Source organism: Faecalibacterium sp. OM04-11BH (assembly GCF_003482185.1).
Lineage (GTDB): Bacteria > Bacillota > Clostridia > Oscillospirales > Ruminococcaceae > Faecalibacterium > Faecalibacterium tardum.
In genome coordinates, this window is record NZ_QULS01000001.1 from 56856 (window position 1) to 114325 (window position 57470).

Below are 57470 nucleotides of genomic sequence, written 5' to 3' on the forward strand. Positions count from 1 at the left end.
ACCGTGTGTACAAGATCACTGAAGGCGTTATGCGCAGCCTGATCATTGCTCACGAGGAGTAATTCTTCTGTGACAGAAAGGGAAACCGTACTATGTTGAATGTTGTTGCTATCATGGGTCGCCTTGCACGTGACCCTGAAATGCGTCAGACCACTACCGGCAAGAACGTTGCTTCGTTCCGCATTGCCTGCGACCGCGGGCGCCGCGATGCCAATGGGCAGAGCGTGGCGGACTGGATCGATGTGGTTGCATGGGATCGGCAGGCCGAGTTTGTCTGCCGCTATTTCCAGAAAGGTTCCCTGATCGTTGTGGACGGTCGTTTGCAGTCCCGTCAGTATCAGGATAAGACCGGCGCAAACCGCACTGCCGTTGAGGTGGTTGCCAGCAACATCAACTTTGCAGGCCCCAAGAGCAGCAATGCAGGTGACGGAAACGGCTATCAGAATGCCGCTCCGTCCTACCAGAACGCAGCGCCTGCCCGCCCGGCTGCTGTGGAGGCAGCTCCCAGCTACTCTGCCGGTAATGCAGACGACTTCGCCGTCATCGACGACAGCGATGACCTGCCGTTCTGACACGAAACGGTCTATCCGTTAAAAATCCAATAGGAGGTAATAAGCAATGGCTTTTGAAAGAACCGAAGGCTCTCGCCCCGCACGCCCCATGCGTCGCGGCCGCAAGAAGGTTTGCAGCTTCTGTGTCGATCGCATCGACACCATCGATTACAAGGACGTGCCCCGTCTGCGTAAGTACGTCTCTGAGCGTGCTAAGATCATTCCCCGCCGTGTGACCGGCACCTGCGCTTACCATCAGCGCGCACTGACCATCGCCATCAAGCGTGCTCGTCACGTTGCTCTGATGCCCTACGTCAGCGACTAATTTTTAAAAAACCAACCCGATCAAAATAATCAGCAATCAGCAAAGCGCTTTCACCGATGACAAGGTGAGAGCGCTTTTTTGCTTGCGTTAGATATACTGTTCACACCAATGTTTTGCCTTCTCCCCCACCTGCCGAGCTGTCAGCCCATCGGTAGAAAGAAATGTTACGTTTTTCTTTTCCCGGAACCATTCCCGTTTCAGCGGCAGAAGATGGTTCAGGTAATACGCAAAGAATTCCCGGGAATGGTGGTATCTCCCGCTTTACGGGCACGCAGGACGGATTCGGAAGCGTCCAGAAGCAGAATATGCTCCGGCATACAAGCCTGCACTGCTGCAAGCTCCGGTGCTAAGGCTTGCCGAATTGCTTCGATCTCCCACTCCAGCCCCCTGCTTTTGGGGTAGTTCAAGGTGTAGAACTCAATCTCCTCCGCGCCGAAATCCATCACAGCGTGGGGGTATTTTTTTGCTTTCTGCCCGCGGCGTAGCTCATTGCGCAAAAAAAGCCGTTGGATCTCCAGATAGTCCGCATAACAGTTCTTATTCAGCCCACGCCGCTTTATCTTTGCAAGGACGGCAGCGTTGTCCTCAAAGCAGACCTGTACCTGCTGGCAGTGCTGTTCCAGATAGCGGGCCACCGTGGTCTTTCCCACTGCCATGCAGCCCTGCAAAGATAAGATCATAACATTTCACCCCTCTCTTTTTTCACATAGTATAGCACTTTCAGCTGCGTACCGGAAAGCGTTTTCCTCGCAGAAAGTTACAAACCGGTACAATTGTCCCGGGTGTTTCCGACTTGTACCGGGAATTATCGGTATTTTCGGTTCTGCTGCTTTGTCCGCAAATCAAACTGCACAAACACAGGGCAGTTCATTGCACACCTTGTACAAAGTTGAATTAACCTTATTGATTTTTTATACAGAATGTGCCATACTAATGTCACTGGGAACGTTCCCGACAACGTTCCCGAAACACTTTCAGAAAGCGAGGCTCGCCGACATGGCAAATCTGACCATCAAGGATATTGCACGGATCAGCGGCTGCTCCGTCAGCACCATCTCCCGTGTGATTAACGACAGGCCGGATGTTCGCCCGGAGACCAAGGAGCACGTTCTGAAAGTGATGCGGGAGGCCGGGTTCGTGCCCAACACCAACGCCCGACAGCTGAAGATCCAGCAGTCCCGCAGTCTGGTGTTCGTAGTTAAAGGCACCCGGAACATCTTCTTTTCCGATTTTCTGGTGCAGCTCCAGCGCGCCGCCACCCTGTACGGGTACAACGGCATCGTCTCTTATCTGGACGAGAACGCCAACGAGATCGACGCCGCCGAAAAGATCCTACGGGAGATCAAACCCAAAGGCATCATCTTTCTGGGCGGCAGCGTGGCCAACTTCCAACGGGGCTTTGACAGCATCAATGTCCCCTCCGTGCTCACCACGCTGGTCACGGACGAGCTGGACTTTCCCAACCTTTCCATGGTGGGTGTGGATGATCGGGCAGCGGCCTATACCGCTGTGGACTATCTCATCCGGCAGGGACACCGCAAGATCGCTGTTCTGGGCGGTCCGGTGACCAGCTACCCCAGTGTGATGCGCCGCAAGGGCGCACAGGAGGCCATGGAGGATGCGGGCATCCTGTTCAACGACAAGCTGTACGGTCTGTCCAACTACGATTTCGAGTCCGCCTACCACGCCATGAACAGCCTGCTGGCCCGTCGGGCAGATTTCACCGCCTTATTTGCCATGAGCGACGTTATCGCCTTTGGTGCTATCCGGGCGCTGGTGAGCGCCGGGTTCCGAGTGCCGGAAGATGTTTCGGTGATCGGCTTTGACGGCATCACGATGTCCCGCTACTGCGTGCCGGTGATGACCACCATTGTTCAGCCCAGCGAGCAGATCGCGCTGCAAAGCATCGAGCTGCTGGTACGGCAGATCGAGCATGGCTCCCCTGCCCAGACCGTGACCTTGCAGCCGGAATTGCAGCAGGGCGAAAGCGTAAGGGCAATTTAAATTTTGTATTCCCTCCGTCGAAGGACGGAGAGTATATAGTTGATCTGTAATTTTAATAAGAAGGAGAACTTATTATGAAAAAGATGATCACTCGTCGTAACTTCCTGAAGGCCGCTGGCGTTTCTGCCGCTGCTCTGGGTCTGGCTGCCTGCGGCGGCTCTTCCAGCAGCACCGCTTCCTCTGCTGCCAGTTCTACCGCTGCTTCCAGCACCGCTGCAAAGGCAGACGGCAAGGTCTACTATCTGAACTTCAAGCCCGAGCAGGATCAGGATTGGCAGGATCTGGCCGCTGAGTACACCAAGGAGACCGGCGTGCCTGTGACCGTTGTCACCGCCGCTTCCGGCCAGTATGAGACCACCCTGATGAGCGAGATGGAGAAGAGCGAGGCTCCCACCCTGTTCCAGGTGAACGGCCCTGTTGGTCTGGCAAACTGGAAGGATTACTGCTACGATCTGTCCGGCAGCCAGCTGTACGGCGAGCTGACCAGCGACTCCTTTGCACTGAAGGACGGCGACGCTGTTACCAGCATTGCATACGTCATTGAGACCTACGGCATCATCTACAACAAGGAACTGCTGACCGCTGCCGGTTACAAGCAGGAGGACATCAAGGGCTTTGCCGACCTGAAGAAGGTCGCTGATGACATTCAGGCCCGTAAGGCTGAGCTGGGCGTGGACGGTGCTTTCACCTCCGCCGGCATGGATGGTTCTTCTGACTGGCGTTTCAAGACCCATCTGGCAAACCTGCCCATCTACTACGAGTACAAGGCAGACGGCATTGGCTCCACCGACGCCATCAAGGGCACCTATCTGGACAACTACAAGCAGATCTGGGATCTGTACATCACCGATTCCACCTGCGATCCCAAGCTGCTGGCTTCCAAGACCGGCAACGACGCTGTGGCTGAGTTTGTGGGCAAGAAGGCTGTGTTCTACCAGAACGGCACTTGGGCTTACAATGATGTGAAGGATCTGGGCGACGACAATCTGGGTATGCTGCCCATCTACATCGGCGTGGACGGCGAGGAGAACCAGGGCCTGTGCACCGGTTCCGAGAACTTCTGGTGTGTCAACAACACCTCTTCCGAGGCTGACATTCAGGCTACTCTGGACTTCCTGTACTGGTGTGTCACCTCTGAGGCCGGCACCAGCGCAATGGCTGACAAGATGGGCTTCGTCATCCCCTTCAAGAAGGCTAAGGACTCCACCAACCCCCTGATCACCATTGCAAACCAGTATGTGGCCGACGGCAAGACCAGTGTTGACTGGTGCTTCTCCACCATGCCTTCCGAGGAGTGGAAGAACGGCGTGGGCAGCGCTCTGACTGCATACGCAGCAGGCACCGGCAAGTGGGACGATGTTGTCACCGCATTTGTGGATGGCTGGGCCAAGGAGTACAAGCTGGCCAACGGCTAAACCTTTGACCTGAGATCTCCCTAAGAACTAAAACGGGAGGCGGGCGAAAAGTTCGCCCGCCTCCTTTCTTTTTTATCAGACAGCTCCCTGAGGAGGTATATCATGCAAAAAGCCATTAGTAAATACTGGCCGATATTTGTGCTTCCTACTCTGGTCGCCTTTATCATCGGCTTCATCTGGCCCTTTATCTGGGGCGTTTACCTGTCCTTCCAGCGGTTCACCACCGTTTCCAAGACCACCTTTGTGGGCATCCAGAACTACATCTCGGTATTTCAGGATTCCACCTTCCTGCACGCCTTCGGCTTTACGGCGGTGTTTACCGTAGTGAGCACTGTGCTCATCAATGTGTGCGCCTTTGCCATTGCGCTGGTGCTGACCCGCGGCATCAAGGGCACCAACATCTTCCGTACCGTGTTCTTTATGCCCAACCTGATCGGCGGCATCCTGCTGGGCTACATCTGGCAGATCCTGCTCAACGGCGTGCTGGCCAACCTGCAGAAGCCTCTGCTGGCTCTGGATGCCAAGGCCGGTTTTGTCGGTCTGGTCATCCTGATGTGCTGGCAGCAGATCGGCTACATGATGATCATCTATGTGGCCGGCCTGCAGAGCGTGCCCGGCGACCTGATCGAGGCCGCTAAGATCGACGGCGCAAACGACCGCGAGATCCTGTTCAAGATCAAGATCCCCATGGTCATGCCCAGCGTGACCATCTGCACCTTCCTGACCCTGACCAACAGCTTCAAGCTGTTCGACCAGAACGTAGCCCTGACCGCAGGCGAGCCCGCCAACGCAAGTGAAATGCTGGCTCTGAACATCTACAACACCTTCTACGGCCGCTCCGGTGCGCAGTGGAAGGGCATTGGTCAGGCAAAGGCCGTAGTGTTCTTCCTGATCGTGGTGGTCATCTCGCTGATCCAGCTCCACTTTACCCGCTCTAAGGAGGTGCAGCAGTAATGTCGAAACGGAAAAGAACCTGGGATGTCATCCTTATTGTTGTAATGGTGCTTCTCTGCCTGCTGTGGATCTACCCCATCGTGCTGATCCTGCTGAACAGCTTAAAGACCGAAGGCAGCTTTACCACTTCTACGGTGTTCCGTCTGCCCACCGCCGAAACCTTTGCCGGTCTGCGCAACTACGTTTACGGCGTGACCAAGATGGACTTCCTCTCCAGCATGGGTTACAGCCTTCTGATTACTATCACCAGCGTGGTGCTGATCCTGCTGTGCTGCTCCATGACCGGTTGGTACCTGACCCGCGTAAACAACAAGCTGAGCAAGTTCATGAACCTGCTGATCGTGTTCTCCATGGTCGTCCCCTTCCAGATGGTCATGTTCACCCTGTCCAAGACCGCTGACCGGCTGAAGCTGAACAACCCTTGGAACATCTGCATCATCTATCTGGGCTTCGGCGCTGGTCTGGCCGTGTTCATGTTTACCGGCTTTATGAAGAGTGTGCCCATGGAGATTGAGGAAGCCGCCATGATCGACGGCTGCAACCCCATCCAGATCTTCTTCAAGGTCGTGTTCCCCATCCTGAAGCCTACCATGATCTCCACCGCTATTCTGGAGACCATGTGGGTATGGAACGACTATCTGCTGCCCACGCTGGTGCTGGATATCAAGAAGTACCGCACCATCCCCATGGCCATCCAGTATTTCCGCGGCGGCTACGGCCGCGTGGAGCTGGCTCCCATGATGGCCTGCATCATCATTGCGATCATCCCCATTATTATCCTCTACATGACCTGCCAGAAGTACATCATCGAGGGTGTCGTGGCCGGTGCTGTAAAGGGCTAAGGAGGTGCACGTTATGCGTGCAAGCGGCATTTTGATGCCGGTGTTCAGTCTGCCGGGGCCTTTTGGCATCGGTACGCTGGGCAGTGAAGCGACCGCATTCGTTGATTTTCTGGCCGAGGCAAAGCAGACCTATTGGCAGATTTTGCCCATCGGCCCTACCGGCTATGGCGACAGCCCCTACCAGAGCTTTTCCGCCTTTGCCGGAAACCCCTACTTTATTGATTTTCGTCTGCTGGCGGCAGATGGCTATCTGACCGCCGAAGAGATCCCCGCCGCGCAGCCGGTGAGCACCGTTGACTACGGTGCGCTGTACAACCAGCGCCCGGTGCTGCTGAAAAAGGCCGCCGACCGGCTGCTGGCCGCCCCCTCCCCTGCTTATGAAGCCTTCTGCGCGGCGCAGAGCTTCTGGCTGGAGGACTACGCCCTGTTTATGGCTGTGAAAGCGGAACAGGGACAGGCTGGCCTTGCTGACTGGCCGGACGCCCTGCGCTGCCGCGAACCGGAGACCATTGCCGCCGCAAAAGCACGGCTGGCTGACCAGATCTGCTACCACAAGGCAGTGCAATTCTTCTTCTATACCCAGTGGAACGCACTGAAAGCTTATGCCAACCGCAAGGGTGTCCTGTTGGTGGGTGATATCCCCATCTACGTCAGCCCGGATTCCAGCGACCTGTGGACTCACCCGGAGTTGTTCCAGACCGATGGACAGATGCACCTGACCCATGTAGCCGGCTGTCCGCCGGATGCCTTTGCGGCAGACGGCCAGCTGTGGGGCAACCCGCTGTACGACTGGCCCGCCCACAAGGCCACTGGCTTTGACTGGTGGAAGCAGCGCATGAAGCACGCCACCTCTATCTACGATGTGGTGCGCATCGACCACTTCCGGGGCTTTGAGAGCTACTATTCCATCCCTGCCGGAAGCACCACGGCTGCGGGCGGTCACTGGGAAAAAGGCCCCGACCGGGACTTTATCCACGCCATGCAGCAGGCGCTGGGCAGCGGCAATATCATCGCCGAGGATCTGGGCTACTTGACCCCGGAGGTGAAGGCGATGCTGGCCGAGAGCGGTTACCCGGGCATGAAGATCATGCAGTTCGCCTTCGACAGCCGGGAGTCGGGCAACTACCTGCCCCACACCTACCCCCGCAACAGCGTGGTGTACACCGGCACCCACGACAACGTGACCACTGAGGGCTGGCGCAACAACGCCAGCGCCGAGGATGTGGCATACGCCTGCCGGTATCTGCGCTGCACACCGGAGACCCTGACCGAAGGCATGATCTGCGCATGCCTTGCCAGCGTTTCGGATACTGCCATCATCCCGCTGGCAGACTGGCTGCATCTGGGCAGCGAGGCCCGCATCAACACCCCCAGCACACAGGGCGCAAACTGGCACTGGCGGCTGGCGCAGCCCCTACCCGCAACATTGGCCGGGCATATCGCCGAGCTGACCACGCTGTATGAGCGTGTGCCGGAAAGGCTTTAAATGCCCGTTTCCCTTTCGTCTGACAACCTGTAAAATACACAAGGCATCTGCTTTGCCCGCTGCTGCGTCCTGCGCAGCACAGCGGGTACGGGCAGATGCCTTTGTTGTCCTCTTTTTCAGCACGTTTTTGCTACAACATTTTTTCGCCGTAAAAAAAGCAGGCGCTTTGCGTGTTTACAGCGTATTCAGGTCAGTTTTTCAGCATTCCGTCACAATATATTCACAAATGTATCATGGTTTTCAAACCCGCGCTCTCTTGTCATTTTTGTGCAGATATGCTACAATTCAGTTACTAGATGAACTGCCCCTTGGGGAGTTCTGTGTACGAAAGGAGTTTTCCATCATGGATCATACATATCAGCGCCCGCTGCAGCTGCCTGCCGGCTACTCTGTGCTCTCTGCCGAGGAGATGACCTACACCGAGGGCGGTGCCTTTTCCATCAACATCACCCCGCAGCAGGTCATGGCCTTTGGCATCAATGTTACGGTAAATCTGCTGGGCTTGATGGGGCGCTATGCGTTCCAGGGCGCAGTCTCCGGTATGCAGAATGCCCTGAACGATGGTTTGAGCGTTGGTGATGCCATAGGGCACTACTGGGGCAAGCTGAACACATGGAGCAAGGTTGCCACAATCGGTATGGCTGGTCTGGGCGGTTATTATGCCTATTGTCAGGCACGCAGCATCTATCTCTCCATCAAAAATCTTGTGGACGCCTTTAAGAATACGTACAACGAAATTCAGGCCAAAAAAAAGGCAGAGCAGGAGGCCGCCGAGCAGCAGAATTGTCTGCCTACTCTGGTAGCTCTGTGCTGATCTTTCATCGACCCGGAAAGGAGTGTTCTTATTTATGAAAAAGCTTCAGCTGCCCTCTTCCTACGCAGCCCTCTCCCCCGAGGAGCAGCGTGCTGCCTTTGGTGGCAGCGAATTCGGCGATGCTGTCGGCAGCTTTTTTGATAATCTGCACTTTGGTGATTTCTTCTGGGAAGGTGGGCTGATCTCGTTTTCCTTCACATTCGTGCCCATGCTGCTTTTCCGCATGGTCAAGGCGGGTGTGCAAACCGGGATCAAGCTCTCTCAGCAGATCGGCCGCCTGCTTGGCATCACCCGCGAGACTGCCGTCACTGCCGTCCAGTATCTGGATAATGTTCAGCAGAGAGGTGCCAAACCGGTCGAGAATTCTCTCCCCCAGCCTTTTTCGCTGCAACAGTAAGCCATAAAAATAAGCCGTGCATCCCGGAGCATTCCGGTCATGCACGGCTTTTTGTTTTGTTCAGATCACCCGGACTGCGCCCTGCTCCCGCAGGCGCAGCACATAGCAGCTGCCCTGCCCGAACACCCGCTCAATGGCTGTATGGTACCGCCCGAGCAGCCGCCCGGGCACATAGGCTTGGATGGTGCCTGCAAAGCCGCCGCCCTGCATCCTCCACGCGCCCTCGGTGCCTTCCAGAATGCTCTGGCTCAAGGCCAGCGCCACCGACAGCCCCTGATGCCGCACATCCGCTGTGCAGTACACGTTCTGGCACAGCGCAAAGGAAGCCTGTCCGCTCTGCTTCACCAGCCCCGCAAACACCGGAAACCGCTTTGCGTAAAGCGCATCCCGCTGCGCCAGCGTGCGTGCGTTTTCCTCAAAATAATGGATTGCCCGCAGCACCGCACGGTCTCCGCAGCGGCTGCGCAAGGCAGGCAGTGCCGCCCAGAATGCCGTCTCTTGTACCTGCCCCAGCAGCGGCTTACCAAAGCAGGCGGCCACCTGCTCCATCTCCTGCCGGATGGCTGCAAACTCTCCGGTCAGCTCGCTGTGGCTGCCCCGGGTATCGGTGACGCAGAGGAACATTCCCTCCGGCAGCAGACCGTCTGCGTGGAGTTTTTCAATCTTTGGGGTGCGCGCATCGGCAAAATCTGCAAAGATAATACCGCCCACCGCACTGGTCAGCTGATCCAGCAGGCCGCTGGGCTTGCCGAAATAGGTATTTTCCGCATACTGGCAAATGCCGGCCAGCTCTGCCGGGGTCAGCCCGGTACTGTATTCCTCGTTCCAGATGGAGGCCATGCCCATCTCAAACGCCGCCGAACTGGACAGCCCGGAGCCGCGCAGCACATCGCTGGCGGTATAGGCATCAAAGCCGCCGATCCGCTTGCCCACTGCGCGGAATCCCTCGGCAATGCCGCGGATCAGACTGGCCGAGTGGGTGCTCTCCCCTGCCTGCGGCTCTGCGGTGGCAAGATCAATGACATCCAGTTTGTTGAAGCCCCGGGACTTGACCCGCACATAGCCATCCGTGTTGCGGGCCGCCACCGCCACCAGATCCAGCGTGACCGCCGCCGCAAGGCCATAGCCGCCCTGATGATCCGTGTGGTTACCGCCCAGCTCTGCCCGCCCCGGTGCAGAGTACACCTGCACCTGCCGCCCGGGGCCGAAATACAGTTCGAACTGTTCCAGCGCAGCCGCATAGCGCCCGCGCTGCCGTTGCAGCACCGCCGGGTCTGCCCCATAAAGTGCAGCAAGTGCGTCGTCCCAGCTGCCCTGCAGGATCTGTTTTCTGAGTTGTGCACTGGTGGCCATGACAGTTCCTCCCTCCAGAATAAACGATTCTGCTCTTTTTGCTTATTGTAATGCATTTCGGGCTTTTTTTCAATTTATTTGACCCAAAAATCCAAATTTCGGCGTCAGTTGCAAAGAATAAGATGTACTTTTGTTGAATTTGCAGGGCGTTCTATGGTATACTGGGTGCAGAATGTGACAGGACGGAGGTAAAGCTGCCATGCCAGACGTTTATAAGCAATCCTTTAAGCAGAATTACACCAACAACATTGAATTGTCCATCTTCAACTGCGGCTTGGAGCGGTGCGCTCCGGGTCAGACATGGGGTCCCGGCATCCGCGACCACTACCTGATCCATCTGGTGGTATCCGGCAAGGGCATCTTTGAGGTGGGCGGCCGCACTTGGGAGGTGAGCGAGGGTGATCTTTTCTTCGCCCGCCCCAGCCAGCTGATCCGCTATACCGCCGACGAACAGCAGCCGTGGGAGTACAGCTGGGTGGGCTTTAACGGTGCCTGTGCCCACAAGCTTGCCGCGCAGCTGCCCTTTACAGACGATGCACCCGTGCACCACACCAGCGACCCGGACGGGATGCGGGCAGCCCTGAACAACATCTACTCTTCCCGTGGGCTACAGCCGCAGGACGAGGCTGCCATGGTGGGGTATCTGTACCTGTTCATCGCCGCTTTGATGCGGGAGACCAGCGCAGGCAAGCCTCACACGGCCTCCTCTTCCAGCCAGTATGTGCTGAACGCCATCAAGTACATCCAGTTCAACTACTCCCACGACATCTCCATTGACGACGTAGCCAAGAGCGTGGGGGTTTCCCGCAGCCACCTGTACCGGGTGTTCATGCTGAATGTGGGCAAGAGCCCCATCGACTACCTGACTGAGTACCGCATCAACGAAGCCTGCAAACTGTTGCGTGCCGGCAACCTTTCCATTGCAGAGGTGGCGGTGTCGGTAGGCTTCTTTGACCAGTTCTACTTTTCGCGGGTGTTCAAGCGCGCCAAGGGCGTGCCGCCCAGCAAGTATTTTGCCGCCCAGCAGGACGCCGACCCGGCAAGCCCTGCCCAACTGTAACCTGAGCCCATCACACAAGGAGAAACCATGCCTTTACAGAAAAACCAGATCCTGACCCTGCGCATCGAGCGCCTTTCCAGCGACGGCAGCGGCGTTGCCCACAGTGCCGATGGTGAGGCCGTATTCGTGCCCGGCACTGCCCCGGGGGACGAAGCCCGGGTGCGCATTGTAAAGGACTGCGGCCGGTATGCCTTTGGCATTCTGGACGAGCTGCTCACCCCCTCGCCGGATCGCATTCCGGTGGACTGCCCGGTAGCAGGCCCCTGCGGCGGGTGCAGCCTGCGGCATCTGGATTACGCCGCAGAGCTGCGCGCCAAACAGGAAAGCGTGCTGGACGCCTTCCGCCGCATCGGCGGGCTGGAGGTTCCGGTTCTGGATATCCTGCCCTCCCCTGAGGTGGACCGCTACCGCAACAAGGTGCAGTTCCCTGTGGGCGTGGACAAGAACGGTGCGCCTTGCATCGGCTTTTACGCCGGACGTACCCACCGCATCGTCCCCTGCCCGGACTGCAAGCTGCAGCCCGGCGTGCTGAACGAGATTGGCAACGCGCTGTGCGCCTTTTTTGCACAGCAGGGCATCCGCCCCTACGACGAGCAGAGCGGCAAGGGGCTGGTGCGACATATCTTCCTGCGGCGCGGTGCGCACAGCGGGCAGATCATGGTGTGTCTGGTATGCACCCGGGCAAAGCTGCCCCACGCGGAGCAGCTTTGTACCGTGCTGCGGGAGCAGTTCCCTGCCATCAGCACCATTTTGCTCAATGTCAACGCCAAAAACACCAACGTCATTCTGGGCAGTGAGAACCATATCCTGTACGGCCCGGGCTATATTGAGGACACTCTCTGCGGCGTACCGGTGCGTCTGGGGCCGCTGTCCTTCTATCAGGTCAACACGCTTGCCGCCGAGCGGCTGTACGGCGTTGCCTCCCAGTATGCACAGCTCACCCCGGATGACACACTGCTGGATCTCTACTGCGGCATGGGAACCATTGGCCTTTCCATGGCCGACCAATGCCGGGAGCTGATTGGTGTAGAGATTGTGCCGGAGGCCATCGAGAGCGCCAAGGCCAACGCTGCCCGCATGGGCGAGACCGTAGCAGCCAAGAGCCGCTTTTTCTGCGCCGATGCCGGACAGGCTGCCACCCAACTAGCCGCCGAGGGCCTGCACCCGGACATCGTCATGCTGGACCCGCCCCGCAAGGGCTGCGATGAAGCCACTCTCTCTGCCGTGGTGCGCATGGCACCCCGCCGGGTGGTGTATGTTAGCTGCAACCCCGCCACCGCCGCCCGAGACGCCGCATGGCTGGAAAAGAATGGGTACCATGCAGAAAAGGTGCAGCCGGTGGATCTGTTCCCAAGGACGAAGCACGTCGAAGCGGTTCTCCTTTTGACCAAACTCCATGTCGAGCGGCACATCGAAGTGGACGTCAGCATGGATGAACTGGATGTGACTGCTGCGGAAAGCAAAGCAACTTACAACGAGATTCGGGATTATGTGTGGGAGCACTATCAACTCAAGGTTTCTAATCTCTATATTGCACAGGTGAAGCAGAAGTATGGCATCATCGAGCGGGAAAATTACCATAAAGCGAAAAATGAAAATGCGAAGCAGTCTAAGTGTCCGAAGGAAAAAGAGGATGCGATTGTGGAAGCATTAAAGCATTTTCAGATGATTTGATACGCAATCACCCCAGAGAGGACAGCCTCTTGTGCGTTCTCTCTGGGGTGATTTTTGCGTTATGCTACTTCCGGGTAGCGCATATATACATACTCGTAGATTTTCTTCTGGTAGGTCTGGATATCGCTTACATCATAGCTATTGGGAAGTTCTTGCCAAAGGGTATTGCGGATCAGGTTATCCACAATCGCCTTAGTTTCCTGCTTGTCCGTCCAATGGTCGAGTTTGGCAATCTGCTGTTTGATTTTTGTCAACAAGTCCACAGACACCTTCTTGATCGTTTCAATTTCCTGCTTCGTGAGGTTCTCCGAAAACAGCAAATCGTACACCGAAAGTTCCTCATCGCTGGAAAAGCCCTCACGCACATAGCGCTGCTGTTCCATATCCAGCGAACTGGCCAGTTCCATTAGATCCATGAAGGTTTTCTCGATGGTCGCACGGTTCTGCTCCGCATTGTAGGCATCGATAATCTCCTGATAGCGGTCATAATAATCAATGCGCTGCGGGTTTGCAAACAGCATTTTCGCCAGCTGCTGGTTTACCAGTTCATCCAGATCGCGCAGGAAAAGGTTCTTCCGCCGGGTGTGGGCAAACTCCCGGCTCAGCAGCTCAAAATCAATTTTGCTGATGTCAAACTGCCGGGAAGGTACAGCCTCCTGATCTGGCTTTTCCACATGGATGTACTCGTTGACGATGCCGTTGATCTGCACCATCAGGTCGGTATTGTCCGCGTGTTTCCGCTTCTGCTGCAAGCCCTCGTAGATGGCGAGAATTGCGTTTTTCCGGGCGCGCACGGCATCGTCCACATCGTCACGGTCTGCGTAGCGGAACAGCCGCGCCAGTTCAGACGCATAGGTCTGGAAGGTTTTCTTGGTTTCCAACGTCTCGCACATCGCGTTGACTGCATCCTGTACAAGGCTCATCTTTTCAAAGTCCTGTGCATCCACCAGTTCCTGCAGCCGGAACCCGTGTTCTGCCAGAAAGCCGTCCGCTTTTCCGATGACCGTGCGGATGCGCTGAATCAGCTCCGTTTTGTCCACCGTTGGGTCAATGCCCGCCGGGCTGTTCTTGCTGACCGTATAATCTGCCAGAGCCTTGCGCAGCGCCTTTACGATACCAATATAGTCCACGATCAGGCCGTTGCTCTTGCCCTCCGAAACACGGTTTGCACGAGCAATAGTCTGCATCAGGGTATGGGCTTTCAACGGCTTGTCCAGATACAGACAGGACAGACACTTTACATCAAAGCCCGTCAGCCACATGGCACAGACGAACACCACCCGGAACGGATTCTTGCTGTCCTTGAATTCTTTATCCAGCTCCCGCTTTTCCATTTTGGCACGGTGCGGCAGAATATCCAGCCCCCACTTTTTGAAGGTCTGCACCTCGTTCTGCTCCTGACTGATCACCACTGCCATTTCGGTTTCTTTCATCCATGCCAGTTTACGGGCAAGCTCCTGTGCTTCCTGCTGGGTCGCTGTGCCCTGCCGGGCTTCCAGTTCCCTGATCTTTGCCTGCCAGCATTCCTGCACATAGTTGTACATCCGCACACAGGTGACCTTATTCAGGCAGACGAACATCGCCTTGCCGCTGGTCCAAAGGTCAGAGTAATGCTCCACAAAATCCTTTGCAATGGAGCGCAGCCGTTCATCTGCGGTGAGAATATGGATCTCCTTTGCAAACTCGCGTTCCAGCTTTTCCTCCTGCGAGGGATCAAGGTCGGCTGCTTCAATGGCATCCAAGATCCGCCCGGTGATCTCCGGCTTGTCCAACTGGGCGATCTTATCCGCACGGTTCTCATAATACAGCGGCACCGTTGCGCCGTCCTCCACCGCCCGCTTGAAGTCATACACCGACAGATACCCGCCAAAGGTGCGTTCCGTGATATGATCATCCGCCAAAAGCGGCGTACCGGTAAAGCCGATGCGGGACGCCGTGGGCAGCAGGTGCATCATGTTGTCTGCAAAAATGCCGTACTGGCTGCGATGGGCTTCATCCGACAAAATCAGAATGTCGTGATCCGGGTAGATGGGCGGTTCCTTGGGCAGGTTGAACTTCTGGATCAGGGTAAACACAAAGCTGGGGTTGCCCTGCAGCTTTTTTACAAGGTCTGTACCGCTGGATGCAATGAACTGTGAAGCCTTTGTCTTGCCCAGCAGACCGCAGTTTTCAAAGGTATCGCTGATCTGCCGGTTCAGCTCGTCACGGTCGGTCAGCACCACAATGGTGGGCGAGCCTGCAAACTTGCGCCGGATCTTCTGCGCCAGAAAGACCATGGAGTAGCTTTTGCCTGACCCCTGCGTGTGCCAGAACACACCCAGCCTGCCGTTTTTCAGCTTGCGGTTCTCGTAAGCACTGACGGCCTCGTTGACGCCGAGATACTGGTGGTTGCGGGCCAGAATCTTGGTGGTGCGCCCACCGGAATGGTCGTAAAGGATGAAGTTTTCCAGCAGATCGAGGAAGGTCTTTTTCTCGCAGATGCCCCGCAGCATGGTTTCCAGCTCCACTCTACCTGCATCGCTTTCCTTCAGACGCTTCCACTCGTGGAAAAACTCGTACTTGCTGCCAAGCGTGCCCACCTTGGCTTCCAATCCATTGGACAGCATAAGGAAGGCATTGTAATAGAACAGCTGCGGAATGGTATCGAGATAATTTCGGTAATTGTCTATGTAGGCGTTCTGCACATCCACGGTAGGCTTTTTCAGCTCGATGAACAGCAGCGGAATGCCATTGACAAAGCCCACGATGTCCGTTCTGCAGCGGTACAGCTGCGAGTGGATCTTCATTTCTTTTACGGCGAGAAAGTGGTTGTTTTCCGGGTTTTTGAAGTCGATCACCGCCGCGCTTCGGATTTCGGTGCGGCCATCCGGCCGCTTGACCGTCACCGGGATGCCATCCCGCAGCAGAAAATACTTTTCCTCATTGATCTGCATCAGGGATGCAGTGGAAACGTGCGCCGTAAATTTCTTCTGCACCTCGTCCAGCTGGTTCGGGGTGAGCCACGGGTTCAGCCGCAAAAGCGCCTGCCGAAAATACCGGGTCAGCAGCACTTCCCCATAGCTGGTGCGGCCCAACGTCCCGTCCGGCCCCAGCTTTTCGGAGTTGTAAGCCAGCACGACCTCCCAGCCCAGAACATTTTGCAGCAAGTTGCCTGCACTGTTCTGAACAAGGACATTTTCGGAGTATTCGCGGCTCATTTTCTATTCCTCCCAAACTCAGTCTTATTTTTCTTGCATTTTCTTCATTTCTTCATCGAACGCTTTTTCGCCAATTTTAGCGATGCAATGCAGCCTTAGTCCTTGTTCATACTGTCCAAGAAGTCTGTACAGCGTGCTGTCTGATGCCGCCGAAAAAGGTGCCCAATTTGTCGCACCCTGCGCCATTTCCAAGGCCGAAATCTCTATCAGCGCACTTATTTTTGCATCTCGCAACGCTTCGATCATTCCATCTCTGGTCGGATTTTTTATTTGAGCACGAAGTTTTTGAATTTTATTCATCGCGTCTTTTACGTCCTTAAAATCCTTGGCTTCAGAGCAATATTTATTAAGAGAATCTGACATATTATGAACACCCCTTTCATCAAAGTTCAAGCTATTTTATTGCTATCCTATTTTTAACAGCAGCGGTAACAATGCAATCCCCACATCGCAGCTCTTATCTGCCAGCCACGTCAAAACAGGTTTTACTTTTTCCCACTTTGACTTTTTGCTGTCTTTAGATTTTACTACCTCTTCAATCTCAGAAATTTTTTCCAGAATCTCTTCTGTATCCTTATTCGTGAGTGAAGTCATTTCTTCTACTTCTTTGCGTACCTGCTCAAATGTAACGTTCACATTCACGCTGTTGGTCACATTGACGACCTGCGAATTAGAAACTTCCGGTTTGGGCAACTGTACCGCATTCATTTGGTATTTGTATGTTTCCAGCTTTGCTTTCATCATTTCCAGATTTTCAACCACACAATTCGGGTGTTCTACCAGATGTCCATAAAAGACCATTTTCGCATTTCTATCATTGTACCACAGACCATCATACCATTGCTTTACACATGCTTGGTATTTTCCGTCTATTTCTCTATGTAATTTCAAGCGTTCATCGTCACTTAAATTTTGAGTATTACTCAATTGTTCAATATCCGCACATACCATATCATAAAAATCTTTTGGCATATCCATAATGTCACACCTCCACTTCCCCGCTCATCAACTTCGCTAGCAGCAAATCTCTTGCTATCTTTAACCGCTCATTTTGTCCTTGCAACGTCTTTATTTTATTAAAATACGTTTTTGTGAGTTTGTCAAACTTTTCCAGAGTTTCTTTATCGGGAATTACCACATCCATCGCGTCCAGAATCTTTGTCGTCATGCTGGGTACTGCCGCGCCAATATTCATAGAGTACATATCAAATGCTTTGACAAAGAAATATACAAAAACGGCTGTATGCGGCTGTTTCATCGTAGCATAGAACATTGTGTCCACTGTCCAAAATGTCTCATCTACATACATGATATTATTCAAAGAGCCTTTTCGAGGAATCAGGACTGCCTCACCAGAAAACAGCGATTTATTACATTTTCGCATTAAACCGCCAGAGCCATAAACAGGGATATTTCCATCATCAGGAGCTTTTTTATGGTCTTTTCCATAATTAACACTAATGAGTTCCTTTAACAGTCCTTTGCTCCACCCCTCCGGCACGCCATCCACAATTTTCGTGTTTTCATGCCCCGGAAAGCGCAAATCCACAAACCACTCTTTATAAAGCCGCTGGGCAGCTTCCTCCAGTAATTTGATTTGCTTTTCGTTGTTTTCAATTAGGTCATCGTAGGCAGAGAGGATATCAGCAATTTTATGCTGTATTTGAGTATCTGGCAAATCAACTTTTATAGCTTCAATTTTGTATATTCCAAGTTTAGGCTGCGCCGATCCACCTGCAACTTGCTCCATATACTCTTTTCGTTCTGGCGATTTTAGGATATATGCTAAAAACCCTGGGCAAACATCTTTTGAAAATTCAGTCAATCGAACTGCATTCTCTGTCAAATTCACACCATCAAATTCCTTTGATACGAGTGCTACTTCACCAATTGTTCCGGCAATTGTAATAATAATATCATTTGTATTAACGATATAGTGCGCTATCTTTTTGTGTATTTCTTCTGAAATATATCCCAAGTCCGAGCCATCAATTTTTCCATTTTTTATATCTCGTGCTCTAATGTATTTGTACTTTGTCGGTTTCTCTGAAAAATCGGTTCCCTTCGGAAGTCTCTTTCCACTTTTAATTTTACAAATGTCTTTTATTTCGTAGCTTCTAAAATTCATACCCCCATCTCCTCCAGATTCTTCGAGATGGTTTCCATCAGGCGGTTGGACTCTGCCTGCAATTCCAGCAGCTCCTTGTGGATTTCCTTCATCCGCTGGGCAAAATCCACACCGTCATCCTCCACGGGTGCAACGCCCACATAGGCACCGGGCGTCAGGGATGCGCCTTTCTCGTTGAGGATGGTGTCTCGGCTTGCCACCTTGCACAGACCGGGAATATCCTGATAAACGCCCTCGCCAAATTTTTCGGTGAGCCAGACGGCCTCCTTGGCAACGGTCAGCTTCTCGTTGAGGGCTTCCAGCGCCTTGTCGAACTTTTCCTGCGTGGCCTTGCGCTCTTTGCGGGACGCTGCCTCCACAGCGGCTTTGGCTTCTTCCCGCTTGGCCTGCACGTTTTGTTCCATTGCAGCTTGAATCTCTGCAAAGGGGCGGTCGTCTGCCAGCTCTGCGTGATACTCCGCCAGAAGCACCTTGTACTTGTCCACCTCGCCACGATAGAGCCAGACAATGGCGTCGAGGTTCTTCAACTGCCAGTCGCTCCACTCGTTCTGAGTGCGGTCCACCACGGTATAATAGTTGCGGGCATCGATGAACAGCACAGTGTCCAGCAGATGCTCCGGCTTGCCCTTATCCAAAAACCACAGCGAACAGGGCAAACTTTTGGTGTAGAAGAAATTGTTGCCCACGCTCATCATCACGTCCACATGGCCGGTCTGGATGAGCTTTTCACGGATGTCCTTGTCTTTGCCCTGACTGTCGGTAGCCGAGGACGCCATCACAAAACCCGCACGGCCATGCTCGTTCAGGTAGGAGTAGAAATAGGACACCCACAGATAGTTTGCGTTGCCGATCTCCTTGGCCTTGTTCACGCCGGGCAGGCCAAACGGCAGCCGCCCGGCACTCTGCGCCGACTCCGACTTGACCTTGTCCACGTTAAACGGCGGATTTGCCATCACATAGTCGCAGCAGCCGTTCAGGTTGTGGGCATCGTGATAGAAGGTATTGGCTTCATCGCCGGACTTGATCACGCCGGTCAGACCATGCACAGCCATATTCATCAGGCAGAGCTTGGCATTGTACTCCACCTTTTCCTGTCCGTAGAAGGTCATGGTGTTGTTGGCGATCATGCCCGCATGGTTTACAAAGTCGCCGGTCTGCACAAACATACCGCCGCTGCCGCAAGCCGGGTCCAGCAGAACGCCGTGGGCAGGCTCCAGCACATTGACGATCATTTTCACCAGCGATTTCGGCGTAAAGAACACGCCGTCATCCTGTGCCACATTCTTGGCAAACTTATTCAAAAAGTACTCGTAGATACGGCCGATCACATCGCCGCCCACATCGTCCAACGCATCATTGTTGAAGATTCGCAGCAGTTCCCCCAGCAGCTCATCCGAGAAGATGGTGTAGTCCTTCGGCAGAACGCCCTGCAGCTGCTCGCTCTGCTGCTCCACCAGTTCCATGGCGTTGTTCACCACTTCGCCCAGACTGTTCAGCGGGTTGCCCTCGATGCCGGTCAGCCCCTGTTCCGGGATGTTGGCGGGCAAATTGACCAAGTAATTGTACTGCGCCTCTTTGGGCAGAAACAGTGCACTCTTCTCGGCAAAGTCGCTCTGTTCCACCGGCAGCACCCGGCCACCGCGCACGGGACGGTCTTTCAGGATCTCCTGCTCTACCAGTTTGAAGCGGCTGTACGCATACCGCAGAAAAATCAGTCCCAGTACCGGCATACAGTATTGGTTCGAGGTGAGTTTAGAGCCTGCACGCAGCAGATCTGCCGACTCCCACAGGTCAGCTTCCAGTTTTTTGACGTTCACATTATTTGCCACGAGGGGGTTCCTCCTGTTGTTTGGATTTTCATTTTCTATTGTATCACATTTTTCTGCAATGTTCATCTTTAATCATCGCTATTTTCTTTTTGACTGGAAAAAGTTGTTTACCAATGGCTGACAATGTGTTAGAACCATATACTTTCTCATTTGGAGACGCTAATCCTGCATCCATCGGATGCAGTTCAAGGGTTTGGGTGTCCCCAACAAGTATTTTGCAACGCAAAAGAAGCAGCTGCATGACAAATGATCAGCGACAGTCTCCCCCTGAACTGCAATAAATCCCTGACTTCCACTTTCTCCTTTCATCTGGCTCAGAAATAAAGGCCTTCACTATGTACACCGAAATCGGGCAAAAAGGAGACACTTTTCACGTTTCTTTCACGAAATTTTAACATCCAAAGCCTTATCTAAATCTATTCACCCTATCCTTTATGTACATAGCACCTTGTGAGATAGCACGAAAAAAGCCGATAGGCTTTCGACCTACCGGCTGTTCGTCTGCTTATATTCAACTTTCGACAATTTATATTATAGCACCGATTCTCTTACGATGCAATGCGTTTTTTCTCCAATATAAGCCGTTTTTCTCCGTTTATAAAGTATGATTATACAAGCACATATTCGGCTGCTTTCTAAAAAGGGCTGCAAAGCAACTTTTGCGGTTTGCCGTACAGAAGATACTGAATACAAACCGTCCCCTCTTCCGTTTTCACCTTCACCTGTTCTGCATGTTCAAATATATCGCGCAGACGGCGGTACTCTGCCCGCTGCGCATCCGTGTAGTGGGACGGCATATCCGAGGTAAGGAACACATTGCCCAGCAGGGCATTGACCGTGGCAAGGGTGTGCTTTTGTTCTGCCGTCAGCTTGCAGTTTTCCTCCCGGAGGAAGAACACATCCGGATCGCTGCCATAGGCACGGCCATTGAGCTGCCGCCGGAATAGCGTGTTGTTGATGGCCTGCTTTGTGGACACCCGCTCCCGGTGGAACAAGCGCATATACCACACATCGTCCCAGTCCAAGCTCACGTCGCAGCTGACACGGCAGTAATCCACCAGCCCGAAAGCCGGCATCACCGGTACGCCGCAGCCGAGGATCTGCTTTTGCCCGCACCAACTGCGCAGCAGCTCCATGGCACGGTACATCCGGCCTGCCCGGCTCTCGCGGGCGTTGCCAAAGGGAGCAGCGCCGTACAGAAAATCCAGCTTGACAAGGTCGAAGCCCCAGTCGTTCAGCACCCGGTCAAACACCCGGCGCAGATAGTCCAGCACGGCCGGGTTGTCGATATCCAGCGCATAGAAACTGCTCCAGTTTCTGCCGCAGCACCACGGTTTGCCGTCCACTTTCAGCAGCCAGTCCGGGTGCTGCCGGAAAAGGGCAGAGTCCTTTTCGCACACAAAGGGTGCAAGCCATAGCCCAGCCTGAAATCCGGCGGCGTGAATTTCCTCCACCATGCCTTTCAGCCCGTGGGGGAACTTCTGTGCATCTGTTTCCAGCCAGTCGCCCACCTTCGGCTCCCAGCCATCATCGATCTGGAACAGGTCTCCCGGGCAAAGCAGGCTGCGGCAGCCGGTCAGGTCCTCCCGGATGGTATCCTCGGTGATGTTCTGATAGCGGTTGTACCAACTGGAATAGCCGGCCAGTTTCTTTTCGGTTCGAGGACGGATGCCCATAGCCTGAAACCAGCCGTCGAACACCTCGGCCTCGCTGCCCTCGGCAAAAAACAGGTCGAACAGGGCAAAGCTGCCGCCGGGATGCTCCACCCCGGCGCAGTCACGCTCCAGCGTCAGCAGGGCGTTGCGGCTGTCGTAGCGGAGGATGGTGTAGCCCGGGGTCTCGTCCAGCGATGCCACCAGCTGGAACTGCTTGCCCTTGCGGAAATAGCAGTAGGAAAAGCCGTGGCTCTGACCGTTATGATGCCCGTAAGGCACAAAGTGATAATCGCCGTAGCGGTCAAAGGCATATTTTTTGCGCAGAAAGCCGGGGATATGGTCGGTGCCGCGCAGCTTGCCGTTCCGGTCCAGCTCCGGGCTGTAGGTCCATGTCTGGTAGCCGTTCATGAACAGACGCTCGCCTGCTTCCATCGTCCACGGCAGCTCGGCACGTACCGCCTTCAGCGTCCCGGCGGGCAGGTCTGCCGTCAGATGCAGCGCACCGCAGCCCGGGTGCACCGGGGCATCGCCCTGCCGCATACCGCCGGAAGTTTCCGCGTACCAATGCAACGTTTCAGTCATGGTGCGTTTCCTCCCCGTGAAGCTGTGCGCTGATCTCGGCAGCGCGGGCGTCGGTCAAAACGAACTTGCGGCAGAACAGCACCAGCGCACCAGCCAGCACCAGCATGGGCAGAATGGTCATCATCAGGCGCAGACCCAGCAGGGTTCCGGCGCTTTGTACTGCCACCGGGCCGGTCTCCTCCGTGTTGCCCACAAGACCGATGAGGTCCAACCCGATGCCGGTGAGGAACACCGCCACACCGGAGGCTGCCTTGACCACAAAGGTCTGCATGGAAAAGATGACGCTCTCCTCCCGGCGTCCGGTCTTGAGCTGGCCGTAATCCACACTGTTGGAAAGGAACAGGGTGGTCAGCACGGTCAGCATCCCGTTGCAGGCGAACACGACAACGCCCGGGATGCACAGCAGGGCAAGGCTATGGGAAAGCCCGGTCAGGCAGAACACCAGCAGCGTGCCGTAGCCGCACAGTGCCAGCACAAGGCTCAGGTGAAACACCTGCGTACTGCTGAACTTTTTGCGCAGCAAGGGGTAGAGCACCATCATGCCAAGGATCTGCGCCGCACCGCCCACGGTGGAAAACAGGGTGTAGGTGGCTTTCCAACCTGCACCGCCAAGGTCGTATTTGAAGAAATAGATGATGAAGTTGGAGGTAAGGTACAGCGCCGAGTTGATCAGCACGATGCTGCCCACCACTACCATAGCCTGATCGTTGCGGAACAGGGCGGAGAACATCTCCTTTACGGTGGCGGTCTTCATCTCACTGGGGGTGGTTTCTTTCATGGAAATGCAGCACACCAGCTCTGTCACTGCAAAAATTACCGCTACGATCAATGCCACCCAGCGGAAGCCGGCGCGCTCGCTGTCGCCGCCAAGGACTCCCACCAGCAGCATGGTGAACATGGCAATGAGTGCCGAACCAACGCCTGCACAGGTACGTCCCACCATGGAGAGGTTCTCCCGGTCTTTGGGCGTGCGGGTCACGGCGGGGATCATGGACCAGTAAGGAATATCCATCATGGTATAGGTAACGCCCCACAGGATGTACACCACGCTGAAGTAGACCATCATTGCCGCTTCGTCCAGCGCAGGGGCGGCAAACAGGGCGTAGAGTACCAGCGCATTGAGCAGCGTGCCGGAAAAGATCCATGGCCGGAAACGCCCCCAGCGAGTGCGGGTCTTTGCCACCAGAACGCCCATAAAGGGGTCGTTGAAGGCATCAAAGAACCGGGCTGCCATGAGCACCAGCCCCACAAAGCTGGCCGAAAGTCCCAGCACATCCTGATAATAATACATGACGTAAGAAGCCGACAGGGCGTATACCATATCCTTGCCCACGGCACCAATACCGAATGCGGTTTTTTGTTTCAGGGTCAGTTCCATACAGCGTCCTCCTTTTCAATGGTGAACCGCAGCACAACGGGCTGGGTCTGCGGGGTTGAAACGGTCAGCAGGGCTTCTCCGGCAGTGCCCACGGTGCGCAGATAAGTACCGGTCATGCCGCCCTCTGCCACGGCGGTCTGCGGGCCCACAAGGGCGGCGCTGCCCTCCACCGCAAACTGCACCGGGAACTGTGCGTAGGGGGCTGGGGTGCCGTTCTCGTCCAGAATCCGCACCCGGACAGCTGCCATATCGTAAGTGTCTTTTTCCCGAAGAGTCGTCCGGCTGACCTTGACTTCCAAGTGCAGCTTTGCGCTGGGGCAAAGGGTCACGCTGTGCACCACGTTGCCGTCCTGCACGGCATCGAACCGCCATCGGGTGGCTTCGCCGCCCCAGTTGCCCACATATTTGCCGTAGAGCGCCACGCCGTCCGCAAAGGTCATTTTGTAGCGCAGCATACACCAGCCGAATTTGACCTTGTAGGCAAGCGGCAGCCCCGGCAGCCCATATTTCCCGGCGGCCAGCAGGCAGTCCCGCACAGCGGCGGCCTTGGAGGAAGAAAAGTGCTCCTGCGTTTCCAGCAGCTCGCCGATGGTATCGTCCATCACAAAGGGCGGGTGGGGCAGCGCCGTCCACTCGCTTTGGCGCAGGGCGGTGACAAACACATCGTTTTTGTACAGCCTGACCTGCTGGGCATTGCTGAAAACGTAGGCCGTGCCCAGCTGCCCGGCGGGGTTATCGCCAATGTCCATGGAGGAGCTGACCGCCAGCACCGGGTCAGTATCGCCCTGACTGGCATAGACCGCTGCCGCCAGCTTCGGGTTGCGGAAGCTGTCCAGCACACCGTGGTAGCAGATGCGGTCCCCGGAGCCAAAGTCCTTGTGAGTCTGGTAGTCGAACATACACCAGCCAAAACACCCGGCGTGTTCCCCGCTGCCGTAAGCGGCATTCTGCACCCGGACGTGCCGCAGGGCGTGCTCCTGCCGGTGCGGGCCATCGTCAAAGGGCTTGGTGGGGTACATGTGACCGTTGCACTCCGAGATGAGCAACGCCTTGCCCATATCGGGGGTCACGTCTTTTTTAGGCTTTGCGCCGGGCGTTACCCCGTTGTGGGAAAAATCGTTGTAGGCGTAGACGTCCTCCAGCAGATGACTTTTTTCCAGATACCGCACGCCGGAGGTGGCACGACTGGGGTCCAGCTGATGGGCGATTTTGTTGGTGCGGGTGTAGAAGGCATCGTCGTCCACGCTCTCGTTGATGCGCACGCCCCACAGGATGATGCTGGGGTGATTGCGGTTCTGCAGGAGCATCTCCCGCAGCATCTCGCAGGCGGCGTCCTTCCAGTTGTCGTCCCCGATGTGCTGCCAGCCCGGCAATTCAGTGAACACCAGCAGACCCCGCCGGTCGCACTCGTCCAGAAAATACTGACTTTGGGGGTAGTGGCTGGTGCGCACGGCGGTGCAGTGCAGCTCCTCCTGCAAAATGCGGGCATCCTCCCGCTGCAGGCTTTCCGGTGCGGCGTAACCGATGTAAGGAAAGCTCTGGTGCCGGTTCAGCCCCCGCAGGAAGGTCTTTTTGCCGTTGAGGTAAAAGCCATCCGCCCGGAACTCCGCCGTGCGGAAGCCAAACGTCACCTGTTTGCGGTCGATGGGCTGTCCGGCTGCGTTCAAAAGCTCTGCAATGGCATGATGCAAAACCGGGTGTTCTGTATCCCACGGCTGTGCTTCCGGCACAGAAAGCTGCATCTTCCCGGTTTCTGCCGCAGGTGCAGTCTGCTCTGCCAGCAGGGTGCCGTCTGTGGTCTCCAGCCGGATGCGGACCGCTGCGGCTGCGGGCGTAAGCTCTGCCGTCCACTGCACCACGGCGTCATGCAGGGTGGGCGTGTAGACGAACAAATCGGTCAGGCGGCTTTCGGCGGTCGCTTCCAGCCAGACCTCCCGGTACAGCCCACCGTAGGTCAGGTAGTCGATGACAAAGCCAAAGGGCGGGATAGCAGGGTCCTCCCGGGTGTCCAGCTGCACGGTCAGCAGGTTTTCGCCCTCCCGGTCCACAAGGTCGGTGATCTCCACCGTAAAGCCGGTATAGCCGCCCCGGTGCTGCCCGGCAACCTTGCCGTTGATCCGCACCACCGCCTGATGAGCAGCGCCGTCAAAGCGGACAAACAGCCGGGGCGCAGCCTGTACCGGCGGCACCCGGAACCGCTTGCGGTAGCCGCAGACCATCTCGTAATCGGCCGGAGAGGCATAGTGCAGCGGCACCTCCCGGCAGGTATGGGGCAGGCGGACGGCTTGTTGTTTTGGCACCGGCAGCCCCTTGCCAAAGGCTTCCGTCCAGTGTCGTGTAAACTCCCAGTCCTCGCAAAAGCTGTGTTTCATCGCGGCAGCACTCCTTCCAGTAAGATCGAGATCATTTCCTCCAGTACAGCCACATACTGCACCCCGCTTTCTGCCAGACTGCGGTCTGCCAGAAAGCTCTCGATGGATGCGGTGATCATCTGCCGCAGCACCGGCAGGGACACCGGACGCATAACCCCCTCAGCCACAGCCTGCTCCAGCAGCGCCATGGTGGGCTCCCAGCCGTTTTCCAGCTGACTGCGCACCCGCGCCGCCACCACCGGGTATTTCTCGTCCAGTTCCTTCATCTGCTGCAGATCCAGCGCGGCATACTCATCCGGCATAACAATGATGACTGCCCGGAGTTTTTCCTGCAAAGTACCGCTGCCTGCCAGAATTTCCTGCTTGCAGCGGTGGATATCCGCAAAGGCGTGGTCTACCATGTCCAGCAGAAGAGCCTCCTTGGAGGGGTAAACGGTGTAGATGGTTTTTTTGCTGATATGCAGCGGCTCTGCCACCTGCTGCATGGTGAAATGCAGCCCCTGTTGACGGAATAACTGCATGGCCTGTGTGCGCACAAGGGCGCTGAGATCCTCCTGCATGAGCATCCTCCTTCTGGAAACCGAAGTTTTCTTTCCGGTTTCCATTCTAGTACGGAAACCCACGCAAATCAAGTGGTTTCCGCATTTTCTGCGTTTTGGCGAAGAATCAGAGAAAAATTGCAGCAAAGTGACAGTCATTCACCCGTCTGGTTTTCAGGCGGGCATTTTCTTTTGCCGGAATATGGTGTTTCTACTTTTATCGTGGTACAATATCTTAAAGACTTTTTGATTTTGGAGGGAGCAGCTATGATCGATCATGCAAAGCTGGAGCCTGTTTTGCGCGGATACCAGGCCTATTTTTCGCAGCACTGGCTTCATGGAGAAGATTTCAAATGGGAAGCTGCACAACAATTCCACGACCACTGGAATATTGACGCGGCAGATTTTGGCGGAATGTTCAAGGAAGCCACTGCAAAGGTCTTTTCGCTTCTGGATACCGGCTATGCCTATCCCCGCGCGATGATCCTGAATTTCGCAGCAGCGGACTGTGAAGCCACCCGCGCTATGTTCCGCAGCCTGTTTGATGAATCCATCGGGCTTTCTCAGCGCATCGCCGCATTTCAAGCTGCTGCCGAATCCCTGCGCATAAAATACAACGACGGCAGCTGGAACAACCACTACCAGAACACCAGTGCTGTCAGCGTCTATCTGTGGCTTCAGTTCCCGGATAAATATTATGCCTATCGGTATGCCGTATCCCGTGATATCGCAAAAGAATTAAACTTTGACACACCACCCAAACGGGATGGTTCTATCGACTCTCTGCTGAACAGCTATCGTCTTTATGATGAACTGCGGACGGCGCTGAGCCAAAATACTGCTGTCACCCAGATGATCCGCAGCGCCATTGATGCAGCCCCTTCCGGGAAATACTGGCCCGACACACACTGGAATATTGCTGCCATTGATCTGGGCTTTTATCTGAGCCGCTATTATCTTCAGGAACAGACAGTCGCTCAGAAGGAATCCGAGTGGTTTCCCAGCAAAGCAGACTATGATCCGGGCATTACTACAGAGCAGTGGATCAGTCTGCTGAACGACCCGTCTGTCTTTACACAGAATGCGCTCCGCATTATGAAATGTATGCTGGATTACGGTGGTCAAGCCACCTGCAAGCAGCTTGCAATCAAGTACGGTGAAGCTGCCGGCTTCTACAATATGGGTTCTTCCAGCCTTGCACGAAGGGTCGTTGAAAAGACAAATTGTCCCCTCATGCCGCGCGACAGCGAAAACTCCCGCTGGTGGCCTGTTCTGTATACCGGCAAAAGCGCAGATTCCAAAGAAGACGGCTCTTATATTTGGCGTTTGCGGGATGAGCTTATTCAAGCCCTGAAAAAAACTGACCTTTCTCATATTCCCCTTTATGCCGTTTCTTCTGAAAAAGACTCTACTTCTCCCCGCCATTACTGGTGGCTGACCGCAAGTCCAAAAATCTGGCAGTTTTCCGATCTCAAAGTCGGTGAAGAACAATCGTATACATTATACAACGAAAGCGGTCATAAGCGGCGGATCTTTCAGAACATTCTGGATGCTAAGGCAGGTGATCCCGTCATCTGCTACGAGGCCAACCCCGTTAAAAAAGTAGTTGCTCTTGCAAAAATCACACAAGAAAATAACGGAAAAGAACTTTATTTTGAAAAGATCGAAAATCTAATATCCCCCATTGAATACTCCACTCTGAAAGATTGTCCGGAACTGGAAAAGATGGAGTTTTTTGTACAACAGAATGGAAGCCTGTTCAAGCTTTCGGAAGGAGAATACAACTTTATTCTGGACCTCATCCGGGAAGAAAATCCGGCACCTGTCCGTTCGATAGCATCGAACGCTTATACAAAATCAGATTTTCTGAACAGCGTATTTCTGAGCGAACCGCGCTATGACGTTTTGGTCTCTCTACTGCGCCGCAAAAAGAACGTTATTCTGCAAGGCGCACCCGGCGTTGGAAAGACCTACGCCGCCAAACGGCTGGCGTACTCCATGATGGGCCAAGCCGATTCTTCCCGGGTGGAGTTCGTACAGTTCCATCAGAATTACTCTTACGAGGATTTCATGCTGGGCTACCGGCCGGATGGCTCCGGCTTCAAACTGACCGAGGGTGTATTTTACCGCTTCTGCCAGAAGGCTTCCAACGACCCTGACCGGGAGTACTTTTTCCTCATCGATGAGATCAACCGGGGCAACCTGAGCAAGATCTTCGGCGAGCTGATGATGCTGATTGAAAGCGACCACCGGGGTGAAAAGATCACTCTGGCCTATAATGGGATGCCCTTCTATGTCCCGGAAAATCTCTACATCATTGGCATGATGAATACTGCCGACCGGAGTCTCGCTATGATCGACTATGCGCTGCGCAGACGGTTCAGTTTCTTTGAAATGGAACCGGCGTTCACCTCCGAGGGATTCCAGAACTATCAATCTGCGCTTGACAACGAAACCTTCAATGCTCTGGTGGAACAGGTCAAGGCATTGAACCGGGAGATCACTGCAGATGCCTCCCTTGGTTCCGGCTTCCGTATTGGTCACAGCTACTTCTGTCTGGCCGACCCTGCCGCCTGCACCGCTGATTGGATGCGCTCTGTGGTGGAATTTGACCTTCTCCCTACGCTGGCAGAATACTGGTTCGATGCGCCCGACAAGCTGCATCGTTGGGAAGAAAATCTGCGTGGTGTTTTCAATGACGACTGACAAAGGGATTTTTATCCAGAACATCTACTATATGCTCTCCTACGCCTATCAGGTGCTGCAGCAGCAGGATTATCAGTGCATTGCCTCGGAAAAGTTTGAGCACATCGACGATTTGTTTGCCGCTATCCTTGCAAAGGGCGTTTCCCGGCAGCTGAAGCAGGGGCTTTATCGGGAATATGTTTCCCGAAGTGAGACCCGGTCGGTTTTGCAGGGAAAGCTGGATTTTCCGCAGACCATTAAGACCCGCATCCAGCACAAGCCGCAAGTCGCCTGTACCTTTGACGAGCTTTCGGAGGACAACCTGTATAACCAGATCCTGAAAACCACCCTGCAAGTGCTGCTTCGGGACGAGAATGTTTCTGCTGCGCGCAAAGTGGAATTGAAGAAAGTGCTTCTGTTTCTGGACACGGTTTCTGTACTGCTTCCCTCTCAAATCCCATGGAAGCAGTTACATTATCAGCGGAGCAATCAGAATTACGAGATGCTACTGAATCTCTGCTATTTCGTGCTGCACGATATGCTGCAGACCACCGAAAACGGCAGCTATAAAATGACAGCATTTTCGGATGAACGCATGGCAAAGCTGTACGAACGCTTTATTCTGGAATATTACCGAAAGCACCACACCTATCTTACCGAAGTTAAAGCTGCACAGGTCAAATGGGATCTTGTAGGAGAGCACGATGCTGCCATGCTGCGGTTTCTCCCCGCCATGCAAACCGATATTTTTCTGCGTTTCCATGAAAAAATTCTGATTTTGGATGCCAAGTATTACAGCCAGACATTGCAGCAGCGTTTCAACAAAGAGACCTTGCATTCTGCCAACCTCTACCAGATCTACACCTATGTCAAAAATCAGGACGCTGCCCATACCGGAAACGTTTCCGGGCTGCTGGTCTACGCCAAAACGCAGGAAGCCATCACCCCGGATTGTCTCTTCAACTTAGGCGGCAACCAGATCGGTGCACGCACCTTGGATCTCAATCAGGATTTCCGGCAGATCACCGCACAACTGGATGGAATTGCCCAGCAGTTTTTCGGGAAGTATCCGCTTTGATCTTTTCCATGTCGATTTATCCACCCCCTCCTGATTTTCAAACGGGCATTTTATTTTGCCGGAATTTTGAGAATTACGATAAACTGCCCCCGAAGCAGCGCGGTCTTACGCGATCTGCTTCGGGGGCAGTCTGGTTTTGTTTTATGATAAGGTTACTGCTTTGCGCTTTCCGGGGCGACCTCAAAGTCGATCTTGCCCAGATTGACGTCTGCACGCACGATGGTGATCATCATGGTATCGCCCAGATTCCAGTTCTTGCCGGAAACGGGGTCGGAAAGGCGCACGCCCTCGGTAAGCATGGTGCCGGTAGCGGTCAGGCTGGAAGCGGGCACAAAGCCCTCCACGCCGTTTTCCAGCTCGATGAACAGGCCGCGCTGGGTCACGCCGGAGATGCGGCCCTCGTAGCACTCGCCCAGATGGCGGCGGGCATACTCGGCCTTATAGCAGTCCTCGGCCTTGCGCTCGATCTGCATGGCGATGACTTCGCGCTCGCTGGCCTGCTTGCTGACGTCCTCGGCAAACTCGCTGTAACGTAGGATCATGGTGTCCTTATCCGTGCCCTTGAGCTGGGCGGTCATGATACGGTGGATAGCCAAGTCCGGGTAGCGGCGGATGGGACTGGTGAAGTGGGCATAGTCCTGCAGCACCAGACCGTAGTGTCCCTTGGGTTTTTCCTCGTACACAGCCTTAGACATGCAGCGCAGCATACCAACATTGATGATCTGCTCGTAGGCCGTACCGCGCACACCTTCCAGAATGGCGCTCAGCTCCTTGGGAGTGGGCACATCCTTGGCAAAGTGGTCGTTGACGCCGCAGGCCTGCAGCAACCCGTGCAAGCGCTCCAGCTTTTCGGCGTTGGGCTCCTCGTGCACACGGTACACAAAGGGAATCTGCTTCACGCGGGCAAAGTGGGCAGCGCACTGGTTTGCCAGCAGCATGAATTCCTCGATCATGGCCTCGCTCTCGCCGGAGGTGCGCTTTTTCACGTCGATGCAGTGGCCGTCCTCGTCCAGGATCAGCTTTACCTCGCCGCTCTCGATATCCATGCAGCCGCGCTCCTTGCGCAGGCGGGCACGGTGGCCGTACAACTCCTTCATGGCAGGCAGCTGTGCCAGCACCTCGTGGTACTTACCGGTCAATTCGTCATCGGTGCTGCCGGCCAGCAGTGCGTTGATCTCGGAATACACGCCCTTGACCCGGCTGCGGATGACGGACTTGACAAAGCGGTAGTCGGTCAGGTTGCCGTCCTTATCCAGCCGCATCAAACAGGAGAAGGCCAGTCGCAGCACGCCCTCGTTCAGGCTGCAGATGCCGTTGGACAGCTGCTTGGGCAGCATGGGCACCACCTGATCGGCGTAGTAGACGCTGGTAGCGCGGTTAAAGGCCTCATTGTCCAGTTCGGAGCCGGGCTTGACGTAGTTGGAAACATCCGCAATGTGCACGCCCAGCTCAAAGCCGCCGTCCGGGGTCTTGGTCAGACTGATAGCATCATCGATGTCCTTGGTCTCGGCGCTGTCGATGGTAAAAATAGGCAGGGCGCGCAGATCCATGCGGCCCTCGCAGTCCGCAGCGGATACCTCGGCGTTATCCAGCTTTTTGGCCTCGTCCCGCACCTTGTCCGGGAAGCGGTTGCGGATATCCTGCGCGTAGAGCAGTGCCTTTGCGCAGCGCTTGGCCTCGTCGCAGCTACCAAAGCGCATGGCAACGCCTACGCGGTGATCCTCCTGACGGTTGCCGCGCAGCAAAATCTCCACTGCCACCTTGTCGCCGTCCTTGGCACTACCTTCGCAGTCCCGCATGACCTGCATGGAAATGGCGGGGCAATCGTCCGGCACAAACTTCAGGCGGCCCTCCATGCGGTGCATGGTGCCCACCAGAGAATTTTTCTCTTCCAGAACAGCAAGGATCTCGCCTTCATCACTGCCCTCTACCCGGGGATGTGCAAACTTTTCCACCAGCACCTTGTCGCCGGGCATTGCGCCGCGGGTGAACCGGCCGGGGATAAAGATATCGCTGGTGCCGTCCTCCAGCATGACAAAGGCAAAATTCTTGCCCAGCTTTACCACCTTGCACAGCAGTGCCTTATCGGCACGGCCGCTGCGCACGGTGAAGAACACGCCCTGCCGCTGGCAGATTACGGCCTCGTGCACCAGCTGGTCCACAGCCTCCATCACCTTGCGGTCTGCGCCGCGATCCCCGCCGAACTTATTCTTCAGATCCTTTACGGTGCACGGCTGATTCTGGATCGCGTGCTCAATTTTATCGCGCATTGCCATAAAATATTTTCTCCTTCACTTCCGTGGCCGTGCATCTCCTGCGGAGCACAGCCCTGCCTTGGGACGGGCACTTTTCCCCTGTCCCCTCTTGGCGGCAGCCCGCAGAACCGGCTGCCCGCACTTTTTTCTGCACAGAAAAACAGCCCCGTCCGTTCACGGGGCTGCAACGCTTTCTCAGCCTGCCAGACGGCCTGCAAACAGGCAAGCCAGAATAGCGACCACAAAGAACACCACGCCTGCAATGCGGGTGACCTTGGCCAGCATCTGGTCTGCCGGGGTCAGACGTGCATTGTTGGCACCGCCCACACTGCCGTTGATGGCACCGGACAGACCCTGACCGTGGGTGTGCTGCATGAGGGTGAGGAAAACGATGACCAGCGAAGCCACCAGCAGAATGGCACCGCCAACAATTTCGATAACAGACATGAATCGTAACGCTCCTTTTATTTGTAAATACGGAAAACCACGCAAAAATACAACTATATAGTAGCATAACAAAGCCAAAATTGCAAGTAGAATCCGCGCATTTATCCCGCCGCTTCCAGCGCGTTGCAGACCTGCGCAAAGATATCCGCACCGGAGTACGCGGTGTGGATCGCACCGTCCTGCAATACCACAATGGTATAGCGGGGCTTTTCTGCCGGCCAGAACCCCGCAAACCACAGGTTGCAGCGCTCGGTGCCCTCCGGAGTGAACTGCCCAGTCTGGGCGGTGCCGGTCTTGCCGCCCGCCCCGCCGGAAAGCCCGGCGGCATCCTGCGCGGTGCCCTGCTGCACCACCTGTACCAGCATGGCGCGCAAAAGCGCTGCGCTCTGCGCCGGAATCACCCGCCGTCCCCGGGGGTGGCTGAGGGTCTCCACCGGCTGTCCGGTGGTCTCGTCCAGCGTGGCTTGCAGCACATAGGGAGCGCGGTATACGCCGTCCGCCGCAAGGGTGTTGAACAGCGCCGCCACCTGCATGGGTGTTGCCAGCAGACTGCCCTGCCCAAAGCTGAAATTAGCCAGCTGCCCGCTTTGCGCCAGCTCCTGCAGGGTGGGCAGCTGCCCGGCCTCGGCGGCAAGTCCTTCTGCCAGCGGCAGGCTCTGCCCAAAGCCGAAAGCTTTAGCGGCATCCAGCAAACTTTCTGCGCCCAGCTGCTGCCCCAGACGGATAAAATAGCCGTTGCAGCTTTTTTCCAGCGCAGCAGCAAGGTCAACCTGCCCGTGCGGCACCCCGCCCGCGCAGCGAAAAATTTGTCCATCCACTACCACTGCGCCAGTGCACTCGATAACCGGCTGCAAGCCCGCTTCCAGTGCAGCCGCCGCCAGCACCGGCTTGAACACTGACCCCACCGCGTAGCATTGCAGCGCCCGGTTCAAAAAGGGGCTGTTCTCTGCCTGCAAACTGTCGGCAAGGCGCTCCGGGTCGTAGCACGGCACGCTGACGCTTGCCCGCACCGCCGCTGTGGCGGTATCCAACACCAGAATGCAGCCGCTCGTCATGGTATTCGCTGCCACTGCCTCCACCGCCCGCTGCACCGGGCGGGAGATGGTCAGCTGCACGCCCAGCGCCCCGCTGTCGGCTTGCAAAAGCTTAGGTGTTTCTCCGGTGCGCATCGTACCCTGCGCCGTCACGGCGCAGACAAGACTGCTGTGCTCCCCTGTGCCGGAAAGTACGGCGTCCAGCGCCTTTTCCAGCCCGGCAGCGCCATGACCTGTGCTATCCAGATAGCCCACCAGATGCTGACACAGCGGCACTGCGGCATACCGCCGGGCGGTGAGGTAACCGCTCAGACCAAGACGAGTGGGGTCGCAGTTCACCTCCAGCAAAAACGGGGCGGCGCGGCTGCGGCTACGGTACAAAAGCGCCTGTCCGGCGGCATCGGTGCAGGCATACAGGCGGTCGTAGTTTCCCTGCCCGGGAAAGCACACCACCTGCCAGCGCTCCTCAAGACCGGTGAGCAGCCTCCCCTGCGCATCATAAAAGTTGCCCCGCCGGGCGGGCAGTTGCAGGGTGACCGTGCTCTGCGCCGCCGCCCGTGCAGCATAGGCGGGGTGCAGCGCCAGCAGATACAACCGGCACAACACCACCGCAAACCCCAGCAGCAAGGCGGCATACACTGCCAATACCCGTTTGCCGGACATGAAGCCACCACCTTTCCATTGCTGTTAGGGTGGGCAGCAGGGGTGCGGGGTATACATAAAAGAGGCGGAACCTCTCCGAAGAGAAATTCCGCCTCTCTGGCGTATCTTATTAAGGAAGACTGGTACGGATTAGTACATGCCGCCCTTCCAAACCACACTTTTGGAGCCGAATCACGAATATCGGGAAACGTAGACTTTTGTAGAATTATCAAGGCCACAAGCCGATTTTTCCAGATTCTCCGTTTTTGCACGATCCACGCTTTTCTACGCAAATCTACGCCACTTACCGGGTGATTGGCGTAAGTTTTGGCGTAAGTTTCGGCGTAAGCAATTCCGCTTCATGCGTCGAAAATCACAGGTTGCCGGCGATCTGTTCAAAGGCTCTTTCAACCGATTCAAAGCTGCTGTGCGTGTAGACATCCAGCGTCACACTGGCATTGGAGTGTCCCATCAGGTATTGCAGGCTTTTTACATCCAGCCCGGCCTGCTGAACATTGGTGCAGAAGGTGTGTCGCAGCACATGAGGTGTAATGCGCGGAACAGGTTTACCGTACACCTTCTCAAACTTTCCCTGCATGCCACGCATATAGTTTTCCAAGTGCATTGCCACCTTCGGCATTCCGGACTTGTCCAGAAAGAGGAATCCGCTGCAGCCATCCACCAGCGCTTCCACTTTCGTGGACGCTCTGGCTTTTACTACACGCCGCAACGCTGCACAAACAGTATCTGTCATGGGAACATTGCGGATACCGCTTTTTGTTTTCGGCGGTGTGACAAAGTAGGGTTTTTCAGCCGTCCGGCAAAGCTGCCGCCGGACATGGATACAGTGCCGTTCAAAGTCGATATCTGCTTGTGTCAGGCCATACAACTCACTCACACGCAAGCCGGTTCCCATAAGAATGACGATATCATCATAATAGTTGCCGCCATAGTCTTGAACGAATTGCAGATATTTTTCCTGCTGCTCTCTGGTCAGGGCATTGCGCACATAAGCGTCCTTCAGCACAACGTCCGACAGCTTGAACTTGAATGGATTCTTGCGGATGATGTCATCCTCCACCGCCATCTCAAACGCCGGTCTGACAACGCTTTGCAGGATTCCTATGGTGTTTTGCTTGAAACCGCTGTCATGCAGAAACACGAACCAGCCTTTCGCATCGGACAATTTTACCGTTTTGATGGCTTTTTGCCCGAAAGGGTCAGCATGAATCCGCTTGACCGCTGTGTTGTACGACCGAAGTGAATTGGGTTTCAACCCACGTTTCAGTTTCATATAGCGGTCAACCAGATCAGCCACCGTCATCTCTCCGGCGGCGTAGTCGATGCCGTCTGCCAGATCGCGCCACAGTTCTTCCTCTTTTTTCCGCAGCTCTGTCAGGGATTTAGCGTAAATACAACGCCGTTTCTTGTGGATATCGGTATAACGATAGTCGTAGGTGCCGTTTGCTCTTTGGCTTTCGCCATCCTTCAAAACACGACCCTTGCTATCTTTGCGCTTTTCAGACATTTAGAAACTCCTTTCTGTGAAAAGCGCATCTATAAGGTCAGTGTCAGTATAACACATCAACCATGCGATTTCCACCCGCAGCGAATGAGAAAAGGACGGTTTCACATTTGCAGCCTTTGGCAACCTCTCAAATAGAATATGCTTGCTCGACAAAGCAATCGAACAGGCGACGTTTGATCAGACGCTTGTTTCCCACCCAAAGGACGAATTTGCATTTATCTTCATTCGTAATTTCACGCAGTTTGTTGATGCCAATGCCGGAGTAAGCCGCAGCTTCTTCCAGCGTTAAATTGCTCTTTTCCCAAATCGGAACTTGTCGGGACTTGGTCCCTCCATCTTGCTGATGCAAGACCGTTCCGTCGCTTAAAGTCCCCACCGGGGACTTCATTGCTTCGCAAACGCGAACTTCCTTCATAGGCAAGCCTCCAATTCCTTGTAACCGAACGCCTGTAACCGGGCAGGAAAACTCTCTTTTTCTGTACGCAGGACATTCGGTGGACTTTATACTTTTTCTTCTCTTTTTAAGGTTACATGGTTACAGAAAGAGAAAAACGCAGCAGTCATGCGGCTTTTGGGCTGTAACTGGGGCGTAACCGAATCTGTAACCAGACGTGTAACCGCTGTTCATCAGAAGGGAAAGCCCAGCTGCTTGGCTTCCGCATCCGTTATCTCGGAGAAATCTTCAGCCCCGGTTTCGGGGCTGGTTACGCGCTCCCAGCCTTTCTGAACGCCGTACTTCGGGTAACGCTTGGCGGTTTTGTGAGCCTGCCAGCCTTGAATGTCGCCGCGCGAAATTCCCGTGTTCATGATCTCACAGATAGCGCGGGTCTCCCACTCTGCCGGGATATTGGTGTTGCCCAGTGCTTCTGCATAGAGCTGCTTGGAACACACCCGGTCACCTGCGTAGTCCTCCAGAAAGGCGTAGATCATGCCCGCCTGTGCATCCTCCTGCATGAAGTCCTGCTGGTGGGCTTGCAGAGTTTCCTGCATGGCAGGGCTGAACGCCAGCTTGTAGTTGCCGCTGTTGTAAATCGTCATGGCTTCTGCCCAAAGCTGGTCGATATAGGCACGGGAATCCTCCTCGTTGTCCAAAATGTGGGTCTCAGCCAGTTCCGCATCCACCGGAACAGGGATGAAGCGGCGGTTGCCTGTGCGGTCACGGGGCAAAAAATCCTGCCGATTGGTCGTACCGGCAAAGACGCACTGGCGCAGACGGTCGGCAGGATGGGTCTCGTAGGGAACTTTATAGGTTTCCTTCTGCTTGCTGAGAAAACTCTTGATCTCCTCGATGCTCTTGGCATTGGCGGTGGCGATCATCTCCGACATTTCGATGATCCAGTGACCTTGCAGCTTGCGGTACACGTTGTCATCATCCAGCCGCCGCAGGTCATCCGAGAACCACTCATCCTTGACCGCTAGCAGCCGGAAGAAGGTGGACTTTCCTGCACCTTGCCCGCCCACCAGACAGAGCATGGTTTCAAATTTACATCCCGGCTGGAACACCCGCTTGATGGCTCCCAGCAGGAATATCTTCATAGCTTCGCAAGTGTACTCGTCCTCCGCAGCACCGAGAAAATGGTACAGGACATGGGGAATCCGTTCAGTCCCATCCCATTTTAGGCTGTTCAGGTAATCTCGGATGGGATGGTAGCGGTTCTCGTTTGCAACAATACGGATAGCAGATTCGATTTTCTTTTCGCTGGAGATGCCGTACTTCTCCATTCGCCGCAGGATATACTTCATATCGGTGTCGTTCAGCGTCTTGCCAGATCTCGGCCAGCCCACGGGCTTTACAATGTCGATGCGCTCGCTCAACAGGTTCAGCCGGATGGCATCGGCAAGCACATGGTCGTTCTGCAGAATCGTGATGCAGTTTTGGATCGTCCGCTGGATCTCGCCGTTGGAGTGCTTGGTCAGCATTTCTTTTACGTCCGCAACGGTTCTGGGAGTACGTTCTTCGTTGACTTTTTTGCTCAATAAACATCACCTCGTGTTTCTGACTTTTCGGCGGTAGGCGGGACAGACGGCTTCCGCTGGGTCTGTTCTGCCTGCAGGCGGTTCAGCAGTTGCAGAACCGAATCCCGTGCTTTCTCCTTGACCTGCTCCTTGCCTTTCTGCCGAACTTCTGACTTCAGCAGCTTCTCCTGCAGACGTGTAGCGGTAGATTGCATGGTTTTGAAGAACTTGTCCAGCACGGTGTCCAACCGATGGGCGGCGTATTCCCTCGTGGCCTGCGGAGCCTTGCGTTCCGGGGACAGCACCCACTTCTTCGTGTCCTCGATCATCCGCATATCTTCCTTGCGGGTCTCGGTGCGTACCACGTCCGTCACGACCTCCACCGCCTTGTCATAGGCCGTAGCCGAAACATTTTCCAGCAGGGTCTCCATATCCGAAACTTTCAGGGTCAGCTCGTCCAGCTTGCTCTGCTGGGTGGCAAGCTTCTCCTTCTGCTTGGCAAGGATGAAGTCCTGCTTTTCCAGATATTTGCGGTTGCCGTACTCCGCTTCTTCCTCCAAATCTAACCCATGACGTTTTGCAATCTCAAACAGCATTTTTCGACAGGCGGCATCGAAGGTGATTTTGCGGTTGTTGCGGCGGCTGAGGGGCTTGTCCGGGTCGGGCAGCTCGAAGCCCAGTGCTTCCAATGCCTTTTCCTGCTGGGGTGCCACCTCGCCGTACTTGTTCTCGCAGTCGAACACATGACGCTCATGGATGTGGGGAGTGCTTTCGTCCAGATGCAGTGCCCAGTCCAGCAGATGAACATGAGTGCCGAAGCGCTCATGAAATTCGGACATAAACTCTGTCACCACTAAAACCAGGTCTTCCACCGATGCGTGTTCGTCCAACGTTCCGAACTGGTAGATGGTTTCTTCCGGGCAGGTTTTCTTACCTGCAAGCAAGTCCTCTATGGTTCGATTGCGCTCGGTGTGGCGAATCTTCGCATTGCGGGCGTTCTGGTTCTCCACAAAGTGAGCGTAATGGATTTCATAGAACATCTTCTCCACATCGCTGAATGCGGCAGTCTGTTTATCCTTGTCGGATGCCGAACGGATGCCATGATAGCAGTCCCAGTAGATGTTACCTTTAGCTCGTTCCGGGTCAATGTGCTCGCTGTTGGAAAGGTTGAAACTGCGGTCATTGTGCTTGGGGTTATAGGTGCCGTGGGTTCCGGCTCGTCCATTGTGTCGTGTTAATTTCAGATAGACATCCCTCTTTTCCTGTATTTTTGTGTACGGTCACTCATGCTATTAGATCACAAGAGTAATACAATTCTTCCAAGCAAAGGGTCATGCATTTCAAGATCAAGTCTTGAAATCTTCTCTCGGAATCGAGAGGTAGTCCTTTCAAAAAAGGATTTATGTGGTTGTCATACTGCAAAGAAAGTGACCTATCGCTCCTTCCCTCAGTGGGAGATCATGGCGTTTGTCGCTTTCCGCTTAGAAGAGTTTGCTTTCGCTCTGCAAGAAAAGTATAACAGAGAAACTTGGAATCGAACAGGAACTGAGAGTTCCTAATTTTCGGTGAAAGTAGGAAGCATCGTTCCCATTTCTTGTTGCATCCCTATTCTTTCTTTGCGGGGAATCATTAAGATGCTGCATCTCTGTAATTATCATAGCACCTGAAATTGCAAAAGTCGTGGGCTTCGTAGGCCTATTATTGTCCCCCTAAGTGAAACCGTTTTGATTACTTTTTCCTGATTTTGGTATAAGGTTTAGCAGGAGCTTCTTTCATTTCAACAGCTTGCCGGGAGAGTGCGCAGCAGCGGAGCTGCTGGATCTGCCGCCATTTTGCGCCAGATAATACCCAGTAGGATATGACGCACAGCATCATATCACTGGGCAAGGCGTTCCCCCTTGACTCCCTTCAAAGAGCTGGTCTCGCCTGTCGGCTCGGTCGGTGCTTCAAAAGGCCAGTGGCCTTTTGAGGTCGCCGCAGGCGACCCGCACCTCTCTGCACTCTTGCTCCGGGCAAGCTGTCCTGGAATGGACAGCTCGTCCGGCTCCGATGTAACGAGAACTGACAAATTCGTCCGTTTTCGTAATCGTATAGCACAAAAAGGCGGTCATCTGCACCCATGCAGACAGCCGCCTTTGGTTTTATGCCGTATTCTATTTGTCAGTCTCTGAAGATCTTATCCAGTTCCCTTTCCATGGTGCCCGCCTTGGCAAATTCCAGCGTATCGGCCTGACGGATATGGTGGGCAGTGATGCCGTGATCCTTTGCAAAGCCCAGAATGTAGCTGATGGCAATGCGGTAGATGATCTCGGTCGGGGCAAGCCCATAGACCTGCTTGGCAAAGATATGCTCCAGCCGGGCGTTATCGTCCGGGAAGATTTGCCGCATCTTCTCGCTGCGGTAGAGGCGCTTGACGATTTCCGTAATGTACAGGCCGGACTTCATGTAGGGGTCGAGGAAGGTCTTGCCGGGGTCATCGAAGCAGCCGGGGTTTTCCTGTTCCAGCAGGTCTACCATCTTTTTCACCACCCACTTGGGGGTAAAGATCTGGTTGGTTTTCTGGGGCGGGATGTAGTCGAAGATATCCTCGGTGCGGCTCTCGTCAAAGTAATCCGCCAGCTTGACCTTCAGGTTCAGGAATTCCTTCACCGAATCGTCAAACACCACCGGGTCGAACAGGTGGCCTGCAAAGTGTTCCTCCTGTCCGGTGGCTTGGTTGATATACGGCCCGCCGTCCCGCAAAAAGCGGAACTGCTCCAGCGTGATGCTGGTGACCTCCTGAAAGACCTTGTCCGGGATGATCTGGTCAAAATTTGCCAGTGTCACGGTCTCGTCGCCATAGGCCATGAGGAAGGACGGGATGGTGCGGGAGAAGCCCCGGAGATGGTCACGGACGGTGTCCTCGTAGCCCTTTTTCTCCTGCTCCTTCTGGTTGGTCTCCACGGTGCGCACGATGGTCTGCTGCATCTCCTGCGCCGTCTGCTGGATGGTGGATTGCAACGTCTCCATCAGGGCGGCGGTGCTCTGCTGCTGCTTTGCGTCAAACTCCCGGTTCACCTGCTGGCGCTGCTGGGCAGTGGTGCAGCTTTGCAGCTGCTGGGTGCGCTGGGTCTCCAGCTGGCTCTGGTCGATGCGGTAGTTGTCCACCACCTTGTTCACCGCCACGTCCATTTTGGCCTTGGCGGCGCTCTCAAACCGCCTCTGGTCGGACAGCTTCAGGTCGCGGCCATACTCCTGCTTTGCCTGCTCCACCATAGGAGTGATGATCTCCTTGGTGATGCTCTTTTTCAGGGGTTCCAGATGCTCTTCTTTGGCAGGAGCCGGGGCATCTGTCAGATCTTGCAGGGCGGTGTCCAGTGCCGGGGTGTTCTCGTAAATTTTTTCCCCGAACACATCCGCTGCCTTGCCGATGACATAACCCTCGTCCAAATCCACCTCGCCCTTGTCGTTCAGGGAGAGGTCTGCGCCGGTCTCCGGGGTGATTTGGATGGGCTTTGCCTTTGCCTCGCTGATGGGCTGGAAGTTTTGCAGAATGTCCAGCACCTCCTGCGGCGCACTGAACACGTTGGAAATGTTCTGGAACAAAAAATTGCTCTGGAAGCCCATCCGCACCACTTCTTTGGACTTGATCTTCCGGGGGATGCTGAGGACTTTTTCTGCATCCAACGGGATCATCTCCCCTTCCTCGTCCTCGCCGATGACCGGGAAGAAGTTGAGCAGATTCTGGATGTGCGCCTTGCGCTCCTCGGTGTCGCCTTTGCCGCTGGCGGTGTCCTGTGAAAGGTCGTTGGCGAACCGCTCATAGATCAGCAGGGTGCGGGCGGGGTCAAAATCGAACACATAGGCGTTCTCTTTGCGGCGGAAGGTGCCGTTTTCGTGGAAAAGGCAGGGGTTCTGGGCACGGAACGCTGCCTGCATATACAGCGCCGGGCTTTTCAGGTTGGAGAGCATCAACACCGCCGACCACTCCGGGATAGTCACACCGGTAGTCAGCTGCCCCACCGACAGGGTAATGGTCTTTTCGTGGTGGGCGATGGCGGCTTTTACCCGGTCAAAACTCTTCTGGTTCTCGTCCGTGTCATCCAGCTTGCCGTCACCGGCGGCTAGGATCACCTCATAGTCCCGGAATACCGGGTGCGCCTGCAGCTTTTTCGCCAGCGCTCTGGCACTGTCCACCCGGTTCAGCAGCCAGAAGGTGTGCTTCAGCTCGGCACGCAGTTCCGGGGTGGAAAACGGAAATTTGTTCTGGGTGGTCATAGCATCCAGAAAGCGGTCCACCTCGGCGTCGTGTTCAAAGCTGCCGCTGGGTTTTACCTTGAAGAACTCGTTCAGGTCAAAGGCAAATTCCTGCGTTTCGCCGTTGATCTCCACGCCCTGCTGAATTTTGTCCCGGATGATCTCGGACATCTGGTAGGTGTAGAGGTTGAGCATGGGGAGGTTTGCGTAGGGGTTCTGCTGCCCCGGTGCGCCCTGCCAGTTCCGCTTGGCGGCCTGCTCGTCGGCGTAGGTCCAGTTGAAGATGGCATCCCCGGCAAACTTGTCGTTCGCCAGCGCCTTGAAGGGCGTGCCGGACAGGTGCAGCGTGAACTTGCGGCGGATACGGTCAAAGGCAAGGTCGGTCTTGTAGGTGTCCACGCCCTCGTGGGCTTCGTCGATGACCAGCACATCCCAGTTCAGCTCGGTCAGGTGGCGCAGCTTGTCGTACTCGCCGCCGAAATACTTCGAGCCTTTCATGTCCTGCAGGCTGACGAACTCAATGCGCTTATACAGTTCCTCCCCCTGTGCGGCGGCATCCAGATAGCCCTGCTCGTCCAGCACATGGGGCTGCCCGGCAAGGGCATCCACATGGCTGACAAACAGATAGCCGGACTCCTTGCCGAGAAAGCGCACATAGTCGCTGTACCAGCTATTGGCGATGGCTGGGCGGTTGGTGACGATAAGCACCGTCTGTGCATCGACCTGCTTGCAGAAATCGTAGACGGAAAGGGTCTTGCCAAAGCGGGGCTTGGCGTTCCAGAGGTATTCTCCGCCGGGGTGGCTCTGGTAATAGATTTTGGTGTCGCGGACAGCCCTTGCCTGTTCTTCCCGCAGGGTGTAGGCGATGGCGGCATCCAGCTGCACCCTGCCCCGGTTCATGCGGAAATCCTGAAAATACCGCCGGGACTGCTGTCCATCCAGATGGAACCACTCGTTTTTGCGGTCGTTCTCCACATTCAGCTTGCGGAGGTAGGCGTGGAAATCGTGGTCGGTGAACACCTCGCCGCTGCCGTCATCGTAGACGGCATTGCCCCGCCACTCCTCATGGTACAGCACATCGGCTGTGTGGGTCTGCTGTTTCAGGCGTTTGTCCACCGACTGCTCGGTGTAGCCGATCTTCGTCCAGCCGTTGTGCCGGGCAATTTCCGGGGTGGTATAGGCGTAGATCATGGGCACCACCTGCCGGGCAGTGCGCAGGGTTATGCCAGCCATTATGCCATCTCCTTTACATGGGTCTCGATAAATTCGATCTCGTCCGCGGTCAGGTCATATTTACGGTAAAGCTGCTGGTCAATTTCCGCCACCGACTTGCTCCAATCAATGTCGGAATGGGCGGTAAAATCTTGAAGGGGAACGTATTTCCATTTTGGTGCCGGACAGTCCTGCGTAATTTTTAGTACCCCAAGCATTGCCCTTGCAAATTTTGTTTTTACATACTTTGTTATTGCGATAGCTTCTTGTTCACTTTCGCATTTTCCAATAGACATAAATGTCTGCGTATGTCCTATGCCCGGTTCAGCAATTATCGGTGCTGAGAGAGTTTCGCCAAAAGCACCACTACCGTTTGCTTTGGAGATAAAAACCTTATAACTCCCAAAATTTTCAGGGACACGGACGTAATCTTTTCTAATCCATTTCTCTGTGCGCTTGCTTCCGTCCAGACCCAAAATCTTTATGTAAGAACTTCCGTCCTTCGGCATTTCAGAGAAGAACACAATATTATCGAGTTTACTTAAAACATTCGACTTGAAGTCGTATTTATGACCTTTACTTAGCAGAGACTCCACGCTTGAGTTCTCTTTGTGCATCGTTTCTGTGAAACGATACGATTCTGCTGCATAAATCGCCTTACTTAACGATACATAGTCTGTTTTTCCAATTTTACGAGCAATACTTCTTAGTTCATCGAACACAATAAAATGCTCAATCGCACCGTAATTCTTCACTTTGTCGCGGTATGTAATTACAACACCGCCCTTAATATCTGTGTTTGCAAAGATTTTTGAACTATCAGATTCATAATGCAAGACTGTCAAGTGCGGATCACTCAGCATCTTCTCATTCCATGCCTTCGGCGTAGAGCCAGCATTGAACAAAAACCGTGCAGGGTGAATCATTTCCACCTTATCTGCAATTTCATAAGACGCATCCAGAAATTTGTTATATACTGGCGGTGCAAACCCTTTGTTATCGCCAAGGGTTTCATCCTGATACGGCGGGTTTCCGATGACATAATCAAACTTCATGCTGGTACTCCCTTCCTGAATGGTTTCAAAGTTCTGGGTCGTTCCATGGCTGCCCTTGCGCCAGTTTTTCACTTTGCAGGATACCGTGGGCGGCTGCGGCTCTGCCGCCCCGAACATGGAAAAGAGGTCAAGCTGTTCTGCCTCCGGCTGAGGCTTGCCGCCGGGCACAGACAGGTGCAGGCCGTCCATCTGCCACAGGTTCCAGCTGATGATGTTGGCGATGGCTTGCAGTTCCTCTTTTGTGGGCTTGCGCTGCCAGCGGGCTTGCAAGTGCTCTGCATAGGTCAGCAGCAGGTTGACCCGCGCCAACAAAAGATTATCGCCCTGATACTCGTAGCCGTAGGTTGACTGCACCGCATGGGTGGCATATTTGCGCCACTCTTCCTCTGTGGCGGCGTTCTCGCTTACCACCCGCAGCTTGCGGTCCAGAATGCCAATGCGCCGAGCTACCGGGATCATCTCGCCGGTGGCGGCATCGTACCGGGACGCCAGAAAGGGGGCTTCGCCGCAGGTCACCTCCAAGCGGCGGCTCTGCACATACTGCACCCATGCCGGAGTCTTGCCCCCGCAAGCCGGGAACTGCACCGGTGTTTCCACCGTCTGCCAGCCTTGGGGCAGTTCCACCGTGAACTGTCCGGTGGTCTGCTCTGTCCCCAGTGCACCGAACCAGTCGGCGTCCAGTGCGTTGTTCATCTTGTTGCAGACCCATGCCGGGCTGAACACTTCGCCCTTTTTGCGGGTGCGCTGCTGCTGGGTGTCGGTCTGCTTCATCATCCGGGGCAGCACCACCTCGTAGTGGGTCAGCCCAAGCTGCTGGGTGGTGATCTGGGATCTATCCGTGACAGGTTCGTACATTACCGTTTGCAGCTCTTCCGGCGGGTCGGTCGCCCAGATGATGTTTTTACCGGTGGAGTGGTCTTTTAGAAGTGTATCCAGCACCGCCTGCACTTCCGGTGCGTGAAAGTCGATCAGTTGTTCCAACGGGGTATTCCTCGCTTTGCCTTAGCGTTGCGGCGGAAGTAGCATCATTTCACTAGTTTCGCCCTATACTAGTATTATACTGCTACTTTTGTTCATGTCTAGCATATTTACACCACTTTTTATAGAAAGTAGTAGTGCCACATATACTAGTAGGTAAAGAAGGGTGGGAAAACTATGTTCGGGGAACGGCTAGCTGAACTTCGCAAGTTAAATGATGACACGCAGCAAATCCTTGCAGATAAGATTGGCTTTTCGGTCTGGGCTGTCCGTGCATGGGAGCAGGAAAAGAACTTGCCTCCTAGTGACGCGCTGCTTGCCATCTGCAAGCTCTACGGCACCTCCGCCGACTACCTGCTGGGCCTGACCGACATCGACCCCTCGGACGAAGCCCGCAAACAGCGCCAGCGCCTGACCGAAGAAGAACAGAACGAGATGCACCGCTACGAAGAATATCTGTTGTGGAAACGCAAAAAATAAGCCGCCCAGCGAGACCGTAAGGTCGCTGGGCGGCTGTTAATTTTAGTGTTTTTGTCCAAAAATGCTTTTCTAAAATGTAAAAAGAGTCCAATCAAAACGTATCGACAAGAATCCACCAGAATGCTATAATAATATGTATCAAGTAAGGAAGTGGTGATGGGTACGGTTCCTCATGTCATGCAGATTGTTAAGGTATACGATGCTGGTGTTACTATGCCCCTTTCATGCGTATTATCCACTAACAATTCATTGGCTGTTGTTAAATACCCTTTTAACCCTTTAGGAAATCATGTTCTTATTAATGAATGGGTAGCCTATAGTATTGCCAATATTATATCTGCTCCTGTCCCACCATTCGGTTGCTGCCTCTTGGACGACAAGAGCGAATATGATGCTCGTTTTTTAAAGGCCGTCGAATTTGGTAATATTTGCTTTGATTCTCAAAACTTCGGTCTATGTTTTTTCTCATCTTTAGTTTCAAAGGCAGTTCCCATGGATTCTATTTATTTTCCTGTGATGAGAAATGCTGCAAATATTAGCCTTATGCTCCTCTTAGACTACATTGTTTGCAATGTAGATCGTCATTCAGGAAATGTCCTTTTCTCATCAGAAGATAGAAATTTTTATGCAATTGACTACAGTAATATTTTTAATTCTCAGCGTGGTTGGAACGCAACCACGCTAAAACAAGAAATTCTTGCAAAGGATTATACAGGCATTCATCTCCTGGATAAAAAAGGCAATGGAGAGGTGTACAATACTTTTCAACCTGTACTACAATTAGAAAATCTGTACACTGATGCACAATCTATAAAACAGATACTGACATATGATGCTTTAAAGTCTGTAATTGACTCTATCCCGTCTGCATGGAACAATTTTATAACATCAGATGAAAAGTTACTGCTATGCGAGTATCTGTATAATCGAGTTCAAAACATCAACGTTTTCTGTTCGTCTGTAGAACAAGGAGGGAGGTAATTGTATGTGTGAAAAGAAACTAAAATATTCTATCTTACAATATTCGCCTTCGCTTGTTTCTGGCGAAAGCATTAATCTTGGTGTCTTAGCTGCATCAGATGTTGAACCTTTTGTTGATTTTATTCCAACAAAGAAGATGACTCGCATTGCAGAATTCGATGATAGCTTAGACTTGGATATGCTGAAGCTCATCCTTCAGGGCATAAAAAACAAGGCAAGTATTACATTGGAAAATTACGATAAAATTTTCGATATTCAAAAATTCGTTCAATTTTATTGTAACGAATATCATTTTAGCAGAATAATGACTTTTTCCTACCATGATTTCGATTCAACTTTGGAAGAATTATTCCGCATGTATCTTCCGCAGGATTTTGCTAAAGAAAAGCGTCCTTCTCATGCAGAAGAGCTTCAATTCATGACCAAAATCCTCAAAACGGGTAATGTAGATTTCAGGCGGAATGTCAGAGAATGGGGAAGTTATTCTGAACCTATAAGATACGATTTTCGAATTAACAATTATGGCATCAAACTATTCTGGCTGAATGGAAAAGATCTCAACCGCATAATAACCAGTGTTAAAGCGTGGGCATGGAATTGTCAGCATTCACCTAAAGATGTTAAGACTGTTATTATCTACAATTTCAATTCAGATGAATCCGCTTCCAAAGAACTTCAGATGATCCTTAATATTTTTAAAGACAGTAGCGATTGTATTTATTCGTGGACCGATGGACTTAAATGGCTTGACACTTTATCAGAACTTCCAGATGTATAAATAATCTGAAATACCCGATTCTTAGCAGCAAGATAAAACTACTAAGAATCGGGCATTTTTATATCATCGTTACAATATACTTTCTTAGCCCATCCTCCATCCGAATGCCATACTTCTCATCCACCTTTTTGAAGTACGCCTTCATCGCATCCAGCGAAATCTCTGCATGAGAAGTTTCGTCCGGCAGAAATCCCTTCCGGGCATCCAGCCAAGGGGCTTCTTTGTGGGTGATGCTTTCCAGAACCTTTCCGCTGTACATACCAAAGGTATCCAGCACCCGGTCTACCACTTCTTTGGCCTCCGGGTTGAGCGGCAGTGCGCTCTCCTTCAACGGCACAAAGGGGGCATCAAACAGCGGTTTGTCGTAAATCGCTGCATAGTTGCCCTGAATATAATACAGCAACAATAAAGCCGCTGACAGTCTGCCGCTCGCAGAATCCATCAGTGGGTTTCATGAGTCTTCAAATCCCCTAGACACAAAAAATCGGCACCCGCTTTTCAGCGAGTGCCGATTTTGTTACCCTATAGTGCGCTTTGATTTTTGGCGTAAGTGGCGTAAGTTTGGCGTAAATCCGCTTTTGCGCGCTCCAAAAATCAAGGATTCATGCGGTTTTTAGGCAGTTATTAGTACATGCCGCCCATGTCACCGCCGGCAGGTGCGGCGGGAGCCGGGGGTTCCGGCAGGTCAGCAACAAGGCTCTCGGTGGTCAGCACCATCTCAGCGACGGAGGCTGCATTCTCCAGAGCGGAACGGGTGACCTTGGTCGGGTCCACGATGCCAGCAGCGATCATATCCTCGACAAAGACCTCGTTCTGGGCATCGAAGCCGTAGTTGGGCTTGTTGGCAGAGACGATCTTGTCGATGATGACACTGCCCTCCAGACCGGCGTTCTTGGCGATCTGGCGCAGAGGAGCCTCCAGAGCCTTCAGCACGATCTTGGCACCGGTGCGCTCGTCGCCTTCCAGCGTGTCGCACAGAGCGCGCACAGCGGGGATGGCATTGATGGGAGCGGTACCGCCGCCGGCCACAACACCCTCCTGCACAGCTGCCTTGGTAGCGTTCAAAGCATCCTCGATGCGCAGCTTCTTGTCCTTCATCTCAACTTCGGTAGCAGCACCGACCTTGATGACAGCCACGCCGCCGGCCAGCTTAGCCAGACGCTCCTGCAGCTTCTCGCGGTCAAAGTCGCTGGTAGCGGCCTCAATCTGGCTGCGGATCTGAGCAATGCGGGCTGCAATGGCGTCCTTGTCGCCTGCGCCGCCCACAATGGTGGTGTTCTCCTTGGTCACCTTCACCTGACGGGCATGGCCCAGCATCTGGACGGTAGCGTCTTTCAGCTCATAGCCCAGATCAGAGGAGATCACGGTGCCGCCGGTCAGGATAGCGATATCCTGCAGCATCTCCTTGCGGCGATCACCGAAGCCGGGGGCCTTGACGGCCACAACGTTCAAGGTGCCGCGCAGACGGTTGACGATCAGGGTGGACAGAGCCTCGCCCTCGATATCCTCAGCCACGATCAGCAGCTTCATGCCGTTCTGCATCACCTGCTCCAGCAGGGGAACCAGATCCTGAATGACGCTGATCTTCTTATCGGTAATCAGGACAGCAGCGTTGTCCAGATCGGCCACCATCTTGTCGGTATCGGTGACCATATAGGGGGTCAGGTAGCCGCGGTCGAACTGCATACCTTCCACGATCTCGTTGTAGGTCTCGGCGGTGGTCTTGTTCTCCTCGATGGTGATAACGCCGTCAGAGGTGACCTTTTCCATAGCCTCGGCGATCAGACGGCCGATCTCGGGGTCGCCGGCAGAGATGGTGCCGACGCGGGCGATATCGTTGCTGTCCTTCACCTTCTGGCTGTGAGCCTTGATGGTCTCCACAGCGGTGGTAACAGCCTTGCTCATGCCGCGGCGGATATCCATGGGGTTGGCACCGGCGGTAACATTCTTCATGCCCTCGTTGACCATGGCCTGTGCCAGCACGGTAGCGGTGGTGGTGCCATCGCCTGCAGCATCGTTGGTCTTGGTTGCAACTTCACGCACCAGCTGTGCGCCCATGTTCTCGAACTCGTCCTTCAGCTCGATCTCTTTTGCAATGGTCACGCCATCGTTGGTGATGACCGGTGCGCCGAACTTTTTGCCCAGCACCACATTGCGGCCCTTGGGGCCGAGGGTGATCTTGACGGTGTTAGCCAGGGTATCAATACCAGCGCACAGTGCCTTGCGGGCGTCCTCGCCCTGCTTGATCTGCTTTGCCATAATAAATCGCTCCTTTATAATGCAAACTCAATTGAAAAGGGAAAGCTTAGTCTTCCACAACAGCCAGAATATCGCTCTGGCGCACGATGGTGCACTCTTCACCGTCCACCTTGACCTCAGTGCCGGAGTACTTGCTGGTGAGGACCTTGTCGCCGACCTTGACGGTCATCTTGACTTCCTTGCCGTCCACGACACCGCCGGGGCCTACCGCGATGACCTGTGCCACCTGCGGCTTCTCTTTTGCGCTGCCGGTCAGGATCAGGCCGCCCTTGGTGGTCTCCTCGACTTCAACAGTCTTAATGACAACACGGTCTGCAAGAGGAATGATCTTCATAATTCTTGCCCTCCAATTATATTGAATTTATTTGAAACTTTGTTGCGTCCTACGGAGGCTTTGTGTATGCTCCGCAGTGGTTTAGCACTCTTTTTCTCTGAGTGCTAAGTGTATTGTACTCATCTTGCCCTGAAAAATCAAGGGGTTTTGCAATTTTTCTTTGTTAAGAATTTATGACGACCAAAAATCGTACCCTGCCACGTAAAAAAGACGCAGCCGCTGCACAATTTTTGCACAGCGGCTGCGTTCTGTTCCGATGGTAAGGTTTGCGGCAGTGCTTTTTATCTTACGCCTGCTTTTTTGGCGGTAAAGCGCTGGTAGGCGGGCAGCGGCAGCAGCACGCGGCCTGTCAGCGGCTGCACCTGTACTGACACCTGCTTGCAGGGGGCGCACTCGCCGTCCACGGTGGCAATGATGGGCCCACGGTCATCTGCTGCCCGCAGACTGACCGATTTTGCGCGGCGGTAGATAAAGTAGGGCTTTGCGGCCTCGGTCAGCTGGCCATTTTTAAAGTGCTGACCGTTTTTGTACAGCATCAGCAGCTTTGCAATGACCCGACGGCTGACCTTGCGCACGATGAACACATCCAGCCAGCCGTCATCCGGCTGTGCCTCCGGCCCTGCCATGAAGCCGCCGCCGTAGGCGCGGCCGTTGCACACTGCGCACATCAGGCAGTCCACGGTCAGCACCTCGCCGTCAATGACGTACTCCACCCTGCGGCCGATATGCCCGCACAGCTGCTGGACAATGGACAGCGCATAGGCTGCCTCGCCGCCGCACAGCGGGATGCGCCGGAACTTGGGGATGCCGTAGGCCACCTGTGCATCCAGACCGGCGGCGCAGATGGTGGCAGAAAGCCCCAGACTGGTGCGCATCAGGTCGATGGGCACTGCCCCGCCGGCCAGCTGGGCGTCCAGATCCAGAAACTCTTCCTTTGTACCGTAGGTGCGCAGAAAGTCGTTGCCGCTGCCATAGGGCAGACAGCCCACGGCGGTTTTATCAAAGCCGTGGGCACCGGTGAGTGCCTCGTTGAAGGTGCCATCACCGCCGGCGGTAAAAACGCGCAGCTCTACCCCGGCCTTTTGGGCAGCAGCGGCGGCTGCGCGGGACAATTCCCGGGCGTGGCCTGCGTGGGTGGTGACGCGGATGGTGTAGTCCTCCGGGGCAAGCCCGGCACCGGCAGCTGCTGCCGCGATCTGCTGCGGCAGGGTGCGGGTACAGTCGGCCTTTCCGGCTGCGGGGTTGAGAAGAAACAGCGTGTGCATCGGGGTCCTCCGTGTTGTAACTCTATTTCCTCTATAATAGTCGAAAACCGTGCCGGTTGCAAGCAAAACCGGTATTTTGCTGTTTTATTACAGGGTAACCGTTTCATCCTCCCGCAAAACGATGCTGCCATCGGCGGCGCATTCTGCTGTCCAGTGCTGCCCCACGCAGGCAGTTCCGGCGGCAATGCGGTTTGCAAGCGCCTGTTCCACTGCTCTGTCCACCTGACGGCGCAGCTCCCGCGCACCGTAGGCCGATTGCGCCCGGGCAGCCAGTGCCGCCCCCACCTGCGGAGTGTGGCGCAGCCGGTAACCGCTGCGGGCGGCGCGCTGCTCCAGCTGGCAGAGCATTTTTTCTGCAATAGCGCAGAGGTTTTCCTCTGCCAGCGGGCGGAACACGATCACTTCATCCAGCCGCCCGAGCAGCTCCGGCCGGAACCACTTTTTGGCTTCCTCCACAGCCTGTGCGGACTGCTTTTCAAACACCGCTTCTGCCCCGGCGGCAAAGCCCAGCGGCGCGTTCTGCCCCGCTAAGAAGCGTGCGCCCAAGTTGGAGGTGAGCAGCACAATGGTGTTGCGGAAATCTGCCTTGCGCCCCATGGCATCGGTCAGCTGACCATCCTCCAAAATTTGCAACAGGATATTCTGGATATCCGGGTGTGCTTTTTCGATCTCGTCAAACAGCACCACACTGTACGGGCGGCGGCGCACGGCTTCGGTCAGCTGACCGCCCTCATCGTGGCCGAGGTAGCCCGGCGGTGCGCCCAGCAGCCGGGCGGCGGTGTGCTGCTCCTGATATTCCGACATATCAAATTTGAGCAGCGCTTTCTCGCTGCCAAACCAGCTGACCGCCAGTACCCGCGCCAGTGCGGTCTTGCCCACGCCGGTAGGCCCTAAAAACAGCATAGCACCGATGGGCCGCCCCGGCTCGCCCAGACCGGTGCGGCTGCGCCGGATAGCCCCGGCCACCGCAGCCACTGCCCGCTGCTGGCCGACGATCTCGGCGTTCAGACGGCTTTCCAGCTTGTCCAGCCGCTCCCGCTCCTGTTCGCCCACCCGCTGGGCGGGCACGCCGCTGGCCGCTGCCACCACCCGGGCGATGTCCTCCGGGCTGAGCACCGGCTGGGTGCGCTGCTCCTTTTCGGCAAGGATGCGCGCCGCCGCACAGGCTTCGTCCACAAGGTCGATGGCCTTATCCGGCAGACAGCGGCCGGGCAGATACCGCACCGAAAGCTCCACCGCCGCCTGCAGGGTCTGCGGCGGCAGTCGCACGCCATGATACCGCTCGTAGCGGGGCGCAAGGCCGTTGAGGATCTCCACCGCCTGCGCGGGGGTGGGTTCTTCCACCTGCACCCGGCCAAAGCGGCGTTCCAGCGCGGCGTCCTTCTGGATGTGGGTGCGGAACTCCTGATTGGTGGTGGCGCCGATAAGTTGCAACTCGCCCCGGGCAAGCACCGGTTTTAAGATGCTGGCAGCGTCAATAGCACCCTCGGCGGCACCGGCTCCCACGATGGTGTGGAACTCGTCGATGAACAGGATGGCAGTGCCGTCCCGCACCAGCTCTTCCAGCAGGTTTTTCAGACGCTCCTCAAAATCGCCCCGGTATTTGGTGCCCGCCACCAAGCTTGCCATATCCAGCGCCAGCAGCCGCCGCCCTTGCAGCGCTCTGGGCACCTGCCCGGCGGCAATGCGCAGCGCCAGACCCTCGGCCAGCGCCGTTTTGCCCACGCCCGGCTCGCCGATCAGACAGGGGTCGTTTTTCTGGCGGCGGCACAGGATCTCCACCATGCGGTCAAGCTCCGCTTCCCGGCAGAACACCGGGTCCAGTTCTCCCTCGGCGGCACGGCGGGTCAAATCGCGGCAATATTTATCGCTGGCGCGGCTGCCCCGGGGGATGCTGGCCGACACCCGGGGCTGGGCGGGCAGCACGAACTGTCCGCTCAGCTGACGGCACTCCCGCACTGCCTCGGTGAGCGAAAGCCCCATCTCCGCCAGCAGCAACCCGGCGGCGCAGCCGTCATCTTCCAGCATGGCGCAGAGCAGGTGCTCCGGCTCTGCCCGGCTGACGTGGGCGTTCTGTGCCCCGATGAGCGCATAGTCCATGGTGCGGCGCAGGTCCGGTGCCATGGACTGCCGGGTCAGCCGCTGTACCGGGGCGCTGCGCCGCTGCGCCAGCTGGCGGCGTACCTCTGGCTCGGTGATGTTTTTCCGGGTGAGAAACTGCGCCGCAGCGCCCTGCTGCCGCAGCATTGCCAGCAAAAGGTGGCTGGTATCTGCCTGCTCACAGCCCAGATCCCCCGCCAGCTGCACCGCCTGCTGCAGCAGCCGTGCCGCCGGACGCGAAAAGCCCCGGTAGCTGCCAATACCCAGATTTTCCCAAATGCCCATGTGTCTGCTCCTTGCTGCATATAAAATCGTCTGCACTGGAAGTATAGCCCCAAAGGCGCAGAAAAAATCAGTTGTTTGTGTCGGGCGGCAGAAAAGTAAAAAACGATCCGCAGTGGTTGCCGGGGGCGCGGATGCGTCCGGCTGCTGCGGATCGTTTTTTGAGATTTTATCTTGCGGGGAACGTTTTCAGAACGAACCGCCTCCGCCGCCGTGGGTAGTGCCGCTGGAGGAGGTGTGGGTGGAGCTGCCGCCGGAATCGCTGGAGCTGGACTCCTTTGGCCGCTCGGTGCGGTGCACGTCACGGTACAGGAACAGATCCCGCTGGTTGGTCAGCTTCATGCTGCCCTGCCGCACATAGCTGGTTGCGTCCCGCTGCGGTGCCACGCTCTTGAGCCGGCTCTTCATCACGCCGGTCACGATCAGTGCAGTCACCAGACCAATGACCAGCGCCAAACCCAGATACAGGATTGAGAGGGGCTCATGCGGCATATTGTCCACATCGTAGGGGTGGCCTTCGCGGGCGGCGGTAACATACGCATCCGTCCACTGGATAAAGGTGCGGAAGGCAGCGGCGTAATCACCGTCTGCCATATCGGGGGTCATCTGCTCGCCAAGGTACTGGATGCCGGCATCCGTAAAGGCGGTAATGCCGTAGCCGCAGGTGGAGATATGCCATTTGCGGTCGCCTATGCTTACCAGCAGCAGCACGCCGTCCCGGTTTTCACCGTAGCCGAACTGGCAGTAGTCGTACAGGTCATCGGCGTATTCTTCCATGCTGGTGTAGCCCTCGCTTTCCAGCGAGTCGATGGTGGCAACGACCACATCAAAGCTCTGGCGGACGCTCAGCTCCTCCAACGAAGCTTCCAGCTCGCCGTCCTCATCCTCGGTCAGAACTTCCGCGCTGTCGTTCACGCGGTAGTACAGGTCGGCAAAGCCGTCTGCGGCAAAGGCCGGCACAGCCAGCGCCAACAAAAGCACCAGTGCGGCCAGCGCAGCGCAGAGGGAGCGCAGCGGGGTAACAGTCTTTTTCATCTTCCGTCCCTCCTTTACAAAATACCGGCCAGCCACAGCAGCCACATCACCGCATAGGATGCGGCACCAACGGCTGCTGTAAGACCCAGCGTCCACTTGCGGGCAGCGGCCTTATCCACCGGCAGGTTGCCCACAAACTTGCCGGTCTGGCCGTTCATGGCAAAAATGTAGTTGTTGCCCTGCCAGCTGGTGCTCAGCAGCCAGACCGGGAACAGCGCATACTTTGCCTTGCCGCCATGCAGCTGAATGCTGCTGTTCTCCATTTTCACGGAGTCGTAGCCGGTAACGGTCTGGGTAAAGGCGTCCTCAGTGGACTGCCGGATACGCTCGTTGGCGCGCTTGATGCTCTTTTGGGCGTCCACATCGTACTTATCGGCCACATAGCCCGCCAGATACGCGGTCTTGAAGGGCACGGCATCGCTCATGGTAAACGGCTCGATGGATTCCATCAGGTCGTCCTCCATCTTGGAGGAGCCGTCCACCGGAACCGCGTCAAAGCCCAGCACACCATCCCGGCGCACAGAGTAGTAGCTGGTCTCGGTGTAATCATAGTCATCATCCGACCAAAAGCGGGTGCGGGTGGCGGTAAAGCGCAGCTGAGCATCGGCGTCGCTGTCGTACAGCCAGAAGGGCACATACACGCCCTTGATCTCGTCGATATGGTTCTGGCTGCGGAACACCTTGGGCAGCAGGGTCTTGCCCTTGAGGTGCTCCTGCAATTTTGCCTTGGCGGCCTTTTTGTCCAGCTTGAAGGGGATGATCAGGTCGGGGCGCAGGTCTCCGGCAAACTGTCCGGTCAGCACGATGGGGTTGCCGCAGAAGGGGCAGGCCGAGGCGGCCATAGTGTCGTCGCCCACGATCTCGCCGCCGCAGCTCTTGCAGACATAAGTATGCAGACCGGCGGTCTCGCCCTCTGCCCAGCTGCCGCCGGGGGTGGCCCAGTTCATCTTGCTGGGCTTTTGGTCTTTCAGATCTTCATCGTAGCCCTTCAGTGCGTCCACCTCAAACTCGGTGTCGCAGTAGGGGCATTTCATCTTCTGGGTGGTGCTGTCGAACCGGATCGCACCATCGCAGCAGGGGCACTTATATTCCAGCATTCCTGCCATAGTGTTTCCTCCTGTAGTCTGCGGGGCAAGGGCTTATTTGCTTTTCTGCCCTGCCCCGCAGCGTGATCGGTTATTGTGCGGCGGGCTGTGCGCCGGGTTCAGCTGCGGTCGTTGTCGTCAAAGGGGTCGCCGCACTCCGGGCAGAACTTGGGCGGATGTGCGGGGTCTGCCGGCTCCCAGCCGCACTTGTCGCACTTATACTTGGGGGTACCGGCAGGCTTGGGTTTACCGCACTCGGAGCAGAACTTACCCTTGTTCACGGCGCCGCAGCTGCAAGTCCAGCCCTCTGCTGCCGCCGGGCGGGGCTTGCCGCACTCCGGGCAGAATTTGCCAGTAACGGTAGCACCGCAGCTGCAAGTCCAGCTGTCCGCAGCGGGCTTCGGTTCCGGCTTTTTGCTGCCGCATTCCGGGCAGAACTTGCCGGTGGCGATAGCGCCGCAACTGCACTTCCAGCTGTTGGTGGCAGAAGTCTGCTGCTGGGGTGCTGCAGGCTGCTGCCCCATGGCGAACAGGCTCTGGGCGTTCATGCCGTTTGCACCGGCTGCCATGCCCATGCCCATAAAGCCGGTCATAGCACCGGCGGTGTTCCCTGCAGCAGTCTTCATGGCGTCGATCTGACCGCCCACCAGACGGGCTGCGGCGGTGGTGGGATCGGTGGTCATGGCGTTCTCTTCCCACTCGGTGATCTTTTTCTGCTGCTCCTCCGGGATGGACAGGGAGTTGATGTTGAAGGAGAACACCTCAATACCGCGCTTCTTGCGCCAGACGTTGGACAGCTGCTCGTTGAGGGCGTCCGAGATCTCCAGCGTGTGGGCGGGGATCTCATAATACTGCACCTTGTTGGCAGAAAGGGTGGCCAGCGCCGGCTGCAAAGCGTTCATCAGCTCACTTTTCAGGCGGGGAGCCAGCTCCGAGGCGTCGTACTGGTTAGAAACGTTGCTGCACACGTTGGTGTAGAACAGCAGCGGGTCGCAGATGCGGTAAGTAAAGCTGCCGTTGCAGCGAATATTCACCGAGAGCTTATAGCCCCGCTCCTCGCTGACCACCACGCGGAACGGGATGGGGGTGGCAGTGCCGTACAGGATCTCGCCCAGCTCCTTGGTGTTGATGTAGTACACCCGCTGGTCCTTGCCGGTGTCGCCGCCGTAGGTAAAGCGCTTGGCTACGGTCTGGAAGGTAGCAGCCAGAC

General features: G+C 55.3%; 45 protein-coding genes (1 of these 45 only partly in view). 17 read left to right on the top strand and 28 right to left on the bottom strand.

Going from position 1 to position 57470, the window contains the following annotated elements; all coding sequences use genetic code 11:
• The 3 genes in view from rpsF to rpsR are tightly spaced (at most 46 nt apart) and all read left to right on the top strand, a layout consistent with a single transcriptional unit that may run on beyond the window.
• On the top strand, window positions 1-62 hold the 3' portion of the coding sequence (rpsF, locus tag DXB44_RS00280; protein ID WP_005923879.1) for a 30S ribosomal protein S6. Its footprint begins 223 nt before the window's first position; the window shows 62 of its 285 coding nt (coding positions 224-285); its start codon lies beyond the left edge, outside the window; the stop codon is at window positions 60-62.
• A 30-nt stretch (window positions 63-92) separates the two neighbouring features.
• Window positions 93-572 carry a single-stranded DNA-binding protein gene (locus tag DXB44_RS00285; protein WP_055185153.1) on the top strand — a complete coding sequence of 160 codons (480 nt, stop codon included), beginning with the start codon at window positions 93-95 and terminating at the stop codon, window positions 570-572.
• 46 nt (window positions 573-618) lie between these two features.
• A complete protein-coding gene (gene rpsR / locus DXB44_RS00290) occupies window positions 619-876 on the top strand; it encodes a 30S ribosomal protein S18 (protein WP_015538096.1) in 258 nt (85 codons plus the stop codon).
• Between the two features lie 215 nt (window positions 877-1091).
• Here the strand turns inward: rpsR and DXB44_RS00295 are convergent, their stop codons facing one another.
• Window positions 1092-1556, bottom strand: a complete 465-nt coding sequence (locus DXB44_RS00295) for a hypothetical protein (protein ID WP_243110988.1) — start codon at window positions 1554-1556, stop codon at window positions 1092-1094.
• Between the two features lie 316 nt (window positions 1557-1872).
• Here DXB44_RS00295 and DXB44_RS00300 point away from each other — a divergent pair, with 316 nt between their 5' ends.
• The 7 genes from DXB44_RS00300 to DXB44_RS00330 all read left to right on the top strand — a co-directional run bounded on the left by DXB44_RS00300 (window position 1873) and on the right by DXB44_RS00330 (window position 8788).
• Window positions 1873-2880, top strand: a complete 1008-nt coding sequence (locus DXB44_RS00300; RefSeq protein ID WP_118657329.1) for a LacI family DNA-binding transcriptional regulator — start codon at window positions 1873-1875, stop codon at window positions 2878-2880.
• A 74-nt stretch (window positions 2881-2954) separates the two neighbouring features.
• A complete protein-coding gene (locus DXB44_RS00305; protein ID WP_055185147.1) occupies window positions 2955-4295 on the top strand; it encodes an ABC transporter substrate-binding protein in 1341 nt (446 codons plus the stop codon).
• A 102-nt stretch (window positions 4296-4397) separates the two neighbouring features.
• Window positions 4398-5249 carry a sugar ABC transporter permease gene (locus tag DXB44_RS00310; protein WP_118657330.1) on the top strand — a complete coding sequence of 284 codons (852 nt, stop codon included), beginning with the start codon at window positions 4398-4400 and terminating at the stop codon, window positions 5247-5249.
• Window positions 5249-6091, top strand: coding sequence for a carbohydrate ABC transporter permease (locus DXB44_RS00315; RefSeq protein WP_055185143.1), 843 nt, complete (start codon window positions 5249-5251; stop codon window positions 6089-6091). The genes DXB44_RS00310 and DXB44_RS00315 overlap by 1 nt, the downstream gene beginning before the upstream one ends.
• A 13-nt stretch (window positions 6092-6104) precedes the next feature.
• Window positions 6105-7577: a 4-alpha-glucanotransferase gene (gene malQ / locus DXB44_RS00320; protein WP_118657331.1), complete on the top strand. Its 1473-nt coding sequence runs from the start codon at window positions 6105-6107 to the stop codon at window positions 7575-7577.
• Between the two features lie 343 nt (window positions 7578-7920).
• The gene (locus tag DXB44_RS00325; protein WP_242852897.1) at window positions 7921-8391 is read left to right on the top strand and encodes a hypothetical protein; all 471 of its coding nucleotides are present in this window, start codon (window positions 7921-7923) and stop codon (window positions 8389-8391) included.
• 34 nt (window positions 8392-8425) lie between these two features.
• Window positions 8426-8788, top strand: a complete 363-nt coding sequence (locus tag DXB44_RS00330; RefSeq protein ID WP_118657332.1) for a hypothetical protein — start codon at window positions 8426-8428, stop codon at window positions 8786-8788.
• A gap of 60 nt (window positions 8789-8848) precedes the next feature.
• Here DXB44_RS00330 and DXB44_RS00335 read toward each other — a convergent pair whose 3' ends face one another.
• Complete coding sequence (locus tag DXB44_RS00335; protein WP_118657333.1) at window positions 8849-10141, bottom strand: galactokinase family protein; 1293 nt, start codon at window positions 10139-10141, stop codon at window positions 8849-8851.
• Window positions 10142-10340: 199 nt separating this feature from the next.
• Here DXB44_RS00335 and DXB44_RS00340 point away from each other — a divergent pair, with 199 nt between their 5' ends.
• Both DXB44_RS00340 and rlmD read left to right on the top strand, forming a co-directional pair.
• Window positions 10341-11201: an AraC family transcriptional regulator gene (locus tag DXB44_RS00340; RefSeq protein ID WP_097779700.1), complete on the top strand. Its 861-nt coding sequence runs from the start codon at window positions 10341-10343 to the stop codon at window positions 11199-11201.
• A 27-nt stretch (window positions 11202-11228) separates the two neighbouring features.
• Window positions 11229-12875, top strand: coding sequence for a 23S rRNA (uracil(1939)-C(5))-methyltransferase RlmD (gene rlmD, locus DXB44_RS00345; RefSeq protein ID WP_118657334.1), 1647 nt, complete (start codon window positions 11229-11231; stop codon window positions 12873-12875).
• Window positions 12876-12934: 59 nt separating this feature from the next.
• On the opposite strand, the gene DXB44_RS00350 is transcribed toward rlmD, so the two are convergent.
• The 9 genes from DXB44_RS00350 to DXB44_RS00390 form a co-directional block, all read right to left on the bottom strand.
• Window positions 12935-16072: a type I restriction endonuclease subunit R gene (locus tag DXB44_RS00350; RefSeq protein ID WP_118657335.1), complete on the bottom strand. Its 3138-nt coding sequence runs from the start codon at window positions 16070-16072 to the stop codon at window positions 12935-12937.
• A 24-nt stretch (window positions 16073-16096) separates the two neighbouring features.
• The gene (locus tag DXB44_RS00355) at window positions 16097-16465 is read right to left on the bottom strand and encodes a hypothetical protein (RefSeq protein ID WP_143405970.1); all 369 of its coding nucleotides are present in this window, start codon (window positions 16463-16465) and stop codon (window positions 16097-16099) included.
• Between the two features lie 12 nt (window positions 16466-16477).
• Window positions 16478-17050, bottom strand: coding sequence for a hypothetical protein (locus DXB44_RS00360; RefSeq protein WP_118657336.1), 573 nt, complete (start codon window positions 17048-17050; stop codon window positions 16478-16480).
• A gap of 4 nt (window positions 17051-17054) precedes the next feature.
• Complete coding sequence (locus DXB44_RS00365) at window positions 17055-18200, bottom strand: restriction endonuclease subunit S (protein ID WP_118657337.1); 1146 nt, start codon at window positions 18198-18200, stop codon at window positions 17055-17057.
• Window positions 18197-20029, bottom strand: a complete 1833-nt coding sequence (locus DXB44_RS00370; protein WP_243110989.1) for a class I SAM-dependent DNA methyltransferase — start codon at window positions 20027-20029, stop codon at window positions 18197-18199. The genes DXB44_RS00365 and DXB44_RS00370 overlap by 4 nt, the downstream gene beginning before the upstream one ends.
• Window positions 20030-20664: 635 nt before the next feature.
• Entirely contained in the window at window positions 20665-22266 is a 1602-nt protein-coding gene (locus DXB44_RS00375) for a glycoside hydrolase family 36 protein (protein ID WP_118657339.1), read from the bottom strand.
• Window positions 22259-23644 carry a glycoside-pentoside-hexuronide (GPH):cation symporter gene (locus DXB44_RS00380; protein ID WP_118657340.1) on the bottom strand — a complete coding sequence of 462 codons (1386 nt, stop codon included), beginning with the start codon at window positions 23642-23644 and terminating at the stop codon, window positions 22259-22261. Before DXB44_RS00380 ends, DXB44_RS00375 begins: the two co-directional genes overlap by 8 nt.
• Window positions 23635-26016: a glycoside hydrolase family 2 TIM barrel-domain containing protein gene (locus DXB44_RS00385; RefSeq protein ID WP_118657341.1), complete on the bottom strand. Its 2382-nt coding sequence runs from the start codon at window positions 26014-26016 to the stop codon at window positions 23635-23637. The genes DXB44_RS00380 and DXB44_RS00385 overlap by 10 nt, the downstream gene beginning before the upstream one ends.
• Window positions 26013-26576, bottom strand: a complete 564-nt coding sequence (locus DXB44_RS00390) for a TetR/AcrR family transcriptional regulator (protein WP_118657342.1) — start codon at window positions 26574-26576, stop codon at window positions 26013-26015. The genes DXB44_RS00385 and DXB44_RS00390 overlap by 4 nt, the downstream gene beginning before the upstream one ends.
• A gap of 246 nt (window positions 26577-26822) precedes the next feature.
• On the opposite strand from DXB44_RS00390, the gene DXB44_RS00400 reads away from it, so the two are divergent.
• Complete coding sequence (locus tag DXB44_RS00400; protein WP_118657344.1) at window positions 26823-29261, top strand: AAA family ATPase; 2439 nt, start codon at window positions 26823-26825, stop codon at window positions 29259-29261.
• Window positions 29251-30318, top strand: a complete 1068-nt coding sequence (mcrC, locus tag DXB44_RS00405) for a 5-methylcytosine-specific restriction endonuclease system specificity protein McrC (RefSeq protein ID WP_118657345.1) — start codon at window positions 29251-29253, stop codon at window positions 30316-30318. Before DXB44_RS00400 ends, mcrC begins: the two co-directional genes overlap by 11 nt.
• 152 nt (window positions 30319-30470) lie before the next feature.
• Here mcrC and rnr read toward each other — a convergent pair whose 3' ends face one another.
• From rnr to DXB44_RS14730, 9 genes are all read right to left on the bottom strand, one after another.
• Window positions 30471-32594 (bottom strand): ribonuclease R, encoded by a 2124-nt coding sequence (gene rnr / locus DXB44_RS00410; protein WP_055185105.1) that lies wholly within the window; start codon window positions 32592-32594, stop codon window positions 30471-30473.
• A 174-nt stretch (window positions 32595-32768) separates the two neighbouring features.
• Window positions 32769-33020 carry a preprotein translocase subunit SecG gene (gene secG / locus DXB44_RS00415; RefSeq protein ID WP_005923602.1) on the bottom strand — a complete coding sequence of 84 codons (252 nt, stop codon included), beginning with the start codon at window positions 33018-33020 and terminating at the stop codon, window positions 32769-32771.
• A 101-nt stretch (window positions 33021-33121) separates the two neighbouring features.
• Entirely contained in the window at window positions 33122-34717 is a 1596-nt protein-coding gene (locus DXB44_RS00420) for a penicillin-binding transpeptidase domain-containing protein (RefSeq protein WP_118657346.1), read from the bottom strand.
• 352 nt (window positions 34718-35069) lie between these two features.
• The gene (locus tag DXB44_RS00425) at window positions 35070-36224 is read right to left on the bottom strand and encodes a site-specific integrase (protein ID WP_118657347.1); all 1155 of its coding nucleotides are present in this window, start codon (window positions 36222-36224) and stop codon (window positions 35070-35072) included.
• A gap of 127 nt (window positions 36225-36351) precedes the next feature.
• Entirely contained in the window at window positions 36352-36573 is a 222-nt protein-coding gene (locus tag DXB44_RS00430; protein ID WP_238057119.1) for an excisionase, read from the bottom strand.
• Between the two features lie 278 nt (window positions 36574-36851).
• Window positions 36852-38144, bottom strand: coding sequence for a virulence-associated E family protein (locus DXB44_RS00435; protein WP_243111002.1), 1293 nt, complete (start codon window positions 38142-38144; stop codon window positions 36852-36854).
• A gap of 53 nt (window positions 38145-38197) precedes the next feature.
• Window positions 38198-39220, bottom strand: coding sequence for a hypothetical protein (locus DXB44_RS00440; protein WP_243110990.1), 1023 nt, complete (start codon window positions 39218-39220; stop codon window positions 38198-38200).
• Window positions 39221-40340: 1120 nt separating this feature from the next.
• Window positions 40341-43649 carry a DEAD/DEAH box helicase family protein gene (locus tag DXB44_RS00445; RefSeq protein WP_199680534.1) on the bottom strand — a complete coding sequence of 1103 codons (3309 nt, stop codon included), beginning with the start codon at window positions 43647-43649 and terminating at the stop codon, window positions 40341-40343.
• Window positions 43649-45664, bottom strand: a complete 2016-nt coding sequence (locus DXB44_RS14730) for an Eco57I restriction-modification methylase domain-containing protein (protein ID WP_243110991.1) — start codon at window positions 45662-45664, stop codon at window positions 43649-43651. The genes DXB44_RS00445 and DXB44_RS14730 overlap by 1 nt, the downstream gene beginning before the upstream one ends.
• A gap of 174 nt (window positions 45665-45838) precedes the next feature.
• On the opposite strand from DXB44_RS14730, the gene DXB44_RS00455 reads away from it, so the two are divergent.
• The 3 genes from DXB44_RS00455 (at window position 45839) to DXB44_RS00465 (ending at window position 47900) form a co-directional block, all read left to right on the top strand.
• Window positions 45839-46141, top strand: a complete 303-nt coding sequence (locus DXB44_RS00455; RefSeq protein ID WP_118657350.1) for a helix-turn-helix transcriptional regulator — start codon at window positions 45839-45841, stop codon at window positions 46139-46141.
• Window positions 46142-46297: 156 nt separating this feature from the next.
• On the top strand, window positions 46298-47122 hold the full coding sequence (locus DXB44_RS00460) for a HipA family kinase (RefSeq protein ID WP_118657351.1): 825 nt from the start codon (window positions 46298-46300) through the stop codon (window positions 47120-47122).
• 4 nt (window positions 47123-47126) lie between these two features.
• Window positions 47127-47900, top strand: a complete 774-nt coding sequence (locus DXB44_RS00465; RefSeq protein ID WP_118657352.1) for a DUF3037 domain-containing protein — start codon at window positions 47127-47129, stop codon at window positions 47898-47900.
• Between the two features lie 58 nt (window positions 47901-47958).
• Here DXB44_RS00465 and DXB44_RS00470 read toward each other — a convergent pair whose 3' ends face one another.
• The 8 genes from DXB44_RS00470 to DXB44_RS00505 all read right to left on the bottom strand — a co-directional run.
• Window positions 47959-48342: a type II toxin-antitoxin system antitoxin SocA domain-containing protein gene (locus DXB44_RS00470; RefSeq protein WP_243110992.1), complete on the bottom strand. Its 384-nt coding sequence runs from the start codon at window positions 48340-48342 to the stop codon at window positions 47959-47961.
• Window positions 48343-48524: 182 nt separating this feature from the next.
• Window positions 48525-50159 (bottom strand): chaperonin GroEL, encoded by a 1635-nt coding sequence (groL, locus tag DXB44_RS00475; protein WP_118657353.1) that lies wholly within the window; start codon window positions 50157-50159, stop codon window positions 48525-48527.
• Window positions 50160-50205: 46 nt separating this feature from the next.
• The gene (locus DXB44_RS00480; RefSeq protein WP_005923585.1) at window positions 50206-50493 is read right to left on the bottom strand and encodes a co-chaperone GroES; all 288 of its coding nucleotides are present in this window, start codon (window positions 50491-50493) and stop codon (window positions 50206-50208) included.
• Between the two features lie 281 nt (window positions 50494-50774).
• Window positions 50775-51758 carry a diacylglycerol kinase family protein gene (locus DXB44_RS00485; protein WP_118657354.1) on the bottom strand — a complete coding sequence of 328 codons (984 nt, stop codon included), beginning with the start codon at window positions 51756-51758 and terminating at the stop codon, window positions 50775-50777.
• 87 nt (window positions 51759-51845) lie between these two features.
• Window positions 51846-54143, bottom strand: coding sequence for an ATP-dependent Clp protease ATP-binding subunit (locus DXB44_RS00490; RefSeq protein WP_118657355.1), 2298 nt, complete (start codon window positions 54141-54143; stop codon window positions 51846-51848).
• A 186-nt stretch (window positions 54144-54329) separates the two neighbouring features.
• Window positions 54330-55175, bottom strand: a complete 846-nt coding sequence (locus DXB44_RS00495; protein WP_118657356.1) for a TPM domain-containing protein — start codon at window positions 55173-55175, stop codon at window positions 54330-54332.
• 14 nt (window positions 55176-55189) lie between these two features.
• Complete coding sequence (locus tag DXB44_RS00500) at window positions 55190-56281, bottom strand: hypothetical protein (protein WP_118657357.1); 1092 nt, start codon at window positions 56279-56281, stop codon at window positions 55190-55192.
• 98 nt (window positions 56282-56379) lie between these two features.
• Window positions 56380-57470, bottom strand: a 1091-nt coding sequence (locus tag DXB44_RS00505; protein ID WP_118657524.1) for an SPFH domain-containing protein, incomplete at its 5' end; no start/stop codon positions are given.

What these genes read in the sequence shown, in the direction of transcription:
- DXB44_RS00285 (WP_055185153.1), top strand. Translation starts at nt 93, where the DNA reads ATGTTGAATGTTGTTGCTATCATGGGTCGCCTTGCACGTGACCCTGAA.
- rpsR (WP_015538096.1), top strand. Translation starts at nt 619, where the DNA reads ATGGCTTTTGAAAGAACCGAAGGCTCTCGCCCCGCACGCCCCATGCGT.
- DXB44_RS00295 (WP_243110988.1), bottom strand. Translation starts at nt 1,556, where the DNA reads ATGATCTTATCTTTGCAGGGCTGCATGGCAGTGGGAAAGACCACGGTG.
- DXB44_RS00300 (WP_118657329.1), top strand. Translation starts at nt 1,873, where the DNA reads ATGGCAAATCTGACCATCAAGGATATTGCACGGATCAGCGGCTGCTCC.
- DXB44_RS00305 (WP_055185147.1), top strand. Translation starts at nt 2,955, where the DNA reads ATGAAAAAGATGATCACTCGTCGTAACTTCCTGAAGGCCGCTGGCGTT.
- DXB44_RS00310 (WP_118657330.1), top strand. Translation starts at nt 4,398, where the DNA reads ATGCAAAAAGCCATTAGTAAATACTGGCCGATATTTGTGCTTCCTACT.
- DXB44_RS00315 (WP_055185143.1), top strand. Translation starts at nt 5,249, where the DNA reads ATGTCGAAACGGAAAAGAACCTGGGATGTCATCCTTATTGTTGTAATG.
- malQ (WP_118657331.1), top strand. Translation starts at nt 6,105, where the DNA reads ATGCGTGCAAGCGGCATTTTGATGCCGGTGTTCAGTCTGCCGGGGCCT.
- DXB44_RS00325 (WP_242852897.1), top strand. Translation starts at nt 7,921, where the DNA reads ATGGATCATACATATCAGCGCCCGCTGCAGCTGCCTGCCGGCTACTCT.
- DXB44_RS00330 (WP_118657332.1), top strand. Translation starts at nt 8,426, where the DNA reads ATGAAAAAGCTTCAGCTGCCCTCTTCCTACGCAGCCCTCTCCCCCGAG.
- DXB44_RS00335 (WP_118657333.1), bottom strand. Translation starts at nt 10,141, where the DNA reads ATGGCCACCAGTGCACAACTCAGAAAACAGATCCTGCAGGGCAGCTGG.
- DXB44_RS00340 (WP_097779700.1), top strand. Translation starts at nt 10,341, where the DNA reads ATGCCAGACGTTTATAAGCAATCCTTTAAGCAGAATTACACCAACAAC.
- rlmD (WP_118657334.1), top strand. Translation starts at nt 11,229, where the DNA reads ATGCCTTTACAGAAAAACCAGATCCTGACCCTGCGCATCGAGCGCCTT.
- DXB44_RS00350 (WP_118657335.1), bottom strand. Translation starts at nt 16,072, where the DNA reads ATGAGCCGCGAATACTCCGAAAATGTCCTTGTTCAGAACAGTGCAGGC.
- DXB44_RS00360 (WP_118657336.1), bottom strand. Translation starts at nt 17,050, where the DNA reads ATGGATATGCCAAAAGATTTTTATGATATGGTATGTGCGGATATTGAA.
- DXB44_RS00365 (WP_118657337.1), bottom strand. Translation starts at nt 18,200, where the DNA reads ATGAATTTTAGAAGCTACGAAATAAAAGACATTTGTAAAATTAAAAGT.
- DXB44_RS00375 (WP_118657339.1), bottom strand. Translation starts at nt 22,266, where the DNA reads ATGACTGAAACGTTGCATTGGTACGCGGAAACTTCCGGCGGTATGCGG.
- DXB44_RS00380 (WP_118657340.1), bottom strand. Translation starts at nt 23,644, where the DNA reads ATGGAACTGACCCTGAAACAAAAAACCGCATTCGGTATTGGTGCCGTG.
- DXB44_RS00385 (WP_118657341.1), bottom strand. Translation starts at nt 26,016, where the DNA reads ATGAAACACAGCTTTTGCGAGGACTGGGAGTTTACACGACACTGGACG.
- DXB44_RS00390 (WP_118657342.1), bottom strand. Translation starts at nt 26,576, where the DNA reads ATGCAGGAGGATCTCAGCGCCCTTGTGCGCACACAGGCCATGCAGTTA.
- DXB44_RS00400 (WP_118657344.1), top strand. Translation starts at nt 26,823, where the DNA reads ATGATCGATCATGCAAAGCTGGAGCCTGTTTTGCGCGGATACCAGGCC.
- mcrC (WP_118657345.1), top strand. Translation starts at nt 29,251, where the DNA reads ATGACGACTGACAAAGGGATTTTTATCCAGAACATCTACTATATGCTC.
- rnr (WP_055185105.1), bottom strand. Translation starts at nt 32,594, where the DNA reads ATGGCAATGCGCGATAAAATTGAGCACGCGATCCAGAATCAGCCGTGC.
- secG (WP_005923602.1), bottom strand. Translation starts at nt 33,020, where the DNA reads ATGTCTGTTATCGAAATTGTTGGCGGTGCCATTCTGCTGGTGGCTTCG.
- DXB44_RS00420 (WP_118657346.1), bottom strand. Translation starts at nt 34,717, where the DNA reads ATGTCCGGCAAACGGGTATTGGCAGTGTATGCCGCCTTGCTGCTGGGG.
- DXB44_RS00425 (WP_118657347.1), bottom strand. Translation starts at nt 36,224, where the DNA reads ATGTCTGAAAAGCGCAAAGATAGCAAGGGTCGTGTTTTGAAGGATGGC.
- DXB44_RS00435 (WP_243111002.1), bottom strand. Translation starts at nt 38,144, where the DNA reads ATGCTGACCAAGCACTCCAACGGCGAGATCCAGCGGACGATCCAAAAC.
- DXB44_RS00440 (WP_243110990.1), bottom strand. Translation starts at nt 39,220, where the DNA reads ATGTTCTATGAAATCCATTACGCTCACTTTGTGGAGAACCAGAACGCC.
- DXB44_RS00445 (WP_199680534.1), bottom strand. Translation starts at nt 43,649, where the DNA reads ATGGCTGGCATAACCCTGCGCACTGCCCGGCAGGTGGTGCCCATGATC.
- DXB44_RS00455 (WP_118657350.1), top strand. Translation starts at nt 45,839, where the DNA reads ATGTTCGGGGAACGGCTAGCTGAACTTCGCAAGTTAAATGATGACACG.
- DXB44_RS00460 (WP_118657351.1), top strand. Translation starts at nt 46,298, where the DNA reads ATGGGTACGGTTCCTCATGTCATGCAGATTGTTAAGGTATACGATGCT.
- DXB44_RS00465 (WP_118657352.1), top strand. Translation starts at nt 47,127, where the DNA reads ATGTGTGAAAAGAAACTAAAATATTCTATCTTACAATATTCGCCTTCG.
- DXB44_RS00470 (WP_243110992.1), bottom strand. Translation starts at nt 48,342, where the DNA reads ATGGATTCTGCGAGCGGCAGACTGTCAGCGGCTTTATTGTTGCTGTAT.
- groL (WP_118657353.1), bottom strand. Translation starts at nt 50,159, where the DNA reads ATGGCAAAGCAGATCAAGCAGGGCGAGGACGCCCGCAAGGCACTGTGC.
- DXB44_RS00480 (WP_005923585.1), bottom strand. Translation starts at nt 50,493, where the DNA reads ATGAAGATCATTCCTCTTGCAGACCGTGTTGTCATTAAGACTGTTGAA.
- DXB44_RS00485 (WP_118657354.1), bottom strand. Translation starts at nt 51,758, where the DNA reads ATGCACACGCTGTTTCTTCTCAACCCCGCAGCCGGAAAGGCCGACTGT.
- DXB44_RS00490 (WP_118657355.1), bottom strand. Translation starts at nt 54,143, where the DNA reads ATGGGCATTTGGGAAAATCTGGGTATTGGCAGCTACCGGGGCTTTTCG.
- DXB44_RS00495 (WP_118657356.1), bottom strand. Translation starts at nt 55,175, where the DNA reads ATGAAAAAGACTGTTACCCCGCTGCGCTCCCTCTGCGCTGCGCTGGCC.
- DXB44_RS00500 (WP_118657357.1), bottom strand. Translation starts at nt 56,281, where the DNA reads ATGGCAGGAATGCTGGAATATAAGTGCCCCTGCTGCGATGGTGCGATC.